At 60.6% G+C, this 56921-nt stretch carries 55 protein-coding genes and 1 pseudogene (2 of these 56 cut by a window edge); 26 read left to right on the top strand and 30 right to left on the bottom strand.

Annotated features, from left to right (window positions below):
- Positions 1-623: the 5' portion of a MurR/RpiR family transcriptional regulator gene (locus PWG15_RS21705; protein ID WP_275026048.1), read on the bottom strand. It extends 232 nt beyond the left edge of the window; 623 of the gene's 855 nt are visible here — the first part of the coding sequence; it begins with the start codon at positions 621-623; its stop codon lies off the left edge, out of view.
- A gap of 145 nt (positions 624-768) precedes the next feature.
- Here PWG15_RS21705 and PWG15_RS21700 point away from each other — a divergent pair, with 145 nt between their 5' ends.
- The 5 genes from PWG15_RS21700 to PWG15_RS21680 all read left to right on the top strand — a co-directional run bounded on the left by PWG15_RS21700 (position 769) and on the right by PWG15_RS21680 (position 6005).
- Positions 769-2022, top strand: a complete 1254-nt coding sequence (locus PWG15_RS21700) for an ABC transporter substrate-binding protein (RefSeq protein ID WP_275026047.1) — start codon at positions 769-771, stop codon at positions 2020-2022.
- Between the two features lie 65 nt (positions 2023-2087).
- Entirely contained in the window at positions 2088-2981 is an 894-nt protein-coding gene (locus tag PWG15_RS21695; RefSeq protein WP_275026046.1) for a carbohydrate ABC transporter permease, read from the top strand.
- Positions 2978-3814: a carbohydrate ABC transporter permease gene (locus PWG15_RS21690; protein WP_275026045.1), complete on the top strand. Its 837-nt coding sequence runs from the start codon at positions 2978-2980 to the stop codon at positions 3812-3814. The genes PWG15_RS21695 and PWG15_RS21690 overlap by 4 nt, the downstream gene beginning before the upstream one ends.
- 20 nt (positions 3815-3834) lie before the next feature.
- Positions 3835-5046, top strand: a complete 1212-nt coding sequence (locus tag PWG15_RS21685; protein ID WP_275026044.1) for a trans-sulfuration enzyme family protein — start codon at positions 3835-3837, stop codon at positions 5044-5046.
- Positions 5047-5054: 8 nt separating this feature from the next.
- A complete protein-coding gene (locus tag PWG15_RS21680; RefSeq protein ID WP_275026043.1) occupies positions 5055-6005 on the top strand; it encodes a carbohydrate kinase family protein in 951 nt (316 codons plus the stop codon).
- 234 nt (positions 6006-6239) lie between these two features.
- On the opposite strand, the gene PWG15_RS21675 is transcribed toward PWG15_RS21680, so the two are convergent.
- Both PWG15_RS21675 and PWG15_RS21670 read right to left on the bottom strand, forming a co-directional pair.
- Positions 6240-7550 carry an epoxide hydrolase family protein gene (locus tag PWG15_RS21675; protein ID WP_275026042.1) on the bottom strand — a complete coding sequence of 437 codons (1311 nt, stop codon included), beginning with the start codon at positions 7548-7550 and terminating at the stop codon, positions 6240-6242.
- Between the two features lie 101 nt (positions 7551-7651).
- Positions 7652-8092, bottom strand: coding sequence for a VOC family protein (locus tag PWG15_RS21670; protein ID WP_275026041.1), 441 nt, complete (start codon positions 8090-8092; stop codon positions 7652-7654).
- 366 nt (positions 8093-8458) lie between these two features.
- Between PWG15_RS21670 and PWG15_RS21665 the strand changes: the two genes are divergently transcribed.
- Positions 8459-9394, top strand: a complete 936-nt coding sequence (locus PWG15_RS21665) for an alpha/beta fold hydrolase (RefSeq protein ID WP_425536799.1) — start codon at positions 8459-8461, stop codon at positions 9392-9394.
- Here PWG15_RS21665 and PWG15_RS21660 read toward each other — a convergent pair.
- A complete protein-coding gene (locus PWG15_RS21660) occupies positions 9391-10293 on the bottom strand; it encodes a LysR family transcriptional regulator (RefSeq protein ID WP_275026040.1) in 903 nt (300 codons plus the stop codon). The two genes, PWG15_RS21665 and PWG15_RS21660, sit on opposite strands and share 4 nt — an antisense overlap.
- Before the next feature lie 111 nt (positions 10294-10404).
- On the opposite strand from PWG15_RS21660, the gene PWG15_RS21655 reads away from it, so the two are divergent.
- From PWG15_RS21655 to PWG15_RS21630, 6 genes and pseudogenes are all read left to right on the top strand, one after another.
- Positions 10405-11504, top strand: a protein-coding gene (locus PWG15_RS21655; protein ID WP_425536772.1) for an IS3 family transposase whose coding sequence is annotated in 2 segments (ribosomal slippage) — positions 10405-10657 and positions 10657-11504 — 1101 coding nt in all. Because the reading frame shifts where the segments join, the coding sequence is not laid out codon by codon here.
- A 909-nt stretch (positions 11505-12413) separates the two neighbouring features.
- Complete coding sequence (locus PWG15_RS21650; RefSeq protein WP_275026039.1) at positions 12414-13403, top strand: DMT family transporter; 990 nt, start codon at positions 12414-12416, stop codon at positions 13401-13403.
- Positions 13404-13561: 158 nt separating this feature from the next.
- Positions 13562-13753, top strand: a pseudogene (locus PWG15_RS21645) (type II toxin-antitoxin system VapC family toxin); the annotation flags it as partial.
- A 240-nt stretch (positions 13754-13993) separates the two neighbouring features.
- Positions 13994-15736, top strand: coding sequence for an adenylate/guanylate cyclase domain-containing protein (locus tag PWG15_RS21640; protein WP_275026038.1), 1743 nt, complete (start codon positions 13994-13996; stop codon positions 15734-15736).
- Between the two features lie 176 nt (positions 15737-15912).
- Positions 15913-16170, top strand: a complete 258-nt coding sequence (locus PWG15_RS21635; protein WP_275026037.1) for a hypothetical protein — start codon at positions 15913-15915, stop codon at positions 16168-16170.
- 92 nt (positions 16171-16262) lie between these two features.
- The gene (locus PWG15_RS21630) at positions 16263-16739 is read left to right on the top strand and encodes a hypothetical protein (RefSeq protein WP_275026036.1); all 477 of its coding nucleotides are present in this window, start codon (positions 16263-16265) and stop codon (positions 16737-16739) included.
- Between the two features lie 105 nt (positions 16740-16844).
- On the opposite strand, the gene PWG15_RS21625 is transcribed toward PWG15_RS21630, so the two are convergent.
- The 4 genes from PWG15_RS21625 to PWG15_RS21610 form a co-directional block, all read right to left on the bottom strand.
- Complete coding sequence (locus PWG15_RS21625) at positions 16845-18158, bottom strand: epoxide hydrolase family protein (protein ID WP_275027139.1); 1314 nt, start codon at positions 18156-18158, stop codon at positions 16845-16847.
- A gap of 131 nt (positions 18159-18289) precedes the next feature.
- Positions 18290-19120, bottom strand: a complete 831-nt coding sequence (locus PWG15_RS21620; RefSeq protein WP_275026035.1) for an SDR family NAD(P)-dependent oxidoreductase — start codon at positions 19118-19120, stop codon at positions 18290-18292.
- 331 nt (positions 19121-19451) lie between these two features.
- Positions 19452-20342 (bottom strand): LysR family transcriptional regulator, encoded by an 891-nt coding sequence (locus tag PWG15_RS21615; protein WP_275026034.1) that lies wholly within the window; start codon positions 20340-20342, stop codon positions 19452-19454.
- A gap of 276 nt (positions 20343-20618) precedes the next feature.
- Positions 20619-21089: an alkaline phosphatase D family protein gene (locus PWG15_RS21610; RefSeq protein WP_275026033.1), complete on the bottom strand. Its 471-nt coding sequence runs from the start codon at positions 21087-21089 to the stop codon at positions 20619-20621.
- A 105-nt stretch (positions 21090-21194) separates the two neighbouring features.
- Here PWG15_RS21610 and PWG15_RS21605 point away from each other — a divergent pair, with 105 nt between their 5' ends.
- A complete protein-coding gene (locus PWG15_RS21605; RefSeq protein ID WP_275026032.1) occupies positions 21195-21413 on the top strand; it encodes a hypothetical protein in 219 nt (72 codons plus the stop codon).
- Between the two features lie 248 nt (positions 21414-21661).
- Here the strand turns inward: PWG15_RS21605 and PWG15_RS21600 are convergent, their stop codons facing one another.
- From PWG15_RS21600 to PWG15_RS21590, 3 genes are all read right to left on the bottom strand, one after another.
- On the bottom strand, positions 21662-22975 hold the full coding sequence (locus PWG15_RS21600; RefSeq protein WP_275027136.1) for an aspartate aminotransferase family protein: 1314 nt from the start codon (positions 22973-22975) through the stop codon (positions 21662-21664).
- 32 nt (positions 22976-23007) lie between these two features.
- The gene (locus PWG15_RS21595) at positions 23008-24087 is read right to left on the bottom strand and encodes a phosphotransferase (RefSeq protein WP_275026031.1); all 1080 of its coding nucleotides are present in this window, start codon (positions 24085-24087) and stop codon (positions 23008-23010) included.
- A gap of 130 nt (positions 24088-24217) precedes the next feature.
- A complete protein-coding gene (locus PWG15_RS21590; protein WP_275026030.1) occupies positions 24218-24952 on the bottom strand; it encodes an SDR family NAD(P)-dependent oxidoreductase in 735 nt (244 codons plus the stop codon).
- 393 nt (positions 24953-25345) lie between these two features.
- Between PWG15_RS21590 and PWG15_RS21585 the strand changes: the two genes are divergently transcribed.
- The 11 genes from PWG15_RS21585 (at position 25346) to PWG15_RS21535 (ending at position 35242) form a co-directional block, all read left to right on the top strand.
- Entirely contained in the window at positions 25346-26410 is a 1065-nt protein-coding gene (locus tag PWG15_RS21585) for an extracellular solute-binding protein (protein WP_275026029.1), read from the top strand.
- A 278-nt stretch (positions 26411-26688) separates the two neighbouring features.
- Positions 26689-27705, top strand: coding sequence for an ABC transporter ATP-binding protein (locus PWG15_RS21580; RefSeq protein ID WP_425536822.1), 1017 nt, complete (start codon positions 26689-26691; stop codon positions 27703-27705).
- Positions 27706-27708: 3 nt separating this feature from the next.
- On the top strand, positions 27709-28599 hold the full coding sequence (locus tag PWG15_RS21575) for an ABC transporter permease (RefSeq protein ID WP_275026027.1): 891 nt from the start codon (positions 27709-27711) through the stop codon (positions 28597-28599).
- Positions 28600-28613: 14 nt separating this feature from the next.
- Positions 28614-29405: an ABC transporter permease gene (locus tag PWG15_RS21570; RefSeq protein ID WP_275026026.1), complete on the top strand. Its 792-nt coding sequence runs from the start codon at positions 28614-28616 to the stop codon at positions 29403-29405.
- A 26-nt stretch (positions 29406-29431) separates the two neighbouring features.
- A complete protein-coding gene (locus PWG15_RS21565; RefSeq protein WP_275026025.1) occupies positions 29432-30166 on the top strand; it encodes an HpcH/HpaI aldolase family protein in 735 nt (244 codons plus the stop codon).
- Positions 30167-30193: 27 nt separating this feature from the next.
- Positions 30194-31015 carry a carbon-nitrogen hydrolase family protein gene (locus PWG15_RS21560; protein ID WP_275026024.1) on the top strand — a complete coding sequence of 274 codons (822 nt, stop codon included), beginning with the start codon at positions 30194-30196 and terminating at the stop codon, positions 31013-31015.
- A gap of 12 nt (positions 31016-31027) precedes the next feature.
- Positions 31028-31693: an RraA family protein gene (locus tag PWG15_RS21555; RefSeq protein WP_275026023.1), complete on the top strand. Its 666-nt coding sequence runs from the start codon at positions 31028-31030 to the stop codon at positions 31691-31693.
- A gap of 206 nt (positions 31694-31899) precedes the next feature.
- A complete protein-coding gene (locus tag PWG15_RS21550) occupies positions 31900-32817 on the top strand; it encodes a LysR family transcriptional regulator (protein ID WP_275026022.1) in 918 nt (305 codons plus the stop codon).
- Positions 32818-33074: 257 nt separating this feature from the next.
- Entirely contained in the window at positions 33075-34061 is a 987-nt protein-coding gene (gene nuoH / locus PWG15_RS21545) for an NADH-quinone oxidoreductase subunit NuoH (RefSeq protein WP_275026021.1), read from the top strand.
- 132 nt (positions 34062-34193) lie between these two features.
- On the top strand, positions 34194-34760 hold the full coding sequence (locus PWG15_RS21540) for an NADH-quinone oxidoreductase subunit I (protein ID WP_275026020.1): 567 nt from the start codon (positions 34194-34196) through the stop codon (positions 34758-34760).
- Positions 34761-34801: 41 nt separating this feature from the next.
- Entirely contained in the window at positions 34802-35242 is a 441-nt protein-coding gene (locus PWG15_RS21535; RefSeq protein WP_275026019.1) for a CBS domain-containing protein, read from the top strand.
- A 158-nt stretch (positions 35243-35400) separates the two neighbouring features.
- Here PWG15_RS21535 and nuoG read toward each other — a convergent pair whose 3' ends face one another.
- From nuoG to PWG15_RS21460, 15 genes are all read right to left on the bottom strand, one after another.
- Entirely contained in the window at positions 35401-37968 is a 2568-nt protein-coding gene (nuoG, locus tag PWG15_RS21530) for an NADH-quinone oxidoreductase subunit NuoG (protein ID WP_275026018.1), read from the bottom strand.
- A 121-nt stretch (positions 37969-38089) separates the two neighbouring features.
- Positions 38090-39355, bottom strand: a complete 1266-nt coding sequence (gene nuoF / locus PWG15_RS21525; RefSeq protein ID WP_275027135.1) for an NADH-quinone oxidoreductase subunit NuoF — start codon at positions 39353-39355, stop codon at positions 38090-38092.
- A gap of 4 nt (positions 39356-39359) precedes the next feature.
- Positions 39360-39872, bottom strand: a complete 513-nt coding sequence (gene nuoE / locus PWG15_RS21520) for an NADH-quinone oxidoreductase subunit NuoE (protein ID WP_275026017.1) — start codon at positions 39870-39872, stop codon at positions 39360-39362.
- Between the two features lie 16 nt (positions 39873-39888).
- Positions 39889-41103: an NADH dehydrogenase (quinone) subunit D gene (nuoD, locus tag PWG15_RS21515; protein WP_275026016.1), complete on the bottom strand. Its 1215-nt coding sequence runs from the start codon at positions 41101-41103 to the stop codon at positions 39889-39891.
- Positions 41104-41193: 90 nt separating this feature from the next.
- The gene (locus PWG15_RS21510) at positions 41194-41730 is read right to left on the bottom strand and encodes an NADH-quinone oxidoreductase subunit C (RefSeq protein ID WP_275026015.1); all 537 of its coding nucleotides are present in this window, start codon (positions 41728-41730) and stop codon (positions 41194-41196) included.
- Complete coding sequence (locus PWG15_RS21505) at positions 41727-42230, bottom strand: NuoB/complex I 20 kDa subunit family protein (protein WP_275026014.1); 504 nt, start codon at positions 42228-42230, stop codon at positions 41727-41729. Before PWG15_RS21505 ends, PWG15_RS21510 begins: the two co-directional genes overlap by 4 nt.
- A complete protein-coding gene (locus tag PWG15_RS21500) occupies positions 42218-42583 on the bottom strand; it encodes an NADH-quinone oxidoreductase subunit A (protein ID WP_275026013.1) in 366 nt (121 codons plus the stop codon). Before PWG15_RS21500 ends, PWG15_RS21505 begins: the two co-directional genes overlap by 13 nt.
- A gap of 154 nt (positions 42584-42737) precedes the next feature.
- Positions 42738-44177 carry an NADH-quinone oxidoreductase subunit N gene (locus PWG15_RS21495; RefSeq protein ID WP_275026012.1) on the bottom strand — a complete coding sequence of 480 codons (1440 nt, stop codon included), beginning with the start codon at positions 44175-44177 and terminating at the stop codon, positions 42738-42740.
- On the bottom strand, positions 44174-45649 hold the full coding sequence (locus tag PWG15_RS21490; RefSeq protein ID WP_275026011.1) for a complex I subunit 4 family protein: 1476 nt from the start codon (positions 45647-45649) through the stop codon (positions 44174-44176). Before PWG15_RS21490 ends, PWG15_RS21495 begins: the two co-directional genes overlap by 4 nt.
- On the bottom strand, positions 45649-47433 hold the full coding sequence (locus tag PWG15_RS21485; protein ID WP_275026010.1) for a Na(+)/H(+) antiporter subunit D: 1785 nt from the start codon (positions 47431-47433) through the stop codon (positions 45649-45651). The genes PWG15_RS21490 and PWG15_RS21485 overlap by 1 nt, the downstream gene beginning before the upstream one ends.
- Positions 47426-47680, bottom strand: a complete 255-nt coding sequence (locus PWG15_RS21480) for a hypothetical protein (protein ID WP_275026009.1) — start codon at positions 47678-47680, stop codon at positions 47426-47428. The genes PWG15_RS21485 and PWG15_RS21480 overlap by 8 nt, the downstream gene beginning before the upstream one ends.
- Positions 47677-49140, bottom strand: a complete 1464-nt coding sequence (locus PWG15_RS21475; RefSeq protein ID WP_275026008.1) for a monovalent cation/H+ antiporter subunit D family protein — start codon at positions 49138-49140, stop codon at positions 47677-47679. Before PWG15_RS21475 ends, PWG15_RS21480 begins: the two co-directional genes overlap by 4 nt.
- 4 nt (positions 49141-49144) lie before the next feature.
- Positions 49145-49447 carry an NADH-quinone oxidoreductase subunit NuoK gene (nuoK, locus tag PWG15_RS21470; RefSeq protein WP_275026007.1) on the bottom strand — a complete coding sequence of 101 codons (303 nt, stop codon included), beginning with the start codon at positions 49445-49447 and terminating at the stop codon, positions 49145-49147.
- A complete protein-coding gene (locus PWG15_RS21465) occupies positions 49447-49947 on the bottom strand; it encodes an NADH-quinone oxidoreductase subunit J family protein (RefSeq protein WP_275026006.1) in 501 nt (166 codons plus the stop codon). The genes nuoK and PWG15_RS21465 overlap by 1 nt, the downstream gene beginning before the upstream one ends.
- 315 nt (positions 49948-50262) lie before the next feature.
- Positions 50263-51174 (bottom strand): LysR substrate-binding domain-containing protein, encoded by a 912-nt coding sequence (locus PWG15_RS21460; protein ID WP_275026005.1) that lies wholly within the window; start codon positions 51172-51174, stop codon positions 50263-50265.
- A gap of 120 nt (positions 51175-51294) precedes the next feature.
- Here PWG15_RS21460 and PWG15_RS21455 point away from each other — a divergent pair, with 120 nt between their 5' ends.
- Both PWG15_RS21455 and PWG15_RS21450 read left to right on the top strand, forming a co-directional pair.
- Positions 51295-52548: an aromatic ring-hydroxylating oxygenase subunit alpha gene (locus PWG15_RS21455; RefSeq protein ID WP_275026004.1), complete on the top strand. Its 1254-nt coding sequence runs from the start codon at positions 51295-51297 to the stop codon at positions 52546-52548.
- On the top strand, positions 52538-53623 hold the full coding sequence (locus tag PWG15_RS21450) for an FAD-binding oxidoreductase (protein ID WP_275026003.1): 1086 nt from the start codon (positions 52538-52540) through the stop codon (positions 53621-53623). The genes PWG15_RS21455 and PWG15_RS21450 overlap by 11 nt, the downstream gene beginning before the upstream one ends.
- A 48-nt stretch (positions 53624-53671) precedes the next feature.
- Here PWG15_RS21450 and gfa read toward each other — a convergent pair whose 3' ends face one another.
- The 4 genes from gfa to PWG15_RS21430 all read right to left on the bottom strand — a co-directional run.
- Entirely contained in the window at positions 53672-54244 is a 573-nt protein-coding gene (gene gfa, locus PWG15_RS21445; RefSeq protein WP_275026002.1) for an S-(hydroxymethyl)glutathione synthase, read from the bottom strand.
- Positions 54245-54364: 120 nt separating this feature from the next.
- Positions 54365-55492: an S-(hydroxymethyl)glutathione dehydrogenase/class III alcohol dehydrogenase gene (locus PWG15_RS21440; protein ID WP_275026001.1), complete on the bottom strand. Its 1128-nt coding sequence runs from the start codon at positions 55490-55492 to the stop codon at positions 54365-54367.
- Between the two features lie 94 nt (positions 55493-55586).
- Positions 55587-56528, bottom strand: coding sequence for an electron transfer flavoprotein subunit alpha/FixB family protein (locus tag PWG15_RS21435; RefSeq protein ID WP_275026000.1), 942 nt, complete (start codon positions 56526-56528; stop codon positions 55587-55589).
- Positions 56529-56551: 23 nt separating this feature from the next.
- Positions 56552-56921, bottom strand: the 3' portion of a protein-coding gene (locus PWG15_RS21430; RefSeq protein WP_275025999.1) for an electron transfer flavoprotein subunit beta/FixA family protein. Its footprint extends 380 nt past the window's final position; 370 of the gene's 750 nt are visible here — the last part of the coding sequence; its start codon lies beyond the right edge, outside the window — the gene reads right to left on this strand; its stop codon occupies positions 56552-56554.

The following is a 56921-nucleotide window of genomic DNA, read 5'->3' as shown; positions in this document are numbered from 1 at the left end:
CGGGACCTGGCTTCCTGCAGCACGAGGACCGGGTCGCTGGTTATTCCCGAATAGGAAATTGCGACGACGAGATCATCAGGTCCGGTCAGTGCCGAATGCATGATCTGAAGCTGTGAATCGACCGGCGCATCGCAGCGCAGGCCAAGACGGATGCAGCGCTGGTAAAAGGCTTGCGCGACGATGCCGGACCCGCCGACGCCGCCGACGACGATGTGTCGTGCGCCTGCAATCAGATCGAGCGCCTTGGCAAAGGCCCCTTCGTTGAGCACGCCCTGCGTATCGCTGATCGCCTGCGCCACTGCGCGAAAGAGGCGGTTCGCCGCATGGAGATCGCTCGCTTCCGGATCGCTCGCCGCCTCGGCACGGCCACCGCGCGGCTCCTGCGCCAGCGCGAATTTCAGGTCAGTAAAGCCTTCGAAACCGGCTGTACGACACATGCGCAAAACCGTTGTGTCGCTGACATCGGTCGCCTGGGCGATCGCCGACATGGAGTTGCGGATCGTCGCCTCGACATTTTCGAGAACCCACAAAGCGACGCGGCGCTCCGAATCCGACAGCTTCGGCAGGACGCTGCGCAACCGGCTGCTGGCCGGACCTGGGGTAGCGCGCGGATCGACACTCATGAACGGTTCTCTCGCTGGCAAACGCTTTCGTAAACGAAGCTAACATGGTCATGTTGTGGTGTCACTATGGACACATGATTTTTGATGTGGCATCACTACATCAACGCAGCGGGAGGTGCTGCACAAGCTTTTTGGGGAGGAAACCGTGAAGCTGAAGACTGTTCTCATTGCAGGCGCATCCCTGGCGCTGACGACATTCCCGGCAACGGCCGGCGAACTTACGTTCTGGCACGCCTATGCCGGACAGCAGGACAAGGTCGATTTCATCAACTTCGCCCTGGACGCCTTCGCCAAGAAGCATCCCGACATCACGCTCGATGTCGTCGCCGCCGAACAATCGGCCTACAAGACGAAGCTGAACACCGCGATGGCCTCCGGCAATCCGCCCGACGTGTTCTATACCCTGCCCGGCGGCTTCCTGAACGCCTTCGTCAAGGGCGGCCAGATGTACGCACTCGACCAGGAGCTGGCCAAGGACGGCTGGCGTGAAAGCTTCCTGGAGAGCGCCATCGCCCAGACGAGCAAGGACGGCCAAACATATGCCGTGCCCGTCGACGTCGATTCCGTCGTCTTCTGGTACGACAAGGCGCTGTTTGCCGAAAAGGGCTGGACGGTCCCCAAGACCTATGACGAACTGATGGCGCTTGCCGAGAAGATCAAGGCCGACGGCATCGTGCCCTTTGCACTTGGCAACAAGGATTCCTGGCCGGCGACCTTCTGGTTCCAGTACATGGAAATGCGGCTCAAGGGCTCTGGCGTCGTCGCCTCCCTCGTCAATGGCGACGCGAACGCCACGCTCGGTCCGGAAGGTGAAAAGGCCTTCGAAAAGGTCGCCGAGATCGCCAAGAATGAATATTTCCCAACCGGCTTCAACGGCATGAGCGACCAGGAGGCAAACATGCTCTTCCTGAACGGTCAGGCGGCGATACTGCTCAACGGCACCTGGCAGATCGGCGCGTCCGCCGACGCGCCCGAAGGCTTCGATCTCGGCTACTTCGCCTTCCCGACCGTCGCGGGCGGGGCCGGCGACCAGACCGACGTGCTGGCCGGCGTCGCGGCCTCCTTCGGAATTTCGGAAAAGGCCGAGAACAAGGCCGACGCCGTGACGCTCCTGAAGTTCCTCTCCTCGCCCGAGGTGATGACCAAGTATGTGGAGTTGCGCAAGACGATGGTGACCGTCAAGGGCGCCACCACGGAAGCGGCCGCTGGCCCCGTGCTCTACGGTATCAGCAACGACCTGATGAATGCTGCCGGCCATCTCGATTCCTTCTACGACACCGCCATGCCGCCCGCTGCCACCAACACCTATTACACGGCCCTGCAGGGCGCACTGGATGGCTCCGTGACGCCGGCTGACGCCGCCAAGCGCCTCGAGGGCGCGCTGAAGGACAACAAGTAAATCTTCCGAAACCGCAGCCGCCGGCCTTCCGGCGGCTGCGCGCATTTCCAGACGCCGGCGGGATCATGAGCACGGACATCGGCCTAGCGAAAAGACACAATCGGGCGACGCTGCTCTTCCTGGCGCCGGCTCTGATCTTCGTCTGCGCTTTCATCGCCTATCCGGTGGTCTACGCCGGCTGGCTGTCGATGTTCGAATGGGATGGAGCGTCCGATCCCATCTTCGTCGGCGCTGGCAACTTCCTGAAGCTTGCCGCCGACCCCGTCTTCTGGGCGTCGCTCGGACGCAACCTCCTGGTCGCCCTCTCCGCGATCGTCTTCCAGGTCTTTCTCGCGCTCGCCATCGCCTATTGCCTGGTGCGCATCGTCCCGGCCTTCAGCCGCATCTTCCTGTTCTTCTATCTCGTACCCGTCATGGTCAGCGAGATCTGCATCGGCCTGCTCTGGCGCTTCATGTACAACCCCTATTTCGGGCTGGTGAACGCCGCGCTGAAGGCCGTCGGCCTCGACAGCTTGAAGCGCGGCTGGCTGGGCGAATCCGAAACAGCGTTCCTCGCCGTCGTCGTGGTTATGAGCTTCACTTACCTCGGCCTCTACGTGCTGCTCTTCACCGCCGCCGTGCGCAGCGTGCCGGAAAGCGTCTACGAGGCCGCCGAACTTGATGGCGCGGGCGATTTCCGCAAGTTCTTCTCGATAACCGTGCCCATGGTCTGGGACGCCGTGCGCGCCAACTCGCTTCTCGCCATCATCGGCTCGCTGAAGACCTTCTCGCTGGTCTTTGTCCTGACCAATGGTGGCCCCAGCCATGCCAGCGAGGTCGTCTCCACCTATCTCTACAAGATGGGTTTCGGCAGCTTCCAGATGGGCTATGCAGCGACCATTGGCTTCGTACAGATGGCGTTGACAGCGCTTGCCGCCTGGGTCGTCTTCCGCTTCCTGCGCCGCAAGGGGGACGCATGAGCGCCGTCCGCCGCTGGAACCGCACGAGCACGGTCGTGCTCATCCTGCTCACGCTGCATGTCCTGATGGTGATCTTCCCCTTCGTCTGGATGATCTACAGCACGTTCAAGACCAACAAGGAGTTTATGCGCTCCGTCTGGTCCTTGCCGACGAGCCTCAATTTCGATGCCTATAGCGGCGCCTGGAGCGGCGGCGCGCTCGGTGGCTACGCCGTCAACTCACTCATCATCATGGCTGGCGCGACGATCATCACCGTGCTGGTGTCGACGCTCGCCGGCTACGCGCTTGCCATCTATCGTCCGCGCTGGATGCCAGCGGTGGAGCTGTCGCTGACGGCAGCCATGGCCATTCCCGCCTATGTCGCGCTGGTGCCGCTGGTGGTGATGCTGCGGACGGCAGGCCTGCTCGATACACATCTCGGCGTCATCCTGCCGACAGCCGCCTTCAACGTACCGGTTTCGATCTTCATCATGCAGGCATTCTTCAACACGCTGCCGCGTGAGCTCTTCGATGCCGGTCGCGTCGACGGCGCTTCCGAATGGATGATCTTCCGCGTCGTCGCCCTGCCGATCGCCCGGCCCGCCATGTTCACGGTCGGCATCGTCAATATGATCTGGGTGTGGAACGACTTCCTGTTCCCGGTCGTCTTCATCAACAATCCCGCCCGCAAGACGCTGCCGGTTGGCCTTACCGATTTCGTCGGCGAACATGTCACCAACTATCCGGTCATGCTCGCGGCAATCCTGATGGCCGCCATCGCACCGCTCATCCTCTTCATCTTCTTCGAACGCCAGATCACGGCCGCGCTCATCGGCGGCGCCGTGAAGGAATGATCTTTCCAGGAGAAATGCCTATGTCCGACACGCCTTTCAAAGCCCTCGAATTTGCCAGCCGCGCCGTTTTCTACGAGCCGGAGGAGCATTCCCAGTCGATCAGCTACCCGATCTACATGTCGGCGAATTTCCAGTATGGCGGCGATATCTATGACCAGATCGTCGCCGGTGCGCGCAAGGAAGTGAACATCTATTCGCGCTGCGGCAACCCGACCGAATACAAGCTCGAAGAGCATATCGCACAGCTGACCGGCGGAACCGCCTGCCTTGCCACAGCCTCCGGCATGGCCGCGATCTCACACGCCCTCTTCGGCATCCTGAAGGCCGGCGATCACATCGTGGCCGATCTCACCACCTATTCCTCCACCCATGAATTCTTCGACCACCGCGCCCAGGATTTCGGCCTGAAGGTCAGCCTCGTGGACTGCTCGGACGTGCGCGCCGTCGAAAACGCCTTCACGCCCGAGACGAAGGTCCTCTATGTCGAAGCCATCGCCAACCCGACGATGAAGGTTCCACCGCTCAGGAAACTTGTCGAGATCGCTCACGCGCGCGGCATCGTCGTCATTTGCGACAACACCTTTGCCTCCCCCGCCGTCTGCCGCCCGCATGATTTCGGCGTCGACGTCGTCGTTGAAAGCGCAACGAAATTCATCGGCGGCCACAATGATGCCGTCGGTGGCGTCATTACGCTGAAGTCCGATATCCTGCCAAAGGATTGGCTGGAGGACGTGCGCTGGAACACGCTGAACAAGCTCGGCGCGCCGCTGTCGCCCTTCAACGCCTGGCTGTTGCTGCGCGGCGCGCAGACACTGGCGCTGCGGCTCGAAAAGCAGTGCGCCAACGCGCTGGCACTCGCCAAACACCTCGAGGCGCATCCGGCCGTCAAACGTGTCTTCTACCCCGGCCTGCCGTCGCATCCGAATTACGCCTCTGCCTCGGAACAGCTCATCGGCGGCGGTGCCATGCTCTCCTTCCAGGTAGATGACGAAGCCTGTGGCGTGCGGCTGCTGAAGCGCCTTCAGCTCTGCTCCTTCGCGGCCAGCCTCGGGGGCCTTCGTACCACCACGCAGGTGCCCGCCACCATGGCCTTCCTCGATATTCCGAGCCAGGAACGCGAGGCTATGGGCGTTGTTGACGGCCTCGTGCGTTTCTCGGTCGGCATCGAGCACATCAACGACATCATCGCCGACGTCGACCAGGCCATCGCCCTCATGCACGCAGATCTCTGAGGCGGGATATGGCCGCCATCGTCCTTCTCGGCGATATCAACATCGATCTCGTGCTCGCCATCCCCACCTATCCCGGCGAGGGTGGCGAGGCGATCGCCACCGGCCAGACCGCGATGATTGGCGGTTCGGCCACGAACACAGCCATCGCGCTTGCCAAAGCCGGGCACGATTGCCGCTTTATCGGCAGAGTGGGTGTCGATTCCTGGGGTCGCGAGGCATTGTCCGAGCTTGCCGCCGCCGGCATCTCCACACGCTGGATCGGCCACGACGAGCAGGAACCGACTCAGATCAACGTCATCACCGTCAGCCCCGTCGGCGAACGCACCATGTTTGCCTATCGCGGCGCAAATGCACGCCTTTCGGCCGCAGACGTCGATCCGGCAGCCTTTGCAGACGCTCAGCTGTTCCACCTTTCCGGCTATGCCCTGCTCCAGCCGCGCCAGACGGAAGCCGCCCTCGCCGCCATAGACCTCGCCGACGATGCGGGCATCTGTATAACCCTCGACATTCCCGGCGGCGTGGTGGCGGGCATCGCTGCGCAAGTAAGGGCGCTGCTTCCTCGGATCGACACGGTCGTGCTTGGCAGCGTCGATCTCCCCGGCCTTCTGGAACAGCCGAAAGAAGCGGACGAGAAAGAACTCATCGAAATGCTGTTGGCGAGCGGCGTCCGTCGCGTGGCGGTGAAAGGATCCGGCGGAGCGGCATCCTGCCTCTATCAGCTCGGCAGCATGGACAGCGCGCCGTGGTTCCCCGTCCAGGTGGTAGATACGATCGGCGCGGGCGACGCCTTCGCCGCCGGCCACATCCATGGCCGCGTCACGGGCCTTTCCGCCCCCGACTGCTGCCGCCTCGCCAATGCCTACGGCGCGCTCGCCGTCACACGCAAGGGCTCTGGGCAGGCGATGCCCGACCGAGACGAAGTCTTCGCCTTTCTGGAGAAGGCCGAGAACTCGGCCTGATAGCCTTTCCGTCAGCAAGGATGCGCTGCGCCGCTTTCGGCCAGCGCATCCTGGAGATCGCGGTATCGTCCTTTCCTGCAGGCGATGCGCTCGGCGCTCCGAACACATGGCCAGTCGCTGAGAAATTGCGCATCGCTGTCAAATGGCGAACACGGCGTATGCCGATCGACGGCAACCGACGTAGCTGCAAGAAACGGCTGCTGGGTGTCGCTGGCGGCCAAGGGGGATTAGGATCTAGCGCATCGCCTTGAAGCCTGCCCTGATCTCCCCGGCAAAGAGTTCGGGTTCCTCCCAGGCAGTAAAGTGGCCGCCCTTCGAGGTGCGATTATAGTACACGAGCTTCGGGTAGGCCTTTGACAGCCATTTCTTCGGCGGCCTGTAGACCTCCCCCGGAAACACGGTCACAGCTACCGGAACTGTGACCGGGGTGAGCTTCGCTCCTGCCTTAAGGTTCTCCCAGTAGATCCGCCCGCTCGACGGGCCGGTGTTTGTCAGCCAGTACAAGGTGATGTTGTCCAGGATGTAGTCTCTGCTGAGAGCCTGTTCCGGATTGCCCCGGGTGAATACCCAGTCCGCGATCTTGTCATAGAGCCAGGCGGCCAAACCGACCGGCGAGTCTGAAAGTCCGTAGCCGATTGTCTCCGGGCGCGTGCTGAGGATCGCAGCGTAACCGAAACCGTTGTTCAGGAAGTCGCGAGCCTCGTCGAAGATCTCCTTCTCGTCGGCCGACAGGGTGTCTGGAGCTGGCCCTCCGATCTTCAACGCTTGCGCGGCGTCCGCTGGCAGCGTCGTCGCGCCCTCGATCCTGTTGACGTGGATACCGAGCAGCCCGTCCGGAGCCTGACGCCCCAGAGCATCGCTGATGATCGCGCCCCAGTCACCGCCCTGCGAGACATAGTGGCCGTAGCCGAGCCGTTTCATCAGCCTGTCCCAGGCAATGGCGATCCGTCGCGCATCCCAGCCCGTAGAGGTCGGTTTCTGCGAAAAGCCGAAGCCGGGAATTGAAGGGATGACAAGATGGAAAGCATCGTCAGCCTCACCGCCATGAGCGGTGGGGTTTGTCAGTGGGTCGATGACATCCAGCAGCTCGAAGATAGAACCGGGCCAACCATGGGTCATGATCAGTGGAAGTGCGTTCTCATGACGAGAACGCACGTGGATGAAGTGAATGTCCAGCCCATCGATATGCGTCAGGAACTGGGGATACGCATTGAGCCTTCGCTCCGCCCGGCGCCAATCATAGGAGGACTGCCAGTACGCCACGAGCTCCTTGAGCTTCTGCTGCTCGACGCCCTGGGAGCGGTCCTTGACCGTTGCACTGTCCGGCCAACGCGTCGCCGCAAGGCGGCGTCCCAGATCGTTGAGTGCAGCCTCGGGAACGCTGGCCTTGAAGGGCCGGATCTCGTCGCTATTGATCGGCGCATTCACCGTACCGGCAGCGACGCTCGACGGCAGCACCGCAGCGGCCATGCCGATCGCAGCACCCGAAAGTAGAAACGAACGCCGTGTGACCTGGCTGTTCCCAGCCTTGTTCTCCAAGCCCATTTTCCAAGTTCCTTTGCGAACACTTTAGATAGTCTGCGAGCACATTCAGACGCAGTTCGGAGCCCTACTGATGGCGGCAAGGCTCCGAGCTTTGTTGGTGGTCAAGCCTCGTCTGGACCCTTACGGTAGACGAGGAACTTGTTTCCTTCAGGATCGCGGAAATAGGCGCAGTACGGGTCGCCACCGTCAGGCCCCCTTGGGCCGGGCGCACCTTCGTCGGTACCGCCTGCCTCCAATGCCGTGGCATGGGCGAGATCGACATGGGCGCGGGAGGGCGCTTCGAAGGCGATCATGTTTCCGTTGCCGGCGATTGCCGCTTCACCATTGAACGGCTTGGTCACACCGAATTCGAGGGTGCGGTGCCCATAGTAGATGGCGCGTCCGGGCTGTACGAGCACGCGGCCGATGCCAAAGACTGCAAGCAGCTTGTCGTAGTACGCGGCAGCGGCATCGAGATCGTTGGTACCGACGGTCGAGTGGCCCGGGAGTGCCCTGATCGTTTCCGGCAGCTCCTTTCGCAGAGAGGCAGTGATGTCGTTCATTCTGGTCTTCCTTCTGATAGCGAACCGATTTCTCTGGTCTCGCTGGTTCGGTTGGAATCGCGTGTCGAAAACAAGCGATCCGAGAATGAACGCAAATCTAGGGACGGAGCCGGGCAGCCGGTACTCAGCGAAACTGAGAGCCATCCTCTCATGTGCCTCTTGGCTCGATTGCGTCGTCGTCCCTGAACGGCAGGGCCGATAGCGGATCGCTGCCGAGGGATCCCTTGGGCTTGTGGCGGGCCATCACGTCGCCATTGTGCGTATGCCCGGTTCAAGAGGGTGCCTCTCGAAAAATCCATCTGCCAGCGGCCCGCTCTATGTCCGATCTTGTCGTCAGTTCAAGATTTGACCAGAAGGACGCACGACATGGTCTTCCCATCGTTCAGGAACTTCGCAGCAACCGCATCCGTGGCAATGGCATCGGCCGCATCGGTACACGCAGGCCCAAAGATCGGCTTCATCACGATCGACGAGACCATAACCCTCAGGCGCATGCATACTGACGCTGCTACCTCCAAGGGCACGGTTCTGTTCCTGCATGGGTTTCCGGAGACGTTGGCCGTCTGGAAGGGGATCGCTGAAACGCTCAGCAAGGAATACGATGTGCATGCATTCGATTGGCCCGGCTATGGTCAGTCGTCGCGCCCTTCCACGATGCAGTTTTCCTATTCTCCGAAGGATTACGCCAACATTCTCAAGGCCTACATAGACACCTCGGGGCTCGACCGATCGAATTTGGTCATCTACGCCTCGGATATCGGGGGCCTGCCGGCGCTCCTTCTGGCCCTCGACGAGCCGACCCTTGCGAAGAAGATCATCGTCGGCGACTTCGCGCCGTTCAATCGGCCACAATACATGTATGAAAGCCTGCAAAACCTGAAAGCCGAGCCGACGGCAACGCCGACGCGTGCGTACATGAACAAGACCAGCGACGAGATCCTGCAGAACGTGCATCGCCGCGGCCTCGCATCAGAAGCCCAATACGAAATGCCGACCGAGGTGCAATCGGACATGAAGGCGTCCTGGACGCGCGACGGTCTGACAAGCGTCGACGCATTCGCCTCCTACTACTCCCACTTCACGCGCGACCAAGAGTATCTCGAGGCCAACATCACCAAGCTCAAGATCCCTGTGAAGGTAATCTGGGGCGAAAAAGACGTGTACATCAGTTCGGAGATGGGCAGGGAGTTTGCTGATCGCACGAACTCGGAGTTCCACATTCTGACGGGTGTCGGTCACTTCCCGCACCTGCAGGATCCGAAACGGATCATCGAAGAGGTTCGGGCTGCGTTCGCGAACTAGCCTGCGACGCCTCGGCCGAAGGCCGCGCGAAGGCGGGGTAAAGCCCAGTCGACGAAGGACCGCACCTTGAGCGCGAGCTGACCCTGCCGCGGATAGACGATGTGGATCGGCAGGGGCGTTCGATCGAAAGCGTCCAGAACCGGCACGAGCGCGCCCGACGCCAATTCGTCCGGGATCTGATAGTCGAACAGGCGGGCGATCCCGGCTCCCCGAACCGCTGCAGCCACACAATTGGCCGCAGTGTTGACCTCGAGCCGGTTTCGAGGAACGGCCTCGATCGGGCGGCCGTCGACGTCAAACGTCCAGAAGAAGGTCCGCTTGTTGAACAGTATCCCGTCATGGTTGACGAGATCGTTCGGATGCTCCGGCACGCCGCAGCGCTGCAGGTATGCTGGGCTGGCGCAGGTCAGCAAGCGAAACTCTCCCGCCTTTACCGCGTACAGCGAGCTGTCCTCGAGGTCGCCCAGGCGGATCGCAATGTCTACCTGCTCCTCCACCAGATGCACGGTCCTGTCGAGCGAGAGCAGATTGAGCGAGACCTCCGGGTGGGTCTCCATGTAGCTGAGGGCGATCGGCATCACGTAGCGCGCGCCGAACTCGATCGGCATGGTGATCGTCAGGATGCCGCGCGGCATCTGGTACTCGCCGGACGCCCGGCGCTCTGCCTCTTCCAGATCCCCCATGATCCTGCGGGCGGCTTCGACATATGCCCTGCCCGCATCGGTGAGCTGAAGATTGCGACTGGTGCGCACGATCAGGCTAGCGCCGAGATGGCGTTCGAGCTCGGCGACTTTGCGGCTGACGCTAGGCAGCGGCGCATTCAGTTTCCGGCTCCCTGCGGAGATGCTGCCGGCATCAACGACGGCCAGCAACATCTTCATTGCTTCGAAACGGTCCATCCTACCCTCGGCAGCGCTTCTGACACGGCTTGAAACACTATAGTTCTATTGACCTGAGACCCTGATCTTCCTCCAAATTTTGGTAGAGTCCGTCACGGCGAGGAGACGGGCATGAAGCATTCACGGTTCACGGACGAACAGATTATCGGGATTTTGAAGGAGCAGGAGAACGGCTTGAAGACGGCCGATGTCTGCCGCAAGCACGGTATATCCGAGGCGACCTTCTACAAATACAAGGCGAAGTTTGGCGGCATGGAGGTTTCCGATGCCCGCAAGCTGAAGGCTCTGGAAGATGAGAACGCCAAGCTGAAGAAGCTGTTGGCCGAGACCATGCTCGATAATGCCATTTTGAAGGATGTTGCCGCAAAAAAATGGTGACGCCCGATGTGAAGCGGGATGCTGTAGCTCATGTCTGCGAGAAGCATGGTGTGAGCCAGCGTCGGGCGTGCGAGGTTTTGTCCATTGATCGGTCGAGCGTGCGATACCGCAGCATCCGGCCCGATGACGGTCATATCCGTGAAGCTATGAAGATGGTGGCGTCCGAGCGCCGTCGTTTCGGTTATCGGCGCATTCACGTCATGCTGGATCGGCAGGGGATCGTCATGAACCTGAAGAAGCTCCGGCGTCTCTATCGGGAAGAGAAGCTGACCGTGCGCAAACGTGGCGGTCGCAAGCGTGCCTTGGGCACGAGACGGCCTTTGGCATTGCCGTCGCGTCCCAATGAGCGCTGGAGCCTCGACTTCGTCAGCGACGCTTTCACGGATGGTCGTCGCTTTCGGGTCCTGGCTGTCGTTGACGACTTCACCCGCGAATGCCTGGCGCTGGTCGCCGACACATCGCTCTCAGGGGTGCGGCTTGCACGGGAACTGGATGCCATCATCGCCCGGCGCGGAAAGCCACGGATCGTTGTTTCCGACAACGGCACGGAGATGACGAGCATGGCCGTTCTCAAGTGGTGCCAAGGCACGCGCGTCGAATGGCATTACATCGCACCAGGCAAACCGATGCAAAACGGTTTCGTGGAAAGCTTCAATGGCAGCTTCCGTGACGAATGCCTCAACGAAACCCTGTTCTCATCGCTGGCACAAGCGCGGATAGACATCACCGAATGGAAGGAGGACTACAACCGAAATCGACCACATTCCTCTCTGGGCAATATCACGCCCTATGAGTTCGCAATGAAAATCGCTCTGGAAAAACAGGCCGCATGAGGCCAGATTGAAAACCCAAGACTCTCCCGAAAACTGGAGGGAACAAGGGTCTCAGGTCACTATTCTACGTTTCGAACCGAAGCTCTCTCTCTCTCTCTCTCTCTCTCTCTCTCTCTCTCTGATTTTCGCCTTCTCTCTTGGCCAAAGGTTCCAGAGGCGCACGCGCCGCCTGTGCCCAGATTGGTCGCACCCATGCAGAGAAATCAGAACGCTGGGCTCAATAAGACGCGCGCAATGCACACTATGTGTCATTCAACTTTGCCGAAGCGCCGCGACGTCGACGCTACAGGTGCGACATGCCGGCTGGCGTGTGGCCGGCCATGACTTCTCTTGCCGGCTATTCAGCTTCGATCATGGCCGCGTGAATGGAACAGACATCGTCCTGCGCCCAAGCGGTCGTCCGATCGCCCAACAGCGCGCACTGTCCGCGGATTTCCTTGCATTCGAACAGCGGCTTCCGTCCGGTTATGACGGCAGGAAATGTGACTTTCAGGACCACGAAACCGCAGCCCTGCAACAGATACTCGTCAGCAGCGGACTAACCAACAGGCGTTCGAAAGCTTGGCAAGACGCGGCGTCGTACATGGCAGATTTGCGTGATTATGCCGCCAACCGGTTGAGTGTCCGCCAGGCGATGGCAATTCTCGCAAGACCGTCACGAATCTAGACTTGGTTGCATCGCCGCCGACAAGGTGGCGCAGAACTCGGTCGCGCAATCGAAAAGGGACGCCCCCGTGAGTATCGAGCCGAATGCCGCTGTCATGCCAGGCCGCCTCAAAAGGCGGGCCGGAAATGGTGTGTGCCTTTCGCGGGTGGAGCGCCTCGCCAACCCGGTGGACCTTCACGCCTTCATGCCTTGCCAAAGGCATCGGCAATCGCCCTCTGATCGATAGGTTAGGTGGATCACACATGGATAAGCAGTTCACCATCGGCGTGCTTGCAGCCCTGTTCGCGGCTTTCGGCTTTTCGCTCAACTTTGTCGTTCCCTTTATCATCGGTGACTATTCCACGTTCGATTTCGCCCTCGTCCGCCATGTCGTCGCGGCAATGGTAGGCGTCGCCGTCCTGGCTTCGGAAAAGGAACTGCTGAAACACCTCACACTCCAAAACTGGTTTGCGACGGCAGGCCTGGCCTTCATCGGTTATGTCGGTTACTTCCTCACGGTGACTGGTGCCGCCATCTTCTGCGGGCCGGTGATCGCACCTGCCTTTCTGGGCCTCGTGCCGATCGTCCTGGCAATCCTCGGCAATCGGCGTCAGGGGTCCATGCGCTGGCACCTTCTGATGTTACCCCTTGGGCTGGTGTTGGCTGGCCTCCTCCTGGTCAACGGCGCCGCCTTTACGACCGAAAGCCTTGGATCGAACCAATCGCTCTGGATCGGCATTCCGCTGGCTCTCGCGGCCGTTGCACTTTGGGTCTGGTTTGCCATGGCCAATCAGGCAGCGCTTGCCAACCGGCCTGATATGCCCCTCGGGATTTGGTCCGCACTCATACTGGTTAGCGGTGGCGTTGAAATGCTCCTCTTCTTTCCGATCGGCGGGGCACTCGGGCTTTTCCAGCTTCCGACACTCGGCTTCGGATGGAGTTCCGCAGGCTCCCTTTATCTTTGGGGAGCATCCCTTTCGCTGATGGCGACGGTTGCCGGGGTGTGGGCCTGGAATGTCGCGTCTCGACGCTTGCCTGTGGCGTTGACGGCGCAACTGATCGTCTCCGAGACGGCCTTCGGCGTTATCGGCGGACTTGTTGTACACACGCGGTGGCCGACAGGAGTGGAAGCTGCCGGCGTTGGAGTCCTGATCGTCGGCGTGGTTTTGGCCATTCGAATCTTTCATCGCGATCACAGACAACAGAGCGAGGCTCTGCTCAGGTTTGCTGATATTCCGGCGGACGCTGGTTGACGAGAACTCCCTTGTCGCAAATGTCGGGGGCACCTTGCGCCTTGCACGGGATCGAACGGCCACTTCATGCTATTGACCAGGTTCGAACCCGTGGTCCCCGTATCGCCTACGCACATCCTACGACGGGCGCATCAGGAGGCGTAAAATTCGTCACCAACGACACCGAAGTCATGTTGATGATGGGGCGCCACGCCGTTTTTAGTATGCGCATTGGCTCAACCGACGCTCACTTGCTGGCCTCGGTTCTCCTTGATCACCAAGCGGCGTTGTGGACCAGAGACAAGCATCTGCGGGCAGCGGCCGAAAAGGCGGGGGCCTCGCTGCACATCCCTGCCAATGGGCGGAACTGAATGCTGAATCAAAGCGATAACCGTTGCTCATGCCGGTCAAGGGGCTGAGCCGCCAGACGCAAAGTTGCGCGGCGGCGCGACGCTCGCGACGCCGATCTGCACGGGCATCGAAATCGCGTCTTCGACAAGGCGTGCGATGTGCACCCGTAGTCGTCGGAACTCCATTCGGAATCGGCTGTTGGACTTCGACCCAAGGCGCAAATATCATAGAATCGTTGCCACCTTCGGGTAGATGCCCAAATGGCCGAAGAACAGGTCAAGCGCCGTCTTGCAGCTATCGTCGTCGCCGACGTGGTTGGTTATTCGCGTTTGATGGAGATGGACGAAGTTGCGACGCTGGCCGTGCTGAAGGAGCGCCGGGCGACAATTCTCCAGCCCGTCGTGCGCGCACATGGCGGCCGCATTGTCAAAGTGATGGGCGACGGGGTTCTCGTTGAGTTCACGAGTGCGGTCAACGCCCTGTCAGGGGCGATCGAGTTACAACGGCGCATGGCGGTTGCAAACGCTTCGCTGCCAGAGGCGCGACACATCGTCCTGCGCATCGGGATCAATCTTGGCGATGTTGTCGTAGACGGCAGTGACCTCTATGGCGACGGCATCAACATCGCCGCACGGCTACAAGGCCTCGCCGAGCCCGGCGCCATCTATGTGTCGGGGGGCATCCGCGACCAAGTCAAGCGGAAGCTCACGCTGGACTTCGCTGACCTCGGGTCGAAATCCCTGAAGAACATCGCCGACGAGGTCCATGTCTACCGCGTACTCTCCGAGCCGGCAGCCGCGAAGGATCACGCAGAAAAGCCGGGGCTGTCTCTGCCTGCCAGGCCGTCCATCGCGGTGTTGCCGTTCACCAACCTGAGTGGGGAAGCCGAATACGACGTTTTCGCCGACGGATTGACCGAAGACCTTATTACCGACCTTTCAAGGAATGCCGGCCTGTTTGTCATCGCGCGCCATTCATCCTTCGCCTACAAGGGGAAGTCGCTCGACGTCCGATTGATCGCGCATGAGCTGGGCGTCCGCTACCTCGTGGAGGGCAGTGCGCGCCGCGCCGCCGGCCGCGTGCGTATCAACGTTCAACTCATCGACGCTGTTGGCGGAGATCACCTCTGGGCCGAGCGCTTTGAGCGAAATCTCGAAGACATTTTCAGTGTACAGGACGAGATAACAGACAAGATCGTCGAGGCCCTTGTTGGACGTTTGGCGCAATCACCATCACGCAACCGTCCGAAGAGCCTGGAAACTTATGACCTTTGCGTTCGCGGGCGAAGTCTGATCTCAGCGTTCAACAGTTCCCCAGAAGCGCTTCGCGAGGCCGAGATACTCTTGAACCAAGCGGTGTCCATCGACCCGGAATATGCAGAGGCATTTCGCTGGCTGGCTTTTGTTTACTGGCAATTGTGGGCACAGAGCATCGAACCAACCGGAGAGAACCGATTACGCGCCCTTGAACTGGCCCGCAAGGCAGTAGCATTGGACGATGGCGACGCTGCCAGTCATTGGTTTATCGGATATCTGTTGGCCTATGAAAAACGCTGGCCCGAGTCCGATGAAGAGTTCGCAGCCGCCTTCACGCTAGAACCAAACAATGCGGATGCCCTGGCCATTCGTTCGGAGATTGTCGCGTTCGCAGGTCGTGCATCGGAAGCAATCGAACTGATCCAAAGGGCGCTTCGACTGAACCCACATCCGGCCGGATGGTATTACTGGCAACTCGGGTTCGCGCACTACGCAGCCTGCCAATATGAAGAAGCCGTCAAGATTCTGCGTATGGAGGCGATCTACCGCAGCCCCTCGCGCCGCATATTGGCGGCTAGCCTCGCCCAACTCGGACGCAAAGACGAGGCGATGCGTGAGGCCGCTCTTTTCATGGCGATGACCCCGAAGTTCACGATCTCGCACTGGGCCGCAGCACAACCCGCCCGCGATCCAGAGACAGTCCAGCGCTTCATCGAAGGCTATCGCAAGGCAGGATTGCCGGAATGACGGCTTGCCGGTTGTGATGACGCGTTCGGCTCCGAAGGCACCATCGCCGCCGAACCTGGTACGAGACACACAAGCGCGATCAATCGCCGCTGCGGGGCCTGGGCGGTCATTTCATGTTGCTACACAATGGATTGTGGAGGAGACTTGCATTCAGGCGTGACCTGAAGGCAAAAGCGATGGATTTCGAGAAGATCGGACGGGCACGCCTCATGATGCGACTGCCGAGGCATCGGCAACAGCTTGCAGAGCTTAGGTTCCTTTCGCTGAGTACCCTGTTGGAAGCGTATGGCATCGCGGTGATCACCCGGGACGAACTCCGAGAACACGCGATTTCAGGCGAACCTCTGATCGCCCGAAGCGAAAACGACTGTCAGGCGATCGAAGACAAGGTCGTGAGATTGCTCACCAATATCAGTCCTCGCCTTGTCACTTGAGTGACCGCCTCCCGGCCTGTGACTTTCCAGGCGATCGGACACTGCCTCCCTTCGCAATGTTGCTTCGCACCCTCGAACGCTACAGGCAGACGATGAAGCAACAGCAATATTTCCACGTCGTCGTTTGGACCACGCAGAGTGGCAAGGAACCGATCTTTCTGTTCGGGGACCTGAGTGAGAAGCAGCTCAAAAGGCAATTTCTCAAGCCTTATCGCACCGGCGGGAAGATCTTTGTCCAGCAGAAAGTTCTGAAAGCGACAGAGCTGACGGCGGTCAGGATCATCGAAACGCCGAATGTGAAAGACGAAGCTCTCAAGGCGGTGCAAGAACGCAGCTTGTGGTGGATAGAGGAGTTTAGGCGACAGCGAAAGTGGTCATCGATGACTTCGGCCGGCTACGGCTGGGACGATGCGGACATCGTCTACGTCAATGGCGATGTAACCAAAAGCTACATCTCCGGAGGACCTGGCTCGCCTAGTCTCGTGACGCAAATTGTCCACAGCCATTGGTTCCGCGTCGCTGGTATCGGACTTGTTCTTCTCGCGCTCCTCGCCTGGCTTAACGTTTGAGCCCCCGGTATGGGTACATGCACTGCACACCGACGTTCCGGTTCGAACGGGACGGGTGAAGTCACCCGCCCCGCTGTCGATATGCTAGGATGTCGTGTGTTGGTGCTACCGCACTGACCGGAATGCGTTCCGGAGCTCGGTCACGAACAGTTGCGGCTGCTCCCATGCGGCGAAATGGCCGCCTTTCTCCACCTTGTTGTAGTAGATCAGCTTCGGGTACGCCTGTTCCGTCCAGGTCCGCGGTGCTTCATACTGCTCGCCGGGAAAGACACTGACGGCAACGGGGATGTTCACACCTTTGGTGTTGAAGAAGCCGCCTTTGTACTCCCAATAGAGGCGCGAGGCAGACACACCGGTGTTCGTTAGCCAATAGAGCGTGATGTTGTCGAGTATCTCGTCCCGCGTGAGTTCGCCCGTTGCGCTCGTCGTTCGAGTGAGAGCTTCGTCGATCGCCGCGGCCGGCTGCCCGCCGGCGTCATTATGGTCGAGCAGCCACGAGGCGAGGCCGACGGGAGAGTCTGCGATGCCGTAGAGGGTTTGCGGACGTGAAGCCATAAGACGGGCATAGTCGACCTGTTTGAACGTCCGAACCAACTGCTGGTACGCCTTGGTTTCTTCTGCCGAGAGTTTCGCCGGAGCCGGTGAACCTGTCTGAAGAGCCCTGTCGACATCTTCCGGAACGGTTGCGGGCATGTTGGTGTGAATGGCCTTCAGGCCTTTTGGTGCCTGCAGCCCCATCTGATCCACGACGAATGCGCCCCAATCACCGCCCTGGGCCACATAGTTCTGATAGCCGAGACGCTTCATCAAGACGTCCCAGGCGCGGGCCATATGTTCTGGCCCCCATCCGGTTACTGTCGGCTTTCCGGAGAAGCCATAGCCCGGCATCGACGGGATCACCACGTCGAAGGCATCAGAGGCTTTGCCGCCATATGCCGTGGGATTGACGAGCGGGTCGATGATCTTCAACTGCTCGATGACCGAACCCGGCCAACCATGCGTCACGATCAGCGGTAGCGCGTCTTTATGCTTGGAGCGGACATGGATGAAATGAATGTCCAGCCCGTCGATTTCGGTCGTGAACTGCGGGTAAGAGTTGAGCTTCGCCTCGACCTTGTGCCAGTCGTAGTCCGTCGCCCAGTAGCGGGCGAGTTCCCGGATTTTCGAAAGTTGCACGCCTTGCGAACTGTCTCCCACCGTTTCCTTCTCAGGCCAACGCGTGTCGCGGATGCGTTCCCGGAGTTGCCCGAGTTGCACCTCGGATGCGGTGTACTTGAAAGGCCGGATTGACAGGTTCGCCGCGCTGGCTTGCACCGGCAACATGGTCGCTGATCCGACCATGGCGACGGCTGCGAGAAGATATCGAAGAGATGCACTCTTCCTCCTGGCACCAGGTGGTTGATTCAGAATATCGGTCATGTAACCCATTCCTCTTTGCTATGGCAGCGAGGCGCCGGCCTCCTGCTCGCGTGGATGCGGGCCAATCTCTGTCGAGAGTTTCTCGGTCCGCGAATGGGGGAAATCTAAGTTCGAGGATGAACGCTCGGTACTCAGGGAAAATAAGAGCCTTCCTCTCGTTTCGATGTGTTGGTTCCGTTTGCGCGCCGATAGCGATGCGCGGGTTCGCTGTTCACCAATTCAGCCAGGAGGGTGGTTCGGGCGTTCTCGTAGTCCATCCAATGACGGGAGCGTGCCAGTGAAGGCATGGTGACTGGCTCCCGACGGTCGAAACCGACCAGGGCCGCATCTACCAGGTCGTTTGCTGTCATCATGCCGGGAAAGATTTCCGGCCCCGGATCGGGAAAGGGCCACACGTCAGTACGGGTCGCAGCAGTAAGGACGAGTTGGACGTAGACCCCCGATGCTGACACCTCGTCTTGCATCGTGCGGGTCAGGGCCATCGCAAACGCTCTGGCCGCACCATCCACGCCACCGGAGATTTCAGGGGCCAGACCGACGGCGGACGTCACGTTGATGATTGCGCCTTTTCGGCGCGACGCCATGCTGCGAACAGCAGCCGCCGAAATGCGCGCATATGCTCTCACATTGGTTCCGAGCAAACGGTCGAGATCCATCGACCGCTCTTCGGTCAATGCTCGGCCCGGAGGAAGGGCGAGATTGTTCACGACAACGTCAAAGCCCTCAGCAAAGATCCGCGCTTCGATCCTATCGAGGCAACGGCCTTTGGACAGATCGCCCGGGAGAACCTCGATCTCGACAGCGGTTTCTGCCCGCAGCATTCGCGCAAGAGCGGTGGGGCGCTCTGCTCGACCAGCGAGCAAGGCGACATTGTATCCTCGTCGTGCGAACCGGTCCGCATAGAGCATTCCGATGGCGCAGGACGCGCAGGTGACAAGAGCTTTGGGATTGGGTTGCGCCATGGTTTTTGTCCTTTCGCAACCGGTCTATTTCGTTCTCACGCAGTACGGGACTTGCCAAAGTCGAGAGGCTCCCTCTCACCTCCGCTTACGCCTGACCGCGGAGAAGCCTCGAGTTTCGCCGGACAGCACAGGCAACCACAGTTCGGACGTCCGCCCGACATGCAAGGAGTTCCAGTCGGTTCCGGCGATATCACGTGGGCGGACGCTTTCGCCCGCCACAATTCCAAGTTCACGCGTGAGGGAGGCTATCGGGAGACAGACCGGAGTAGGCTCAAGGGCCTGTGAAGGTAACTGGGAGCGAAGAGGCATCTGCGTCAACAAAGTCGCTGCCCTAGCTTCTCGTATTCGCTCTCAGCCGCGGTAAGGCCCAATCTATGAACGACCGCACCTTCAACGCAAGAAGTCCCTGGCGCGGATAGACGATGTGGATCGGATGGGAATCGCCGCCGAACTCGCTGAGGATCGGCACGAGAGCACCCGAGGACAGCTCGTCTGGCACCTGGTAATCGAAAAGACGTGCGACGCCTGCGCCTCTCAGCGCTGCGGCGACACAGTTGGCCGCTGTGTTGACCTGGAGTCGATTGCGCGGAATGGCCTCCACAGCCTTGCCGTCCACGTTGAATGTCCAGAAGAACGTTTGCTTGTCAAAAATGATCCCATCATGCTTCGCAAGCTCACTGGGATGCGCGGGAACTCCGTGGCGATCCAGATAGGCCGGGCTGGCGCAGGTCAGTAGACGAAACTCGCCAGCCTTCACGGCATAGAGGGAACTGTCAACGAGATCACCAAGCCGGATCGCGACATCGACCCCTTCGTCGACAAGGTGAATGCTGCGATCAAGTGACAGAAGGTTCAATGATACTTCGGGGTACTCCTCCAGAAAGCTCAGGGCGACCGGAAGGACATAGCGGTATCCGTAGTCGATCGGCATCGTGATCGTCAACGTTCCGCGAGGTGACTGGTATTCACCGGAGGCGCGGCGTTCGGCTTCTTCGATATCCCTCATGATTTTGCGGGCGGCTTCCGCGTACTCGCGCCCTGCGTCGGTGAGTTGCAGGTTCCTGCTTGTGCGAATGATGAGGTTTGCCCCAAGGCGCCGCTCGAGATCGGCGACTTTGCGGCTTACGCTTGGTAGCGGGGCATTGAGAGACTTGCTGCCGGCCGACAAGCTGCCGGCGTCGACCACGGCAAGGAATACCTTCATTGCATCAAGACGATCCATGGCATACCGCGCGAACGTTTGACGCCTTGTTGGTAATGCAAATCTGGGCAGGTGACCAGACGTCTGCGGGGCAGTGGAGCATTGAAATCGATGCGTGCGACATCCGTCCGGCGATCCGCGTTCCGACCCTGATCACCCAGCGGACCGGCGACTGCTGGTTTGAAGCCCAAAATGTGCGCTACTGGCAAGCCGCATTGCCGGCGCGACATGTGGAGCTTGAGGCCGGCCGTCGGCTGCGCCGGCTAAAGCACGAGCGTCTGCACGGTCCCGGCATATTCACAGGCGAGCTTCCAGCTGCCGCCGTCCTGCCAAACCCGGAGGAGTTTCTCCGTCACCCGGCGCCGGCCGGATCGCGTCAACGATGCAGCGATATTGTTTCGCATTGTACGTGAACTCAAACGTATCGTGCTCGGCGACCTCCTCGTCGATGCTGTTTGCGAAGGGATAGGGTGCGTACATCGCAGCGGTGTGGATGGAATGAACGGTGGTGACGGGCGTGCCATCCAGTTCCGTCAGTTGCGCGGTCGCGATACAACCTCGGTGTTCGTCGCCCGACAGGAACACGACATGCTTGATCTTACCGTCTGCGATGACGCCCAGGACATCGCGCAGGCTGTTCGGATAGCCGTCCCAGCCGTCAGATTGTCCGGACCGAGACTGCGGTCGCGCTGGTTCGCCCGGCGATGGCGCGGCAGGAACATCGACGGCGACGCGATGAATTTCGGTCCGTTGCCGGTTCCGAGCCATGTCGTCAGCTGGTCCATCGTCGTTCCAACGCCAGTCTTGAACAAGGTCGCGTTGCCGAGGCCCGCACCGATCTTGCGGTGCAGCCTTTCGCCCCGCGTGTCGAGCATGAAGAACCGGAAGCCCTCGAAGTCGAAGATCGCCTGTTTCGGCTGCAGGCCACGCTGGTACTTCTCCAAGGCCTCAATCCCATCCTTTCTCAGATCAGCATTCGCGGGTATGTCGTTCGTCTGGAAGGGTGGCATGGCCGAAGCCCAACGGCTCTGCCTCAGGCGAGACGAGGCGATGCTCGCCGCCGAACTGCGCCGCCGGCGGGATCGGTTCTGAAGTACCCTTCGTGCGTTCATCCGGACGTACGGCGCGCCGCATCGTCCGCCAACTGTCGAAGGGCGGCACTACGCAAGGAGATTCATTGCTCTCGAAGAGGCATCGCCGTCGCGCTCAGGGCGCTGAAAAGCGATGCCCTTCAAGATCCGGCGAACGTGCAACATTTGGCTACATCCACCACTACGAAGACGTCTCCATCCACGGACAGACTTTCAGAGGAACAGAAACCTCAATTCGCCCGCAGAGCCTTACTCGATGTCGGATAGCACGTCCTTCAAGGTGGTCAGGAATACATCGGCATTTTCTCTCGAAAACGGCAGGGGCGGCCTGATCTTGAGGGTATTGCCGTGCTTGCCTGCCGCGCTGATCAGCACGCGTCGATCTCTCAGGCCATTGACGACCTTAAGCGACAATTGGGCATCTGGCTCACGGGTTGCTCGATCCTTCACGAACTCCATCCCGAGAAACAAGCCGCACCCCCTGACATCGCCGATCGAAGCGAACTCGTGCCGGAGGCGCTGCATGCCGGCGAGCAAGTAGGCGCCGGTGTCCTGCGCATTGCGCATGAGTTCTTCGCCCTCGATGACATCGAGCACCGCCGATGCAGCGGCGATCGAGACGTTGTTGGCGCCGAAAGTGTTGAAGTAACGGATGTCCTGCCCGAAGCGCTCCTGGATCTCGGACTTCATGACGGCCGCAGCGATCGGCATGCCGTTGCCCATCGGCTTACCCATGACGACGACGTCAGGAACGATGCCGTGGCGCATGAAGCCCCACATATGCGAGCCCATGCGTCCGAAACCAGGCTGCACTTCGTCCGCAATATAGAGAGCGCCCGCCGCATGCAGGACGTCGACCACCGGCTTGAGGAAACCGGGAGGGTCAGAGAAGATGCCGTCCGTTGAGAAGATTCCGTCGGCGATGAAGGCGGCAGGCGTAATGCCGCGGCGTCTCATGAACGCAATCGCGTTCGATACATCTTCGGCGAGCGCGTTACCGACATCGCGTCCACCGGCGCGATAACTGTCAGGGGCGGGCACCGTCACGACATGTTGCCCAAGCGGCATGCTCGGCCCGAGCGAGGGGGAGATTTCCGCAGCCGCCGTCGTGACACCGTGATAGGCATTCTCGGTGATGATGACACCGGTTCCTCCGGTGTAGTACCGCGCCAGACGCAGCGCCAAGTCCACTGCCTCGCTGCCGGTACAGGTATACATCACGCGATTGAGCTCGATCGGAAACGTTGCGAGCAAGCGCTCGGAATAGTCGAGTATCTGCTCGCCGAGATAGCGGGTATGGGTATTGAGTTGCGCGGCCTGCCGGGCGATGGCATCGACAACATGAGGATGACAGTGCCCAACCGACGGCACGTTGTTGTAGGCATCGAGATAAGCCTCACCGTCGGGTCCATAGAGCCAGACTCCGTCAGCACGAACGATGTGGACCGGCGTATCGTAGAACAACCGATAGGACGGCCCGAGCAAGGTCTGGCGTCGTTCGATCATCTTTCGCTCGCGCACCGGAAGGCTGTCCAGTCGGGTGGCATCGAAGCCGTTGATCATGGTGACGGCAGGCCCGTCTGAAAGGTACTTGTTCATGTTCTATATCCTTGTCGGGAGGCTGCACGCAGTCGTTCGATTGCGCTTTCCCTCGGAATGGCGTCAAGCCGCGCCAGTTGCGCCCAAACGCTGGCACTGCGGATGGTGAAGCGCGCTGCATGCTCGGGAAACAACCGCGCCCGCCATTGGGGGATCGCGAGCCGCATCACCAGTCGCATCACCGCCGCAGTGTAGACGAGTGCGATTTCCGCATCGGAAAGAACGCATTCGCCGCAATACCCCCCGATGAGGTCGCACATCGCCTCCACCGGATCATGCTCGGCGCCGATCTGGTAGGCGGCTGCGACGCCCACGTCGAAGAGAATGGGTGCGTGGACCATATCGCCGAAGTCGATGATGCCGGTAATGTCCTGCGGCCGCGCCGGGTCGACCAGGATGTTCTCCATATTGAAATCGTTGTGGATCACCTGCGCCGGCAGCGAGTGCAACACGGGTATGATCTCCGCCTCGAATTCGTCGATCGCCCTTTCGAGCCTCGCCCTCTCGCGCGGATCCGCGAATGCGGGCATCAAATCGCGCGTGCCGCCGGCATGTTTCATGTCCCAGGTTATCCTGTGAGATGCGGCCGCGTGGGTAAAGCTCTTCAGCGCCTTCTGCATCCGCCCGAGCAGAGCGCCGACTTTCCGGCGCTGAAGCGGAGAATTCGGCGCCGTGCGCTGCGCGATCCCCGGGACGAAAGTGACCATTCGCACACCACGCTTGCCACCGTCGTCGGCGACGAACCGGAAGTCGGCGGCTCCGTCACGGGTGCGGATGATGCGCTGGACGGGAATGCCCGGGTCCATCGCTTGAACATGCAAGAGCGCCTCGCTGTGCATGCTGGTGACGAGCGGATCCTCCGCCGGATTGAGGATTTTAAGGAGATAGGCGGTTCCATCCTCAAGCGTCAGGCGATAGTTGCTGTCCTTTTCTCCCCACAGCCATTCGGCCCGGCCAATGAGCCCGTAATGGTCACGGGCGATCTGCTCTGCCTGATCGGGCGGCACCGCAATCGCACTTGTCTCCAGCTCGGCACCAAGCATGCGCTCAGCGGCATTCGTCGTCGTTGCGGACATCGCGTTTCACTTTTCTTGCCTGTCGCGCGCACCCGACACTGGCGATCGAAATCGCTAGCGAATGGGCAGAGCGCAAGTCGTTGAAGGGTGGCAACGAATTCACGTTTCCGCCCGGAAATGCGGGTGATGCTCAGACGTGCTGACCGCCGTTGATGTGAATCTCCGCACCGTTGATGTAAGACGAAGCTTCCGTGCACAGGAAGTAGATCGTTTGCGCCACTTCGCGCGTGGTACCCAGCCGGTTCAACGGCACCTGAGACTTTACGAGCTCCGCTGTTCCGGGTGAAAGGATGGCGGTGTCGATCTCGCCCGGTGCGATTGCGTTGGCACGGATACCGAGCGGCCCGAATTCATGGGCGAGCTCGCGCGTCAGTGCGGCCAGTCCTGCTTTCGACGCGGCATAAGCCACGCCTGCGAACGGGTGGACGCGAGAGCCGACAATCGACGTGACGTTCACGATCGAACCCTGCGCCGCTTTCAGTTCCGGCAGCAACGCACGCGCCAGCAACGCCGTCGAAACAACGTTGACGTTAAGGACACGCGTCCAGGTGGACGCATCAGTGTCAGCGACACCAAGACGCGACCCTCCGGGCCCCTTCGGCGAGATGCCGGCGTTGTTGACGAGCGCAGCGAGCTTGCCGTCTGGCAGGCGCTCGCGCACCGCCGCTGCCAGGTGTTCAATGCCCTCGAGATCTTCAAGATCTGCCTGAATGTGGCTTTCGCGCGCGGAGGGCCAGCGGCATTGTTCGGAAAATGGCTGGCGCGATACCGTCAATATCCTCCAGCCGTTTTCCTGGAAAAGCTTCACAGTTGCATGACCAATACCGCGGCTGGCACCTGTGAGAAGCATGTAGTTGACGGTCATAGGGCACTCCGAATGGGGGCAATCAGGACTGATGCCCTCATGCTATCGCGCGACCTTGCCTTCTCAAGATTTTTCTTGGGGCTGCGACGAGTCGTTGCACGCATAAGCAGCTATGAAGCGCACCGACGCGCGCATTGAGCGTTCTTCAATGCGATCCAAATACACGCCAATCTGGGAACTGTTTTCTAGTGAATGGCCAGTTTCAGGCCATTAACAGAATTAGATAACGAAATATCTCCAGAAGCTAGAACAAACTATCCGCGGACAGCGACGCCGGCCTCAAAAAGAATTCTTGAACAATCGATAGAATTTAGTCGTTGGACCCCTTTCGGAGGGCTGCATATCGTCTCGTCAACAACAAGCAAGGCCTAAAGGCGAAAGGGGAATACCGATATGAAACGCATTTCCATGAAAGTCCTTTCCGCTACGCTTTTCGCAGCGACTATGCTGTCGGGAGCTTATGCAAGCGCCGCGGAAATCACCGTTATGGGCTACCGCGGTCCTTTTGAAGAAAACTACATGAAGGCGGTCGTTCAGCCCTTCATGCAGGCCCACCCCGATATCAAAGTAAACTACTATGGTGTCCAGAACGCCGCCACCTCTCTCGGCAATATGCGTGCACAACGCGACGCGCCTCAGGTCAATGCGGTCATCTATGACCTGTCTGTCGCCAAGATCGCCAAGGAGGAGGGTCTTGTTGCCGACCTCGACACGTCAAAGGTCCCGAATTATGCCGACGTCGACGATATCGGCAAGGATCTTGGGGGGGCTGCAATTCCCCTTACCTACGATACACTGACGCTGATCTACAACAGCAAGACATTCCCGACGGCGCCAACCAGCTGGGAAACTCTCTGGGATGAAAAGCAGGACGGAAAAGTCGTTCTGCCGGCGCAAGGTGGTGGCGATATCCAGGCGATCCTTCTGACGATCATCGCCAATCGCCTCGCAGGCGAAGAAGACTACAAGGAAACGATCGACCCCGGTGTCGACAAGCTGGTCGAGCTCGCACCGCGCGTACAGACGTGGGAGCCGAAGCCCGACGCCTACACGCTCGTGGCCAACGGCACGGCTACGGTCTCGATCGGCTGGAACGCTCGCTCTCAGTTCTATTTCGACCAGACCGAAGGCCGTGTGAGCTCCGTCGGCCCAACTGAAGGTACTGCCTCACAGATCAACGTGATCAGTGCAATCGCAAACGCGTCCGAAGCTGAAGCGACGCAGACCTTCATAAACTACGCCATCGGTCCGGAAGCGCAGGCGGCCTTTGCCAAAGCCATGTTCTACGCGCCAACCAATAAAAAAGCCGAGGTGGATGAAGCCACCGCCAAGCGCATTCCGATGTTGGACCCGGCCCAACGCGAAAAACTCATCGCGGTCGACTGGATGACGATCGGCGAAATGCGCGAAGATATCCTGCAGCCCTGGCGCCGCAAGATAATTCCCGCCGGCCGCTAAGGGTTGGCATCCGGGTCGGATCGGGCTCGGAACCAAGCGATCTCATTTGACAGGTCGCCCCTGCTGCAGGCGCCATTGACGCTTGACCGCGCACGCGCGCCGTCGTGACGGGAATGGCTTCCCGTCACCTACGCCGACCTCAATCCGCACATGGTGATGATATGCACACTCAAGAACTGCGCCGCGATGCACAGGACGACGAACCTGTTGCCGCTTCCGCCGACGACCGGACGTTTCTCAAGCTCAAGGGCGTCACCAAGCGCTACGGCGTCGATTACATGGCCGTCGACGATCTCGACATCGACGTGCCAAAGGGCAAGCTGCTCGGCCTCCTCGGGCCGTCCGGTTGCGGCAAGTCCACGACGCTGCGCATGATCGCCGGCCTGCTTGACATAACCAAGGGCAACATCTCGGTCGACGGCGACGATATCTCTCACGAACCGCCGCACAAGCGCGATATCGGCCTGGTTTTCCAGAACTACGCACTCTTTCCGCACATGACCGTGGCGCAAAACGTCGCCTTTGGCCTGGAGATGCGTGGCGTTTCGCGCCGCGAGGCACGCCACCGCGTTGAGGAAGCGCTGGAAATGGTAAGGTTGCCCGGTTTTGGCGACCGCAAGCCGAAGGAAATGTCTGGCGGGCAACAGCAGCGCGTAGCGCTTGCCCGGGCCCTGGTTATCCGTCCGCGCCTTCTCCTTCTGGACGAGCCGCTTTCCAACCTCGACGCCAAGTTGCGCGACGACATGCGCATCGAGATCCGCGAAATCCAGCAGCGCTTGCAGATCACCACCGTCTTCGTCACCCACGACCAAGTGGAAGCGCTGACCATGTGCGACCTCGTCGGCGTCATGCATCGCGGCAAGCTCGCCCAGCTCGGCACGCCGGAAGATATCTACGAGCGCCCGGCCGACCTTTTCGTCGCCGATTTCGTCGGTCGTACCAACATTCTTGATTGCGAGATCGAAGCACTCGACCGCGTACGCATCGGCGCTTCCGTCTACCCCTGCAACACGCGCAATCTGACGTCAGGAAAAGCGAAAGCTGCCATCCGCCCTCATCGGATCAGCCTGACACCGAGCCGCGACCGCAGTCTTATCAGCATCGCCACCAACTCCACCCACGGCAGGGTGGTGCGGGTCACCTACATCGGTGACGTCGTGCAATACGACGTCGATATCGGCGGCAATGTGCTGACCACCGAAGTGCACACCGCAAGCGCCGGCCACAGTTTTCAGAACGGAGAAAAGCTTCTCTGTGAATGGAAACCGCAGGACATGCAGGTTTTCGGGAGCTGAACCATGGCAGCGATCACCTCATCCATAGCGATCGCCGATGCGCCTATCCGCCGGAAGAAGTTTCCCTTCCTGCTGATTGCGCTTCTTCTTCCGATGGCGGTCATCAACTTCATTGCCTTCATCCTGCCCGTCATCAGACTGGGCATGATCTCCTTCATCGAAAGCCGAAGCGGCGGCGTACTGACCAACAACTACACGCTCGAAAACTACGCCAATTTCTTTACCGACAGTTTCAGCTTCGAACTGGTTGCCAACTCGCTTTTGCTCGGTTTCGGCGTGACGCTGATCACGCTGTGCTGCGCCTATCCGATCGCGTTGTTCCTGCATCGCGTTTCACCGAAATGGCGCAATATGCTCTTCGTCATCACCGTGTCTCCGCTGCTCGTCAGCAGCGTCGTGCGCACCTATGGCTGGATGGTCATTCTTGGCGACCAGGGCGTCGTCAACGGCATTCTGATGTCGTCCGGCGTCATCGACAGTCCGCTGCGCTTGACCAACAACACGCTTGGGGTCTTCATCGGCATGGTCGAAGTCCTCATCCCCTACATGGCGTTGTCGTTGATCGCCGGTTTCGGCCGCCTGGAGAATGTCTACGAGGAAGCTGCAGCCTCGCTCGGCGCCAATAGCTGGACGCGTTTCCGTCGCGTGATCCTGCCGCTGACGGCGCCCGGCATCGCGCTTGGCTGCCTGCTCTGCTTCGTGCTTTCCATCAGCTCGTTCATCACCCCGAAGCTCCTGGGGGGTGGCCGGGTCTTCCTGCTCGCGACCGAGATCTACGACCAGGCCGTCATCCAGCTCGAATGGCCGACCGCCGCGGCAATCTCCGTCATCGTGCTCATCATCTTCGGCCTTGCGCTTGCGGTCTATTCCCGCGTCGTCAAGCGCTTCGACTAAGGGGTAACACTGACATGATCGGCCAAATGAGCACAACCTTCCGGCTACTCGTCGCCTGCATCTATCTCTTCCTGCTTGCACCCATCCTGATTGTGCTGCCGCTGTCCTTCAGCAACGACAGTTACATCACTTTTCCGCCGGAGAGTTGGGGGTTTCGCTGGTATGGGGCGATGTTCGCCCATAGCGGCTTCATCAATGCGCTGGGGATCAGCCTTACGATCGCCGTCACGGTCACCGTGCTTAGCCTTGCGGCCGGCGTCCCTGCTGCCTTTGCCATCCGCCGCCGGCGTTTCGTCGGCCGCGAATTGCTCCTGAACCTGTTCACGGCACCGCTGCTCTTGCCCTCGATCGTGCTTGGTCTCGCCATTCTTCTGGTCTTCGTCCAGGCACGTCTGCTCGGCACTTACACTGGGCTCATCATAGCCCACCTGATCATCACCACGCCTTACGTGATCCGCATCATGCTCACGGCGTTTTCCACCCTGCCACCATCGGTGGAGGATGCAGCCACCATGCTGGGCGCTGCACCGTTCACCGTCGTGCGCCGCATCACTTTGCCTCTGATGATGCCGGGCTTCATTGCAAGTGCCGCCCTCTCCTTCCTGCTGTCCTTCGACGAAGTTGTCATCTCTCTGTTCATCACCGGACCACGTCTGCGGACCCTGCCGGTTGAGATATTCGACTATGTCGAAAGCCAGACAGACCCCATGACAGCCGCCGTGTCCGTGGTCCTCGTCGCCGCTACCCTTCTCATCATTTTCGTCATCGAACGCACGCTCGGCCTTTCCAGGACCATCGGCAAGTAACGACTTTTGAAATGGAGACTACTGAAATGGACAATATCGCGCTCTGGATGTCGCAGCCGCATTTCGGCTTCCTGGAAATCGCAAAGACCTGCGGCGTCAGCCAGCTGGTCATCGAACTCGAGCACGGCACCTTCGATCTCGCAACGCTCGACCAGTTTCTGGCCTTTTCCAAATCCCTTGGCATCCCGACGCTGACCAAGGTGATTGCGCCGACCACCGAGGCCATCCAGCAGGCGCTGGATTTCGGCTCAGACGGCGTGATCCTTCCGCACATTCTCGGTGTTGACCACGCCCATGAGGTCACCAAGGCGGCGAAATATCCGCTGCTCGGCATCCGATCCTACGCCGGGGGCCGCGTGTTCGGCTACGCCCGCCCGTCATCAGACGCCTTCGAAAAAGAAAACAGGCGCACCAGGTGCTACGCCATGATCGAGACGGCAGAGAGCCTTGCCGATGTGGAAAAGATCATCGCGCTCGACACGGTCGACGGCCTCTTCCCGGGCCCGTCCGATCTGGCACTTGCCCGTGGCCGCGGCGCCTACGCCTTCAACGACGAGGATCGCCAGGATCTCTCCCGGATCGCCAAAGCGGCCCGTGTGGCCGGCAAGACCTGGATCATGCCCGCCTGGACGCCGGCGGAACGCACTTTCGCGCTCGAGGAAGGTGCCGAATTGCTGGTCGTCGCCACCCAAAACATGGCGCTGCGCGCCGGCATCATGTCCACCATCAACGCACTCAAGCAGGAAAAGGTCGTCGCCTGATCGCGGCCGACAGTCGGAGAAAAAGCCATGAAAATCAGCCTTATCCAAACCAACCCGCAGAATGACCGGGTTGCCAACCTGAAGATCGCCCGCGACCTGATGGCCGAAGCGATGAAGACCGATCAGCCGGACCTCATCGTGCTGCCGGAATATTTCGAAGTCTACGGTACCACGACCGAAGAGAAACTGGCGCTGGCAGAACCGGCCGGGGGCGCCGCCTACACGATGGCGCAGGATTTCGCACGCGAGAACAAGGTCTTTGTCCATGCCGGCACGATCATGGAAAAAGTCGAGGGCGAGAACCGCATCTACAACACCTCCTTCGTGTTCGACCGCGAAGGCAAGGAAGTCGCCGCCTACCGCAAGATCCATATGTTCGACATCGTTGCGCCGGATGGCACCGCCTACAAGGAATCGGCCACCGTCAAGCCGGGTGAAGACATCGTCACCTATGAGATTGACGGTATGAAGATCGGGTGCGCCATCTGCTACGACATCCGTTTCTTCGAACTCTTCCTGCAACTCGAACGGGCCGGTTGCGACATCATCGTCCTGCCCGCTGCTTTCACGCTGCAGACCGGAAAGGACCATTGGGAGGTTCTGGCCCGCGCCCGCGCGATCGAGACCCAGACCTATTTCGTTGCGTGCGGCCAGACCGGCAGCGTGACCGTCAACGGGGAAAAGCGCGCCTGCTACGGACATTCGCTGGTCTGCGATCCCTGGGGGCACACGATCGCCCGCGCGTCCGATCCGGTCGGTTTTGTCACCGCGCGCATCGACGCCAAGGAGATCAAGCGCGTGCGCAACCTGATCCCCATGACCCAGCACCGGCGTCTTGCCTGCGCCTGAGGAGATATCACCATGTACGTCATCAAGGACATGCCGGAACAGATACCGCAGGATGACCTCGACGTCCTGAGCGGCGTTGAGACGGCAACCGTCGGCCACTGGCGCCTGCTCGGTTTCATGGACCGGCAGATCCAGCCGCTTCTTCCCGGCCGCCGCGTGGTCGGAACGGCCGTGACGCTGGCCATAGCCGGGCCGGATTCCACCCTTCTTCACCATGCCACCGGGCAATTGCGTCCAGGCGACATCCTGGTTGTCGATCGTTTGGGCGATGATAAATATGCGTGCTGGGGCGGCGGTGTCACTGTTGCCGCCAAGGCGGCGGGTGCGGTTGCCGGCATCGTCGACGGACCTTGCACCGACCTCACTGAAATTCAGGAATCTGACTTCCCGATGTGGTCGCGCGGCCTCTCGCCAATCACCACACGCCTCTACGATCTCGGAGGCGGCTTCAACATTCCGATCAGTTGCGGCGGCGCCGTCGTGATGCCCGGCGATGCCATCCTTGCCGATGAAAGCGGCGTGCTGGTCATTCCGCGCGATGAAGTCCGGGCCGTGTCAGAGGAGGCGCTGAAACGACAGGAATCGGGCAAGAAGCGTGAAGCCAGCGTTCGGGACAAGGTTCAGAAACTTGGCGAAATGACCGGAGCGAGCGCGAAGGTCCTGGCCAAGCTTGCCTGACACGATCCAGCCACCATGGTCCGGGCTCTTCTGTCCGGACCATTTTTGCCATGCGTGTGCAATCCTTGCCGGCCCGCCGTTGTCATATCGCCTTCACGGTGTAACGTGGCATCCGGGAATATAGTCTGTATAAAACAACAGCTTACGACAATTTATGCGTGAAATTCGCGAGAGCGGTCGTAATAATGGTGAGGCGCATTCACGCGATGAATATTCGATTCCTGGAAACGGTTGTGTGGTTGGCCGAGTTGCGCAGTTTTCGTGCCACTGCAGACCGCATGCACATCACGCCTGCGGCCATTTCAAACCGTATTTCGGCCATGGAACAGGAACTTGGCATCCGGCTTTTCGAACGCGATACGCGTGACGTTCACCTGACCCGCGAGGGACGTTCCTTCGTCTCGGGCGCGCGAGACATCATCGCACGCTACAATCGCCTGGTCAGCGATGTGGCGCCACCCGAGACGGTAGAGGGAACCGTACGCATCGGGCTCGTGCCAGCGATGGCCCTGGCCATACTGCCTGGGATCATGGGCACGCTTCGCCAGCGTTTTCCGCGCGTCCGTGTCGCGGTAACCACCGATGCATCGCAGACGATCCTGTCGAAGCTCGAAAAGAGAGAACTCGACATCATTCTCGGTTTCCACGGTTCGCAGATCGAGAAATACCGGATCGTTGACCTGTGTACATTCGGCATGTTCTGGATCGCCAACGGCGCCTTCCCGACTGACGACGAGGCAATCAGCCGGGCGGAACTGATGCTGAACCCAATCATCTCCTATGAAGTCGGAACCCAAGCCCACCGGCGCATGGTCGAGTACCTTCCGGCCAATTCCTTCGGTCAGGGCGTGGTACATTACTCCAACTCGCTTGCCACCACGATCAGCATGATCGCCGCGGGCATAGGCATCTCGGTCCTGCCGCCAATCGTTATCCAGAACGAATTGCGCCTTGGCACCCTAAAAGTGCTGAATGTGCGTCACCCTTTTCCGGCCACCGACTATTTCGCGGTCTATCTCGACACACCCTCGTCGCGACTGTCCCCGCTGATCGCATCGATCGCGTCTGATGTCGCCGCAGAATTCTGTTCCCTCTACGACAATGCACTCGCCGTTCACCGGTGAGGGTGAATTTACCACCAGCTGTGGAGGCAATTTTCGCGTTCAGACGCTGGCGTTTTCAGGGTTAATTCACTGCCAGGTTCGTTGCAGGCGACGTGGCGTGGTCCATCCGCAGTTCCGCACATAACGGGAGATGGTAGCTTGTCCACAACCGTCGTTTCGTGAGAAAATCGACAACGCTAGAAGTACCGAAGCGCTCAATGGGCAAGCGGGGCCATATAGGGTCGCGTTTCGGCCTGTTGGTTAGGTGGCCGCGAAACATGGAGCTTCTCGTCGCCCTTGGACTGATCGCCCTCAAGATCGCGTTGCTGATCGCAATGCTGCTTCTGCTGCCGTTGCCACTAACCTGGTTGGAGCGCAAGATTGCCGGGCATATGCAGCAGCGCATGGGGCCGATGCGCGTGGGGTGGCACGGACTATTGCAGCCCGTGGCGGACGGCATCAAGCTCTTGACGAAAGAGGATCATATCCCCGCGGAAGCAGACAGTTTCCTGTTTAAGCTTGCGCCAATCCTGGCGCTCGCTCCGCCCTTCATCGTGTTCGTCGCGATCCCCTTCGGCGAGACGGTCTCCGTGCTCAATGCAGAGATCACGCTCTATGTTTCCAACCTGAACGTGGCGTTGCTTTTCGTCTTCGCGGTAATCGGTCTGGAGGTCTACGGCGTCATATTCGGCGGCTGGGCCTCCAACAGCAAATACGCGGTTCTAGGTAGCCTGAGGACCTGCGCGCAGATGATCAGCTACGAAATCCCGATGGGGTTCGCAGTCGTCGGCGTGGTGATGCTCGCACAGTCGATGAGCCTCGTGGACATCGTGCGCGCCCAGAGCGATCTCTGGAACATCGTCTATCAACCGATCGGGTTCTTCGTCTTCTTCGTCGCGGGATTGGCCGAAGCACAGCGCATTCCCTTCGACCTGGCCGAGGCTGAAGGGGACCTCGGCGCCGGGTTCCACACCGAATACAGCGGTATCCGTTTCGCGTTCTTCATGGTCAGCGAATACGTCATCGTGCTCTTGGTATCGGTTCTTTCGGTCATCCTGTTTTTCGGCGGCTGGAACGGTATTCTGATTCCGCTGCCACCGCTTCTCTGGTTTGCGCTCAAGGTGGCATTCTTCATTTACGTGTTCATGTGGTTCCGCTTCACCTTGCCCCGCTATCGCTATGACCAACTGATGGCGATCGGATGGAAAGTCTTGCTTCCTCTGTCGATGGCGAACATAATTATCACTGGTATTGCTTTCACTTAGGAGCCGTGGCGGCTTCTCCACGTGCCTTCCGAGATCCGTGTCGATCTGGGGAAGATGCGTGCAGCAATCAAAGGGACTACAGCGACCCTCCCGCGTTGGAATAGACGCACACCGCTGTAGAACGGCGCGACGATGTCACGCGTACTCGACAGAGCTGGAACATGGATCGGCTGGGCGCTTTTTGCCGATCTGGCAAACGCCTTTGCGCTGACCTTTGGCTATATGTTCTCCAAGCCCGTCACCATGCAGTATCCGGACAAGGAGAAATGGCTCCCCTACTCGCGCTATCGCGGGCATCACTTCCTGAAACGGGACGAAGAGGGCGAAATCAAGTGCGTCGCGTGCGAACTTTGCGCGCGCATCTGCCCTTGCGATTGCATCGAAGTCGTCCCCTATGAGGACGAAAACGGCAACCGTCACCCGGCAAAATTCGAAATAGACACGGCCCGGTGCCTGTTCTGCGGCCTGTGCGAGGACGCCTGCCCGGCGGACGCCATCGCACTCGGCCAGCAGTATGAATTCTCGAGTTACTCGTCACGTGACCTGGTGATCGGACGTGACGATCTGCTTGGCAAACCTGGAAAGGCAATGACCGGCGGTGGCGTCGTCACCGCACGCCTGAAGACAGAACAGGACGTGCTGGTCGAGACAAACGATCCGCATGGGTACAACTGGTGGCGCAACATCCGGCGAACGTGAGGAGCAGCGATTGAACCGGCGCGCGCAGATAGGAGGGTGAAATGTTTGTCGGTGAAATCGTGAAGGACAAGGGTGCTGGAGTGATCGCAGTCGCTCCCGACCAGACGATGGTGGAGATCCTGCGGCTCTTTCGTGACAACAATATCGGTTTCGTGGTCGTCAGCCACGCGCCCGGAAGGTATCTCGGCACGCTGTCGGAGCGGGATTGCTGCAACGCGCTTGCGGAATACGGACCCGAGGCAGCACTGATGCCGGTTGCCGATATCATGAACCGCAACGTGGCCGTCTGTTCGGCTGTCGATGGGCTGCCCTTGGTGATGTCGATCATGACGCAGCGACGCACGCGCCATGTCCTGGTCATTGAGGACGAGGCCATTGTCGGCGTCGTCAGCATCGGCGACGTCGTCAAGCATCGGCTCGATGAGGCACAGCGCACCGAGCGACACCTACACGAATACATCGCTGGCGCCGGTTACCACTGATGAAGCTCACGCCGACCGGGTCGGGATCCTACAGCGCCGCGCGTCTTATCAGACGCGCAAAGGTCGCTGTAGCACTATGAATTGCTGCATGTTTTTGTCCTTCATCGGCTACCATTGAAGGAAACACGCAGTTGGCCCCGCGGGCGCGCGCCGCAGCCTCAAACTCCACGCCAGACCCGGTTCGCGCCCGCGGCTTGGTGGGTGGTCTGCGCTTTCTTAACATTGACGGGACACGGGTATTCGCCCCGCCGCATCAGGCTGTTGAGGCGCAGGGACCGATAGTTTTCGGGAACGAAGACGAGGCCCGTCGGAAACAACTTCTCGACCCTGAGCTGCGCCACCAGTTCACCGCGGGATGAAGTTACGACCACCTGGTCACCATCTGATATGCCAAGCTCTGCAGCATCTTCGGCGTTCATCGCGACATAGGGGTCGTTGGCGACCGTGTTCAGGATTTCCGAGCGCTCCGAAAGATAGCCGTTGTGGAACAGGCAGTTGCCGGTGATGAGCATCAGCCCGTCATGCGACTGCGAACCAGTTGGCGGGGGATAAAAGGCAACCGCCGATGGTGTCGGGTCTGCCTTCGTGAAGGCGCCGTCGGCGCCAAGTCCGGCCCAACTCAGTGCCTGATAGGCCGGCAGCAGCCGAGCGATCTCATCGAAAATCTCGACATGCGTCGAAGGCTGCAATGTTTGACCGCGCAAAGTCGCGACAAGATCGAAGATCGCAAGGTTGCCTCTCGCCTCGAAAACGGGTTCCCGGAACTTGCAGACCTGCTGGACGCGCCCCTCGTTGTTGGTGAAGCTGCCAGGCTCTTCGCCGTAGCCCGACGCCGGCAAGACAACGTCGGCGAGGCCTGCCGTCTCCGTAAGGAAACTGTCCTGCACGATCAGCAGATCGACGGAACCAAGGGCCCGGGCCATAAACTCCCTGTCCGGATAGGAGATTAGAGGGTCCGTCCCGACAAGGTAGAGCGCGCCCATTTGCCCAGCGATGCAGAGATCCAGCATCGCGTCGAGATTGGCACCCGGCTGATGTTGGATTTCGGCGCCCCAGTTCCGGGCAAGTGCGGCGCGCTTCTTATCGTCGGCCACCGCCTGCAGCCCTGGCAAGGCACCCGATACGGCCCCCATATCCCAGGCGCCCATTTGGTTGGCGCGGTCAAAGAGGATCTGCAATGCCGGGCTTTTGCCGAGGAGACGGAGAAGTTGCAGCAGGTTGCTGAGTTGCTGCAATGTCGCGCGCGCTTCAGAGGACCTCAGGAGGTCGACACTGACGAGCAGGGCGACCGTGCTAGCTTCGTCAAGCGCAGCGCCCAGACGATCCGGTTCGTCACCGCTCGCGGGCTTGGCGCCAATGGCTCCGAGTTCTGCAAGAGTGTTGCCCGATAGCCTCTCGCCGGCGGCCATAACAAGCCCGGTGACCACGGCCGCAATGCTCGTGGCCTCGCCGCCTGGCGGTATGCGAACCACAGCCTCCGCATCGGCGTCAAGACGGGAAGGCCGCGTCGCTAGCATGAGCAATCCGGTGCCGCGCCGCCGCGCCGCGTCCCGCAGCAGATATTCGGTAACCGGGTTTTCCTCGGTCACGTTGCCACCGATGACAAGCACGCAATCGACGCCGAGTACCTCCTTCAAAGGCGCACGACTGTAGCTCGCCATCAGCGGGGCAAGCGTATCGAAGGGGGTGGACCAGCGCGACGAACAGTCGATGTTGTTGGTCCGAAAGACCGTGCGCATGAGTTTCTGGAACTGATAAAGCACCTCGTTTGGCAGGCGCGGCGAGACAACGCCGCCAGCAGCCTTGCTTTCAACCGCCGTTAGCCGCCGGCGCAGATAGTCTCCAGCTTCGTCCCAGGAAACTGCAACCAAGGCGCCATCGCGACGGATCATCGGCCGCTTGACCCGATCATGCCCCTCGATGAAGTCGAGGCCGAACCGGCCACGCGCACAAAGCGTCTCGCGGTTGACGCCGTGCTCCTCCTTGGAGCGGACCCGCATGAACTCGCCCTTGCGGGCCCCGACGGTCAGCTGACATCCGGTGCCGCAGTGCGGGCAGACAGTATCGGTCTCGGCGAGATCCCAGGGCCGCGCCTTGTAGCGGTAGGGAAAGCTCATCAGCGCGCCGACCGGGCATACTTCGATGCAGTTGCCGCACTGGTCGCAACTGGCAAGACTACCCTCGAAGCCGGTGACGGCGGTATCCATGCCTTTCTCGACGGTGCCGAGCGCGACAGCGCCAACGACCTCCTCGCACATCCGCACGCAGCGCTGGCACTGGATGCAGCGGTTGACGTTCATGATCACGACCGGGCTCAGGCGAATGTCGCGAGAGTGAAACACGCGTTTGGGATCACGAAAGCGGCTCCTCCCCGGGCCATAGGCCATCACCATGTCCTGGAGTTCGCACTCGCCGCCCTTGTCGCAGATCGGACAGTCGAGAGGGTGGTTGGCGAGCAGCATGTCGAGCATGGACGAACGCGTTTCATCGATCAGCGTCGTGTTGGTCCGCACGACCATGCCGTCCGTGACCGCGGTGGCGCAGGACGGCTGCAACCGCCGCAGCCCCTCGATCTCGACGAGACACATGCGACAGGAGGCAAGCGGCGGCAGGCGCTTCAGGTAGCAGAAGGTCGGAACGTCGACACCCAATTGTCGCGCGGCCTGCAACACGCTAGAGCCCGCCTCGACTTCCAGAACTTGCCCGTTGATCGTAACGCTCACCATGACTTACTCGCCCGCGCCGGGGTGCTCCCAAGATCACGATGTTTTGGAGTTGGACTGGCCCAAAATCATAGACGTGATCGGTTCTCATAAGTTGGAGCAGGATGATTTTCCTCATCCCGCTCTAGTGGAACGGACACCTCCGCTCCTCGATATGGGCGACGAACTCCTCGCGGAAATGCGCCAGTGAAGCGCGCAACCCCATCGCCGCGCCATCACCCAAAGCACAGAACGTGTTGCCGAAAATGCCCTTGCAGAGCATGTCCAACTGCTCCATGTCGCCGGCCGCCCCCTCGCCCGCTTCGATCCGGCGCAACACCTTCACCACCCAGTTCAGTCCCTCGCGGCAAGGCGTGCACTTGCCGCAGGATTCGTGGTGAAAGAACTCGATGATGCGGGTGGCGACCCTGACCATGCAGGTCGCGTCGTCGACGACGATCACCCCGGCCGAGCCCAGCATCGTGCCCGCGGCGGCTAGCGTGTCAAAGTCCATCCCGACGTCCAGGCCCCGCTCAGGAATCACCGGCGCGGAAACCCCACCGGGGATTACCGCCTTGATCTTGCGCCCGGGCGGCGGCCCGCCCGCATGGTCCTCGACGAGCTCGCGAAGCGGAATTCCCATCGGCAGTTCATAAAGCCCGGGTTTGCGCACCTGCCCGCTGACGCAATAGAGCTTCGGGCCGGGGCTCTTCTCCGGCCCGATACTGCGGAACCAGTCGGCGCCTCGTGCCACGATATGCGGCACGCAGACCAGCGTCTCGACATTGTTGATGACCGTCGGACTGGCATAGAGCCCGGCAACGGCCGGAAACGGCGGTTTCAGGCGCGGCTGTGCCCTCTTGCCCTCAAGCGAGTCGAGCATTGCGGTTTCCTCGCCGCAAATATAGGCGCCCGCGCCGCAATGAACGTGCACGATGAAATTGAAGTCTGATCCCAGTATGCGTGCTCCGAGATACCCTTTGGCCTTTGCCTCCGCGATCGCCTGTTCCAGCCTCCGGATCGCCAGCACATACTCTCCGCGAATGTAGACATAGGCGACCGCCGCCCCGATCGCATAGGCACTGATCGCGATGCCCTCGATCAGTTGATGCGGGTCGCGCTCCATGACGATGCGGTCCTTGAACGTGCCAGGCTCCCCTTCGTCGGCGTTGCAACACAGATACTTCGGCTTGTCTGCCCGCTTAGGCACGAAACTCCACTTCATGCCCGTCGGAAACCCGGCCCCACCGCGACCACGCAGGTTCGACCGCTTGACGAGATCGATGATCTCGTCGGGCGTGTACTCCGTGAGGGCTTTGGCAAGCGCTCGGTAGCCGCCGCCGGCCTCATAGGTGGAGAGGAGATGTCCGTCCGGCACGTCCACGTTCTTCAGAAGAACCCGTTCGAACATGGCGCTAGTTCCCCGATGGTTCCGCGGCAGCGCGAGCGGCTGCCGCCGCGTCCGGCACCATCGCACGCAACCGGGCGAGGAGCGCATCGATCCGCTCTATGTCGAGATTGCCGTGATAGTCGTCGCCGACCTGCATGACCGGGGCCATCTCACAGGCGCCGAGGCATTCGACGGTCGAGAGCGTGAACAGACCGTCTCCCGTCGTTACGCCCTTCCTGATCGCGAGGACTTCTTCGAGATGCTTCAGCAGGTCTTCGGACCGCCGCAGCATGCAGGAGACATTGTCGCAGAGTTGCAGATGGAACATCCCCACCGGCTCGGTATGGAAGAGGGTGTAGAAGGTTGCCAGTTCGTAGACCCAGATCCGCTCGACGCCGAGGATATCGGCAACCTCTTCCAGCACCGGCCCGGGCAGATGGCCATGCTCACTCTGCGCGATCAGAAGCGCGGGCATGATCGCCGAGCGCTGGTCGGGATACCGCTCCGCCGCCTGTTCGATCTTTTCGCGCATCGTCATCACGTCCAAATCTCCGTTACTTGTCCACCTCCGCCATCACAGGATCGAGGCTGCCGAGCACCGCGATCATGTCCGCCAGATAGCGCGCGTTCGTGGCGCCGAAGACTCCTTGAAGGTTGACGAACGAGGGTGCCCTGACCTTCATGCGGAACGGTTTCGGCGATCCGTCGCTGATGATGTAGAAGCCGAGTTCACCCTTGGGTGCCTCGATTGCCGAATAGACCTCGCCCTTCGGCACGCTGAAGCCGTAGGCCGATAAATCGAAGTGCTGGATCAACGCCTCCATCGAGCAATGGACGCGCTCCTTGTCGACGGGGAATGCGATCGTCGGCATATCGACCTGGAACGGGCCCTCAGGCATCTGGTCGATGCATTGTTCGATGATACGGATGCTTTCGCGCATCTCATCGACCCGGCACCGCCAACGCGCATAACAATCGCCTTCGTTGCGCGTGATGACATTGAAATCGAGCCGGTCGTAGATCTCGTAGGGCTCGTCACGGCGGATATCCCAGTCGACGCCGGAAGCCCGCAGGTTCGGACCGCTCAGGCCGAGATCTATGGCGTCTTCGGCCGCGATCACGCCGATCCCCTGGGTGCGGTTGAGGAACACCCGATTGTTCTCGAGCAGCCGCTCGTAGTCGCGGATCCGGTTCGGAAAGATCTCGCAAAATTCCCTGATCTTCGGGATGAAGCCGTCGGGCAGATCCTCGCGCACCCCACCAACCCGGCAGAAGGACGTGTGCATGCGTGCACCGGTGACCATTTCGAGGAGATCCATGATCATTTCACGCTCGCGCATGACGTAAAGCAGCGCAGTCATGGCGCCGAGATCCATCGGCAGTGCGCCGGTGATCAGCAGATGGCCGGAGATGCGCGCGAGCTCCGCCATCATCACGCGGATGTATTGCGCCCGGATCGGGGCCTCGATGCCGAGCAGCTTCTCCACCGCGAGCGCGAAGGCCAGATTGTTCGAGGGAGGGCAAAGATAGTCGAGCCGATCGGTCAACGGAAAGATCTGCGTATAGGTAAAGCTTTCCGCCAGTTTTTCGGTGCCGCGATGCAGGTAGCCGATATGGGGATCCACGCGCTCGACATATTCGCCGTCCAGTTGAAGGACGAGCCGGAGGACCCCATGGGTGCTGGGGTGTTGCGGCCCGAGGTTGAGAAGCACCTCCTTGCTATTCAGCGCTTCCCCTTCCGGCCTCGTGAGCTCGGTGACTTCGGTCATCTCAACTCTCCGGCGTCGATCGGCCTCCGTAGTTCATGATGATCTCGGATCGGTCCCGGCGGAAAACCGCGCGCCTTTCCTTCTCCCTTCCTATGGCATGTCCCGCGTGGCGAGGTCGGGCTGTGTCGGCGGCGGACCTTCGGCACCAAACGGGTTCAGCTTGTCCTTGTACCCCCTGAGTGGGAAATCCTTGCGCTGGGGAAAACCCTCGAATCCCTCCCACATATAGATCCGGCGCAAATCGGGATGCCCCTGAAAACGGATACCATACATGTCCCAGGCCTCGCGCTCGTGCCAGTTGGCGGTGCGCCAGACCCCGGTGACCGAGGGGATTTCAGGCGGCTCGCCGAGCCGGCACTTGATGCGAACCCGCCAGCGGTTGGGCAGCGAATAGAGGTGATAAACTGCCTCGAAACGCGGCGTTTCGGGATAGTGGTCAACGCCGCAGATGTCGGAAAGGAAGTTGAACCTGAGCTCAGGATGGTCCTTCAGGAGCCGGCAGAACTCGACAATCATCTCAGGCGGAACGACAAAGACGTCGATGCCATGCGCATTGCCGAGATCCTCGATCGTTTCCCCGAAGCGCTCCAGGATCGGAGCGCGCTTGAGAGACGGCTCGACACTCATGATGAAACAACCCGATCGAGCGGTGTCCCGGCCAACGCGCGGGACCTCTTGATCTTTTCTTGAAGCAGCAGGAACCCGTGCATCAGCGCCTCGGGGCGTGGTGGACAGCCAGGCACGTGCACGTCGACCGGGACGAAGGTTTCAGACCCCTGCACCACGGCATAGGTGTTGTAGACCCCGCCCGATATGGCGCAGGTACCCATGGCGATCACCCAGCGCGGCTCCGGCATCTGGTCGTAAAGCCTGCGCACGACAGGCGCGAACTTCCGGGTCACGGTACCGGCAATGATCATCACATCGGACTGCCGCGGCGAAGGGCGGAACACCACACCGAAACGATCGAGATCGTAGCGCGCGCATCCCGCCGAGATCATTTCTATGGCGCAGCAGGCGATCCCGAAGGTCTCAGGCCACAGGGCCGACCTTCGACTCCAACTGATGACGCTGTCGGCGGTGGTGAACAGCACGCTGTCCTGGATGGTGTTTCCTATCCCTCCCATTCCAGCGCTCCCTTCAGCCAGGCGTAGGCGAAACCCACGAGAAGCAGCACGATGAAGACAAACATTTCGAGATAGGCAACGATGCCGATCTCTTTGAGGACCACCGCCCAGGGAAAGAGAAACATTGCCTCGACATCGAAGACGACCAGGAGGATCGCCAGGATGAAGAACTGCACTCTGAAGCGGCCCCCGGCTGCCTCGCCTGCCGGGTCCATTCCGCATTCATAGGGCATGTTCTTTTCGGGATAGGGATTGGACGGCCGCAACAGAGAGGAAACAAAAAGTGTCACCCCTGCCACCAGAACAATTCCGGCGATCATGAAAAGAACCGGCAGGAATTCCGCTGCAGACATGGTGCGCAGCCCGGTCACCCGTCGGAGGCGCTGCTCAAGCCGCGATCGGCTCTTTCGGGCCGGTAACGCGGTCGCCCCGGGGAAGCGACAAAGGGCATTCCTTTCCTAAACCGCTAGTTTATTCCGTCGCATAGGCCAATGCAAATCCGATCGCTCAGCCGCCGAAGGCCGACTGTTGAGCGAGCCTGAGAAACCACGCAGGAAACAGACCGATGCCAACAGTGCCGGCTGCGGTGACGGCGAGAGCGGCGGCCACCAGTGGCGTCAGCGCCGGCTCGAACACCCGTTCCGGCTCGCGCATGAACATCACCATCACGACGCGAATGTAGAAATAGGCGGCGACGGCGCTCAAGAGCACGGCGATCACGGCGAGCAGGACGAAACCACGCTCGACGAGCGCGACCAGCACGTAGAATTTGGCAAAAAATCCGGCCGTCGGCGGAATGCCCGCCAACGAAAACAGATAGAGCAGCATCAACAGTGCAAGCCCGGGATGCAGCTTGGCGAAACCGGCGTAGTCCTCGATGACCTCGCCCGAGAAATTGCCGTTTCGCATCATGATGACGGCGCCGAAGATGCCGAGATTCATGAAGGTGTAGATCAAGAGGTAGAGCATCACGCTTGCGACCCCATCGGCACCGCCCGCCACGATGCCAAAGATGGCAAAGCCGGCATGGGCGATGCTGGAATAGGCGAGCAAGCGCTTGAAGTTATCCTGCACCAGTGCCACGAAACTGCCGAGCGCCATCGTCACCACCGCGATCACGGCCAATATGATCCAGACGTTGGAGCCTGCGACCAACGGATTGAGAAATACCCTGAGGATCACTGCAAAGCTTGCCGCCTTGGGCCCGACGGACATGAAAGCGGTAATCGTCGTCGGTGCACCCTCGTAGACATCCGGCACCCACATGTGGAACGGCACCGCGCCAATCTTGAAGACAAGGCCTGCAACGATGAAGACCACCGCCAGCAGCAAGCCCGGATCGAGCGGATCACCGGTGACTGCGGCGGCCATTCCGTCCAGGCGTGTTGTCCCGGTGAGACCGTAGATCAGCGAAATCCCGTAAAGGAATATCCCGGTCGAGATCGCACCGAGGATCACGTATTTCAGCGCCGCCTCGTTTGACCGTTGTTCGCGCCGAAGGAAACCGGTCAGCACATAGGTGCAGAGTACCATCAGTTCGAGACCGACATAGATCGACAGGAGATCGGTCGCCGAAGCCATGATCATCATGCCAGCAAGCGCAAGGAGCAGCAGGACGTAGTATTCGCTGCCGCCGATCCCTTCGATGTCAGTATATTTTCGCGAGAGCAGGAATGTCAGGATGACCGCCAGATAGAACACGGATTTGAAGAAGACGGAGAAGGGATCGGCGACAAACATGCCCGCATAGGCCGGTTGCGCGCCACCCGACAGCGTGAATGTTACCAGCGCGGCAAGCAGCACAACGGCGACCGAGGCCCAGACAAGGACGGCTTCCTGCCCCTTCGGCACGAATTGGCCGGCGATCAAAAGGATGCAGGCCCCCGTGATCACGATGATTTCCGGCAGGCTTGCAAGGAGCGACGAAAGGAGGACTGCGGCGGTCATTGGCCGTCCCCCCTGTCGTGGACCTGCTGCAAGAGATGCGTGACCGAGTTGTCGATGATGGCGAGAAAGGGCTTGGGATAGAGCCCGACCCAAAGAACGAAGATGGCAAGCGGCAGGATCGCCGCCATCTCACGGCCGTTGACATCGCGAACCTTGAACCGTGCTCCGACGCTCGACGGACCAAGCGCAACCTTCCGGTACATGCCGAGCAAATAGGCTGCGCTCAGCAATGCGCCCAGAACGGCCGCGGCACCAAGTGTGAGGTTGGCGGCGAACCCGCCCGACAGCACCAACAACTCGCCCACGAACGCGTTCGTTCCCGGCAGCGCCATCGAAGACAGCACGAACAGCGCCAGAAACCCGGTGTAAACGGGTGCCACCTTCATCAAGCCGCCATAGTCGGCGATGCTGCGGGTGTGGGTGCGCTCGTAGATCAGGCCGACGAACAGAAAGAGGGCGCCGGTCGTTACGCCATGATTGAACATCTGCAGGATGCTGCCCTTGAGTCCGAGCGGGTTGAGAGCAAAAATCCCGAGCGTCACGAAACCCATATGGCTGATACTGGAATAGGCCACCAGCTTCTTCAGGTCGTCCTGCGCCAGAGCCAGCAGCCCGCCATAGACGATCGCCAGCGCCGAAAGCGCCATCATCAGGGTCGAATAATAGACCGAAGCCTCCGGCAGCATCGGCAGCGAGAACCTCAGGAACCCGTAGGCACCCATTTTCAGAAGCACGCCGGCAAGGATGATGCTACCGGCCGTCGGAGCCTGCACATGGGCATCCGGCAGCCACGTGTGGAGCGGGACCATCGGCACCTTGACCGCGAATGCGACGAGGAAGGCAAAGAACAGCCAGGACTGAACCTCGAAAGGCAGGTCCAGCGCCATCAAGGCGGGGATATCGAAGGTCCTGCCCCCCTCGAAGTAAAGAACAATGACGCCGATCAGGAACAGGAGGCTGCCCGCCAGGGTGTAGAGGAAGAACTTGAACGCCGCGTAGACCCGACCGCCGCCGCCCCAGACCCCGATGATCAGATACATCGGGATCAGCATTGCCTCCCAGCAGACGTAGAACAGAAACAGGTCGAGCGCAGAGAACACGCCCAACATCAGGGCCTGCATGGCCAGAAGGCTGACCATGAACAGCTTCACCTTGCTGTCGATGGCGGTCCACGAGGCGAGCACCGAGATCCAGCCCAGCAGTGTGGTGAGGAACACGAAGAGCGCGCTGATCCCGTCGACGCCGAGTGCAAAGCTAATGCCGAGCGCCGGCACCCACACGCGCTTCTCGACGAATTGCATCCCAGAGATCCCGGTATCGAAACCGGCAAGCATCGCGATCGCGAGCCCCAGGTCGAGCAGAGTGAAGCCAAGCGCCGCCCACCGTACCGCATCGTCGCTGCGCAAAAGCATCACAACCGCTGCCCCGGCGGCAGGTACGAAGACGATCAGGCTAAGCAGCGGGAACGCCATCAGACCCCCTGCTGCCACACGACGGCGAAAACGGTGATCGCCGCAATCACGCCGGCGATCATCGCCAGTGCATAGTGAGTGGCGACGCCGGTCTGCAGACGCCGCAGCGCGCCACCGCCCCCAAGGATGGCGCGAGCGAGACCATTGACGGCGGCATCGACGCCGTTGAGATCGACCCGCAGTCCGGCGCGCGCTGCCCCGTGCAGGAGCGGCAGCGCGACTTTGTCAGACACATTGCTCACTGCCTTCTCGTAGCGCGCCAACGGTTTCTCGGCGAACCACAGGAAGGCTCGCGCACCCTTGCGGTAGAACCAGTCTGTGTCGATGCTGATTGTATTTTCCGGATCGAGCGCCCGCAGGAAGAGGACAAAGCCCAGCGCGGTAAACATCAGGAGACCGAGGCTCTCGGTGACATGCGCGCCCGTATAGGGCTCGAAGGCGACCGGATACGGAAGGAGCGCATAAAGCCGCTCCGGGAATACACCGATCGCGATGCACAGCACCGCCGCCATAGCCATGGCGACCAGCATGTTGCGGGGCGGCTCCCGCGCTTCGAGCTTTCGATCGCGCCCGAAAAACATGTAGTACGGCAGCTTGAGGCCGGTGTGCAGGAATGTCCCTGAGGATGCCATGGTGAGTGCCAGAACCACGAGCGCCCTGTGATCCTGTCCGGCGGCGGCAATCACCATCGATTTGGTGACGAACCCCGAGAACAACGGAAAGGCCGAGATCGCGAAGGCACCGACCATGTAGAGAGCAACCGTCAGCGGCATGGTCTTGTAGAGCCCGCCAAGCTCGGTGAGCTTGCGCCGCCCGGTGACCTCGATCACCGCCCCCGCCCCCATGAAGAGAAGCGCCTTGTAGAGGATGTGGGCAAAGGCGTGGCTGGTGGCGCCGTTCACAGCCATTTCGGTGCCGATGCCGATACCCGCCACCATGTAACCCACCTGGCTGACGATGTGATAGGCAAGCAGCCGCCGACAGTCGTTCTCAAGCACCGCGTAGATGACGCCGTAGAGCGCCATCACTGCACCGAGCCAGACGAGAAGCTCGGTCCCCGGGAATGCGCGCGCCAACACATAGACGGCCGTCTTGGTGGTGAAGGCACTCATAAACACCGCGCCCGTGACGGTCGCCTCGGGATAGGCGTCAGTCAGCCAGGCATTCAGCGGCGGCACCGCGGCATTCAGCAAAAAGCCCGCAAGGATCAGATAGCCGCCAATATCCATCGCTCCAGCGACACCGCCGCCGGCGATCGGGCCGAAAAACAACGAACCGGCGGCAAGTCCGTGCAGCACGATGCCGCCAAGCAGAGCGACACCGCCGGTGACGTGAACCATCAGATAGCGGAAGGCCGCACCGATCGCGCGATCGCCCCCTTGCGCGAAGACCAGATAGGCCGAAGCAAACGCCATGCCCTCCCAGAAGAGGTAGAGGGTCAGGTAATCGCCGGCAAACACCACGCCCAGGGCGCAGCCGACATAGACGAAAGCCGCCACATGCTGACCGGCCCGCGGCAGATGCAGCGCATAAACCGTGCCGACCAGTGCCATGATCGTGAACACTGTAGCGAAGACGACGCTGAGCTTGTCGACCTTCGCAAACAGGATCTCCTGCCCAATGACGCGCGCAACACCATAGCTGCCCGGTTCCAACGTGAGGACGACGAGGATCGCCACGGACGGGATCAACACCAGATAGACCTTGCGGATCGCTCCCTTCAGGAAGGGGATCGGCACTGCGCCGAGAATGAACAGGAGGGCGGGATGGACGAAGTCAATCATAATAGTCCTCGCGCCGCATGAGCCCGACCCGATGGCCGAGGAATTTGGAAACGAGGATGAGCAGGACGCAGGAGCCAAAGCCGTAAGCGGCCGACCAGCCGGGCAAGCGCTCCCACAGATATTCGACGTGTTCGCGCGGAACCAGGAAATCGGCGACGACGATCAGAACGAGCACGAGATAGAACAACCGGCGGCGCGATCTTGCATAACCCTCGTCGCCAAAGAAATCGACGACACGCTTGATCATCTGACCACTCCTTCCGCCAATGCGAGGAAGTAGCCGGGGAAGATGCCCATCAGCACCGACAAGGCAGCGGTCGCGACCAGGGGGACCGTCACAAGCGGAATTTCACGAACGGATTCGGCCGCTCCCGGCGCCTCCGCTCCGAAGAAGGCGATGTAGCTGACCGGCAGGAAATAGGCGGCGTTCAGGATCGAGCTCGCCAGCAGAACGGCCAGGAACGCCATCTCGCCAGCTTCAACCGAGCCAAGCGTCAGATACCACTTGCTGACGAAGCCCGCGGTCGGCGGTACGCCGATCATGCTCAGCGAGGCGACAAAGAATGCCCCCATCGTCCAGGGCAGCCGTCGACCGATGCCGGCCATGTCGCTGATGTTGCGTTTTCCCGAGGCGCAATAGATCGATCCGGCGCAGAAGAAGAGCGTGATCTTGGAAAAGGCGTGCACGGCGATATGAATGATGCCGCCGATCATCGCGACCGGCGAAAGAAGCACGGCTCCCAGCACCACATAGGAAAGCTGGCTCACTGTCGAATAGGCGAGCCGCGCCTTCAGGTCGTCCCGGGTCAGGGCATAGATCGACGCCGTCACAATGGTGAAGGAGACGAGATAGGCAGTGGCTATACCGAGCCCCAGCCTGCCGACCAGATCTACGCCGAAGACGTGGAACACCACCCGCAACACGCAGAACACGCCCATCTTGACGACGGCCACGGCATGCAGGAGAGCACTGACCGGCGTCGGCGCAACCATTGCGGCGGGTAGCCAGGCATGCATCGGCATCACGGCGGCCTTGGCGAAGCCGAACAGGTAGCAGAAGTAGACAACCGTCAGCAGCGGGGCCGAAGCATCGACCTTCGCCAGCAGGCCACCAGGTACAAAATCGAGCGAGCCGGCAATCTGGTAGGTCAGCGCCAGCGCGGCCAGAAGGACGCTTTTCGATGCGCCCATCAGGTAGACGAGATACTTGCGGCTACCTGCCCATGCCTCTTCGTCCTCGTGGTGATAGACGAGCGGATAGGTCACGAGGCTCAGCGCCTCATAGAAGATCACCAGCGTGAACAGATTGGCGGCGAAGGCCCCTCCGACGGCGGCGGCGAGACTGGTGGCGAAACAGGCGAAGAAGCGCGTCTGCGCGTGCTCGTGCAAGTGCCGCATGTAGCCGATAGAATAGACTGCCGCGACGATCCACAGGAGTGAGGAAACGGTTGCAAACACCATGCCGAGCGCATCGACCCGGAAGGCGAAGTCGATCCCCGGCAGGACCTCGAACAGGCGCAGTTCGATGGTACCGCCCGCGAGCACCGTAGGCGCCATCGATATGACGACCGCGAACATGACGACCGCTGCCAGCGGCGACACGGCATCGCGGATTTTCTCGTGCCTGTTCAAAAGAAGAACTGCGAGTGCCGCCAGTCCTGCGACGGCGACGGCAAGTAACGGCCGGACTGATAACACCGGTTCCAAGCCGCTATCCTTTCATCGTCGTCACGTCGTCGATCTTGAGGGTGGATTTGTTCCTCACGAGGGCGACCAGAATGCCGAGGGCGACGGCAACCTCCGCCGCGGTGATGGCGATGACGAAGATTGCGAATATCTGTCCGCGAACGTCGCCGTAGTAACGTCCGAAAGCGATGAAGTTGATGTTGACCGAGTTGAGCAACAATTCGAGCGACATCAGCACGACCAGGATGTTACGCCTGAGCAGCACACCCGCGGCTCCGATCACGAAGAGGACCACTGCGAGCGAAATGTACCACCAGAGCGGAACCATCACCCGGACTCCTTCCGGGCCAGCACGATGGCGCCGACAAGTGCCGCGAGAAGGATGATCGAGGCCACCTCGAACGGCAGGAGATAATCGGCGAACAGCGTCGTGCTCAGTTGCCTGACTTGGTCGCCTTCATGTGGCGTGATCGGCTCGATCGCCGAAAAGCGGCCGCTCCAGAGCACAAGCGCAAGCATCTCAACCCCAAGCACGACGAGCAGGGCCAATGCAGGCAGATTGTGTCCAGGCAAAAACCGCTGCAGCACCGCTTCGCGCACGTCGATCATCATGATCACGAATAGGAAGAGGACCATGATGGCGCCGACGTAGACGAAAATCTGCACGACTGCGAGCAGCGGCGCCTCGAGCAGGACAAAGATTGCCGAGATCTGCAGGAAACAGGCCATCAGCGCCAATGCGCTATGAACAGGGTTTCGTGCCAGGACGACGGTCAGGGCGGTAACCACGGCCCCCGCAGCAAACAGAAGGAAGAACCCCTGGCCCATTGACGCAGCCTCTCCCGCGCGAACTGTTCCGCGGCGCGTGACGGCCGGATTTCAGGGAGCGCCGCACTTCAGTTGCGTTTATAAATTGTGCCCCAAGGAACGATTTTTCACAAGAATATTGTCTGCGACTTAGCTGAATGAGGCAGCGTGGCTAGTCTGAGCCCGCTCCACGCGGCGGCCATTCCCAGTTTGCCAGGAACTCAGTGAGTTCTGTTCGATACATTATGCGATCCCAAAGGAACACAATGAGGACATCGGACCCATTTGCTGAAGCCAGCGCGTCCGGCAACAAGCTACCCGCAGGGTTTCTAACTCTCAGTCGACCAGGCCGGAAACCGTGCGCAGCCACTCGATGAACAGCCGTCCGCTTTCCTTTCTTGGCTTCCTCGTCGGCACCACGACGAAGTAGGCCGCCCTGGTGCGGATGGATGCATCGGTAAGTCGGACCAAGCGGGATTGCTGGATCAGGTCGGCGACCAGGCGGTTCCAACCGAGCGCAATGCCCTGTCCATTCAATGCGGCATAAATGGCTTCTGTGTAGTAGCTGCAGCGCAGGCCGCGGGCCTTCTTCGGTGCCTTCACGGAGAAGGCCGCAAGCCACTCCTCCCAACCCGTCCAGGTCGGGTCCTCGATATCGCTCGATATCAGCGGATGGCGCACGAGGTCTTCCAGTGTTTGGATTGGGCCGGCGGTGAGCAGGTAGTCCGCGCTGCAAATGGGGAAGACTTCATCCTCGAACAAAAGCTCGGCTTGGCCGTCCGACCATGTGCCGGTTCCGTAGCGGATCGCCAGGTCCACATCGCTTGCCTCAATGCTTGTGCGGGTATCCTGGGTGATGATGCGAAGCTTGATCTCGGGATAGGCACGCGAGAAAGCAGCGATCCTTGGTAGCAGCCAGAAGTGTGAGAACGAGATGGTCGCGGAGATCGCCAGTTCGTCGTCCTGATCTTCCGAGCGGAGATCGGCGACGGTGTCGGCAATAAGGTTGAATGCGTCGCCTGTCGCCGCAGAAAGCAGCCTGCCCTTCTCCGTCAGCTCGATCTTGCGATGCAGCCGCCTGAACAAGGGGAAGCCGAAATCCTCTTCCAGCAAATGGATTTGCCGGCTTACGGCAGCCTGCGTCACGCCGAGTTCCGCCGCCGCGCGCGTGAAACTGGACAACCGGGCCGCCGCTTCAAACGCCGTCAAGGCGGTGAGCGGTGGTAGTTTCTTCCTCAGGTTCGCCATGTTTCTTCCATTACATTTGGTAATGTCACTCGCGTATATTTATGCCGTTGAGTGATTAAAAAAGCTGAGCAATCCTGCCTTCAACCCATCGACCTTTCGATCGGAACATAAGGTGGAATTATGCTGCAGACATTTGCTTCTCCCATATCGGCCCTGCTCGACGCAAGAGCCGAAGGACATTCCCTTCCGGCCGGCCTTTACACACGCGAGGACGTGTTCGAGGCGGATCTCGAGGTGTTCTTCCGCCGCCACTGGATCTGTATCGGCCTTGAATGCGATGTGCCGGAGCCGGGCGATGCAACGGTTGTCGATATCGGCAAGACGAGCCTCATTCTGCTGCGCGACGACGATGGCGAGATCCGCGTCATGCACAATGTCTGCCGCCACAGGGGCGCTCGTCTGCTCGATGCCGGAAAGACGATCGTTTCGAAGCTCGTCTGTCCCTATCACACCTGGACTTATGAACTCACGGGCGAACTGAGCTATGCCCCTCACATGGGCAAGGGCTTCGACAAGGAATGCCGTAGCCTGAAGCCGGTGACCTTCAAGTCGGTCGGCGGCCTCATCTATGCGTGCCTCTCAGACCGTCCGCCCGAGGATATCGACCGCCTCGTCGACGTCATGGCGGAACGCCTTGCGCCCTACGACATCAGAAATGCCAAGGTCGCGTATGAATCCGATGTCATCGAGCAGGGGAACTGGAAACTCACCATCGAGAACAATCGTGAGTGTTACCATTGCTCCGCCAATCATCCCGAACTCTGCGTCTCCTTCGTCGATCTCGACTTCGGTTTCGACCCGGACGCGTTGAGCCCGGAAGATCGCGCCCAGGCCCAAGAGCATTTTGCGCTCTACGAGGAGCGCACCAAGCAATGGGAGGCCGACGGCTATCCTTCCGCAGCGGTCGAGCAACTGGTCGACTGCACCACCAATTTTCGCACACAGCGGCTGATCATTTCGGGCGCCGGCGAATCCCAGACCCCCGATGCGACAGCCGCCTCGGCAAAGCTGCTTGGCACCATGTCGCGTAAGGACCTCGGTGACATGCATCTCTGGGGTCATAACAGCTGGAACCACTTCATGGGCGACCATGCCGTCGTTTCGATCGTCATTCCGCTCTCCGCGGACAGAACGCTGGTGCGCACAAAATGGCTCGTGCACAAGGACGCCGTTGAAGGCGCCGACTACGACCTCGAGAAGCTGACCAACGTCTGGATCGCCACGACCGATCAGGACGCCGAACTCGTCGCCCGCTCGCATGCCGGTGTCGAGGATCCCGCCTACGTACCGGGCCCCTACTCACCCTTCTCCGAAACAAACCTCGACAAGTTCGCGTCGTGGTACATCGACCGGATGCGTGCCCATGGATACTAAGAGCACCTTCTCTCTGGCTGAGCGTCTTGAGCTTGGCGATTTGTGGAGCCGCGACACGGATGAAGATCTCGTCTGCGTCGACGTCCACCAGGAAACGCACGATGTGAAGACATTCACGTTCGCGTCCGCACAGGGCAAGCGCTTCGCCTTCGAAGCCGGTCAATACTTCCTGTTCGACCTCGATGTCGACGGCGAAGCGGAAAGCCGTTGCTATAGCATCTCGTCGTCACCGAAGCGCAGCAATGCGTTTTCCGTCACAATCAAACGCATGGCCGGCGGCAAGATCTCGAACTGGTTTCACGACAACCTCACGGTCAATGCCAAGATCAAGGCGAGCGGCCCCCTCGGTCAATTCACGCGCCCGAACGCGAAAAAGTATCTGTTTCTGTCCGCAGGATCAGGAATTACGCCTGTCATGGCGATGGTTCGCGAACTTGCTGACACCTGCGAACCTGTCGACGTCGTCTTCATGCACGCGGCGCGCACCCCGAAGGACCTCATCTTCCGCGATGAACTTGCCACGCTCGCCAATCGGATGAAGGGCCTCCGGCTTCAGCTTCTGCCGGAACTTGTATCCGGCGAGGCCAATTGGCCAGGACTGACCGGACGGATATCGCCGGCCTACATGAAACTTGCCGTGCCCGATATCGCCGAGCGTGTCGTGATGTGTTGCGGTCCGGCGCCGTTCATGGCTGCAGCGCGCGCGATCGCTGGCGAACTGGGCGTTCCCCCGTCGAACTACATCGAGGAGAGCTTTGATGCGGCCGCGATCGACGACGCTGAGGTTGTCGTCGTCGAACAGCCCGCCACTCGAACATTCCAGGTCGAGTTCTCCAAGCAAGCGCGAAAGATCGCCGTGGCGGGAGAGCAGACCATTCTTTCCTGCGCAAAAAAGGCCGGGGTGAAGCTGCCATCATCCTGTTCGAACGGTGTCTGCGGCACGTGCAAGTCCAAGCTCGTATCCGGCTCGGTCGAGATGAACCACAATGGCGGCATACGGCAACGCGAGATCGACGCCGGGCTTTTCCTGCCCTGCTGTTCGAAGCCGCTGAGCGATCTTGTCATCGACCGCTAGGCCGCCAGTTGAGTGATCCCGGCCCAACCGCGGCTGGGCCGGGATACTTCATGCCGGGAGCGCGCCGCTCTTCTTCGCGAGCCATGTGGCGATCACGTCCATCAGGACCGGGTTGAGACAATCATAGGGTTCGAGCCCCAGCTCGCGCAGCCGGCCGCGCACGCCATCCATCTTTGCCGGATCGTAGCCGCTCTCGATGATCGAGGAGACGAAGGCGGCAAAGCCGGGCTTGGCCCAGCCGCTTTCCTGGAACCGTTCGGGATGCAGGAAGGACAGCCCCTTGAACGCATGATCGCGTTCGACCGGCCCGTACATGTGCACGCCACAGCCCTTGCAGGCATGGCGCTGGATCAGTGCGTTGGGATCGACGACGGCGAGCTTGTCGCCGTTTTCCAGCACCTCGACATTGGCGGTCGGTGCGACGGCAACGACCGAGAACACGGCGCCATCGGGCTTCCAGCACTTGGTGCAGCCGCAGGCGTGGTTGTGGGCGATGTCGCCTTTGATGCGGACCTTCACGGGATTGCTCGTGCAGTTGCAGACGAGTGTGCCGCCCGAAAAGGCGGCATTCGTTGCCTTGAACCCGCTGTCGAGGGATGGATGGATGGCAATGCCTGGCATGGGCTTCTCCTCCTTTTTGACCGGCGCTTGATGCCCGGCTGCTTACTGGCGCGCCGCCGGCCGGTGGCGCGGCGGTGCGAGAAATGCATGTGCAGTTTGCAGGTGGTCCTCAACCCGCGCTCAGTATAGCACCACCGAGCGGATGCTTTCGCCGGAATGCATCAGTTCAAAGCCCCTGTTGATGTCCTCGAGTGGCATGGTGTGGGTGATCATCGGATCGATCTCGATCTTGCCCTCCATGTACCAGTCGACGATCTTCGGCACGTCGGTGCGGCCGCGGGCGCCGCCAAACGCCGTGCCCATCCAGCTGCGGCCGGTGACCAGCTGGAACGGCCGGGTGGAGATCTCCTGGCCGGCGCCGGCAACGCCGATGACCACCGACTTGCCCCAGCCGCGGTGCGAGGCTTCAAGCGCCTGGCGCATCACCTTGGTGTTGCCGGTGCAGTCGAAGGTGTAGTCGGCGCCGCCGATCTGGTCGGCCCCGCGCTTGGTCATGTTGACGAGGTAGGGCACGATGTCGTCGCCGACCTCCTTCGGGTTGACGAAGTGGGTCATGCCGAAGCGTTCGCCCCAGGCCTTCTTGTCGTTGTTGAGGTCGACGCCGATGATCATGTCGGCGCCGGCCAGACGCAGGCCCTGGATGACGTTGAGGCCGATGCCGCCAAGACCGAAGACGATCGCGGTTGCGCCCATCTCCACCTTGGCGGTGTTGATCACGGCGCCGATGCCGGTGGTGACGCCGCAGCCGATGTAGCAGATCTTGTCGAAGGGGGCGTCCGGGTTGACCTTGGCAACCGCGATTTCCGGCAGCACCGTGTAGTTGGCAAAGGTCGAGCAGCCCATGTAGTGGTGGATCTTGTCCTTGCCGATCGAGAAGCGCGAGGTGCCGTCCGGCATCAGGCCTTGCCCCTGGGTCGAACGGATGGCGGTGCACAGGTTGGTCTTGCGCGACAGGCACGACGGGCAGGAGCGGCACTCGGGCGTATAGAGCGGAATGACGTGATCGCCCTTCTTCACCGAGGTGACGCCCGGACCGACATCGACGACGATGCCGGCGCCCTCATGGCCGAGGATCGCCGGGAACAGCCCCTCCGGGTCGGCACCCGACAGGGTGAAGTCGTCGGTGTGGCAGATGCCGGTGGCCTTGACCTCGATCAGCACCTCGCCGGCCTTTGGGCCTTCGAGCTGAACCGTCATGACTTCGAGCGGCTTGCCTGCCTGAACGGCTACGGCGGCGCGTACATCCATTGTTGGATTCCTCTTGTGACTTGCTGAATTGGCGCAATGGGCCGGGCGCGTCTTGCGACCGGCCTCATAAAGATGTCATTCCGTTCAAGCTGCGTCAGAGCGTCTTTTGCACCTCGGGCAACACCTCGAAGAGATCGGCAACCAGGCCGTAGTCGGCGACCTGGAAGATCGGTGCCTCCTCGTCCTTGTTGATCGCGACGATGACCTTCGAATCCTTCATGCCGGCGAGGTGCTGGATCGCACCGGAGATGCCGCAGGCGATGTAGAGGTCGGGGGCGACCACCTTGCCGGTCTGGCCGACCTGCCAGTCGTTCGGGGCATAACCGGCGTCGACGGCCGCACGGCTTGCGCCGACGGCAGCACCGAGCTTGTCGGCAACCGGCAGGATCACTTCCTGGAACTTCTCCGACGAGCCGAGCGCACGGCCGCCGGAGATGATGATCTTTGCAGAGGTCAGCTCCGGACGGTCGGACGACGACAGCGCGTCGGCGACGAAGGAGGAAACACCGGGGTTGGCGGCAGCCGAGACGGTTTCGATCGCCGCCGAACCGCCTTCAGCGGCAGAGGCGAACGAGGCGGTGCGCACGGTGATGACCCGCTTTTCTTCCGTCGTCTGCACCGTCTGGATGGCGTTGCCGGCATAGATCGGGCGTTTGAAGGTGTCGGGCGAAACGACCTCGATGATTTCCGAGACCTGGGAAACGTCGAGCAGCGCAGCAACGCGCGGCATGACGTTCTTGCCGACCGAGGTGGCGGCGGCAACGATGGTGTCGTAGCTGCCCGCAAGCGAGACGATCAGCGCGGCCAGCGGTTCGGCGAGGTTGTTGGCAAGCGAGGCGTCGTCGGCAACCAGCACCTTGGCAACGCCCGCAAGCTTGGAGGCCTGTTCGGCCGCAACCTTGGCGCCGGCACCGGCGACGAGGATGTGCACGTCGGCTCCAGCCCCACTGGCAATCTTGGCGGCCGCGCTCAGCGCCTTGGCGGTCTGGTCGGAAAGGTGGTTGCTGTCGTGGTCAGCCAGAAGAAGAATGGCCATGATGTAATCTCCCTTTCCTGAACTCAGAGGACGCCGGCTTCGGTCTTGAGCTTTTCGACCAGCTCGGCGACCGACTTGACCTTGATGCCGGCCTTGCGGCCCGACGGCTCCTCGGTCTTCAGCACCTTGAGGCGGGCGGCCGTGTCGACGCCGAAGTCGGCCGGCGACTTCTTGTCGAGCGGCTTCTTCTTCGCCTTCATGATGTTGGGCAGCGAGGCATAACGCGGCTCGTTCAGGCGCAGATCGGTGGTGACGACGGCCGGCAGCTTGATGTCGATGGTCTGCAGACCGCCATCGACTTCACGGGTGACGGTTGCCTTGCCATCGCCGATCTCGACCTTGGAGGCAAAGGTGCCCTGTGCCCAGCCGAGCAGCGCCGACAGCATCTGGCCG

This window comes from Ensifer adhaerens (genome assembly GCF_028993555.1).
In the GTDB taxonomy this organism is placed as follows: domain Bacteria; phylum Pseudomonadota; class Alphaproteobacteria; order Rhizobiales; family Rhizobiaceae; genus Ensifer; species Ensifer adhaerens_I.
Note: the sequence above shows the minus strand (reverse complement) of the source record. Positions and strands in the feature narration are given on the sequence as shown.

Coding starts and splice junctions, on each gene's coding strand:
- PWG15_RS21695 (WP_275026046.1), top strand. CDS start 2,088: ATGAGCACGGACATCGGCCTAGCGAAAAGACACAATCGGGCGACGCTG.
- PWG15_RS21690 (WP_275026045.1), top strand. CDS start 2,978: ATGAGCGCCGTCCGCCGCTGGAACCGCACGAGCACGGTCGTGCTCATC.
- PWG15_RS21685 (WP_275026044.1), top strand. CDS start 3,835: ATGTCCGACACGCCTTTCAAAGCCCTCGAATTTGCCAGCCGCGCCGTT.
- PWG15_RS21680 (WP_275026043.1), top strand. CDS start 5,055: ATGGCCGCCATCGTCCTTCTCGGCGATATCAACATCGATCTCGTGCTC.
- PWG15_RS21675 (WP_275026042.1), bottom strand. CDS start 7,550: ATGGGCTTGGAGAACAAGGCTGGGAACAGCCAGGTCACACGGCGTTCG.
- PWG15_RS21670 (WP_275026041.1), bottom strand. CDS start 8,092: ATGAACGACATCACTGCCTCTCTGCGAAAGGAGCTGCCGGAAACGATC.
- PWG15_RS21665 (WP_425536799.1), top strand. CDS start 8,459: ATGGTCTTCCCATCGTTCAGGAACTTCGCAGCAACCGCATCCGTGGCA.
- PWG15_RS21660 (WP_275026040.1), bottom strand. CDS start 10,293: ATGGACCGTTTCGAAGCAATGAAGATGTTGCTGGCCGTCGTTGATGCC.
- PWG15_RS21650 (WP_275026039.1), top strand. CDS start 12,414: ATGGATAAGCAGTTCACCATCGGCGTGCTTGCAGCCCTGTTCGCGGCT.
- PWG15_RS21640 (WP_275026038.1), top strand. CDS start 13,994: ATGGCCGAAGAACAGGTCAAGCGCCGTCTTGCAGCTATCGTCGTCGCC.
- PWG15_RS21635 (WP_275026037.1), top strand. CDS start 15,913: ATGGATTTCGAGAAGATCGGACGGGCACGCCTCATGATGCGACTGCCG.
- PWG15_RS21630 (WP_275026036.1), top strand. CDS start 16,263: ATGAAGCAACAGCAATATTTCCACGTCGTCGTTTGGACCACGCAGAGT.
- PWG15_RS21625 (WP_275027139.1), bottom strand. CDS start 18,158: ATGACCGATATTCTGAATCAACCACCTGGTGCCAGGAGGAAGAGTGCA.
- PWG15_RS21620 (WP_275026035.1), bottom strand. CDS start 19,120: ATGGCGCAACCCAATCCCAAAGCTCTTGTCACCTGCGCGTCCTGCGCC.
- PWG15_RS21615 (WP_275026034.1), bottom strand. CDS start 20,342: ATGGATCGTCTTGATGCAATGAAGGTATTCCTTGCCGTGGTCGACGCC.
- PWG15_RS21610 (WP_275026033.1), bottom strand. CDS start 21,089: ATGGCTCGGAACCGGCAACGGACCGAAATTCATCGCGTCGCCGTCGAT.
- PWG15_RS21605 (WP_275026032.1), top strand. CDS start 21,195: ATGAAGAACCGGAAGCCCTCGAAGTCGAAGATCGCCTGTTTCGGCTGC.
- PWG15_RS21600 (WP_275027136.1), bottom strand. CDS start 22,975: ATGATCAACGGCTTCGATGCCACCCGACTGGACAGCCTTCCGGTGCGC.
- PWG15_RS21595 (WP_275026031.1), bottom strand. CDS start 24,087: ATGTCCGCAACGACGACGAATGCCGCTGAGCGCATGCTTGGTGCCGAG.
- PWG15_RS21590 (WP_275026030.1), bottom strand. CDS start 24,952: ATGACCGTCAACTACATGCTTCTCACAGGTGCCAGCCGCGGTATTGGT.
- PWG15_RS21585 (WP_275026029.1), top strand. CDS start 25,346: ATGAAACGCATTTCCATGAAAGTCCTTTCCGCTACGCTTTTCGCAGCG.
- PWG15_RS21580 (WP_425536822.1), top strand. CDS start 26,689: ATGGCCGTCGACGATCTCGACATCGACGTGCCAAAGGGCAAGCTGCTC.
- PWG15_RS21575 (WP_275026027.1), top strand. CDS start 27,709: ATGGCAGCGATCACCTCATCCATAGCGATCGCCGATGCGCCTATCCGC.
- PWG15_RS21570 (WP_275026026.1), top strand. CDS start 28,614: ATGATCGGCCAAATGAGCACAACCTTCCGGCTACTCGTCGCCTGCATC.
- PWG15_RS21565 (WP_275026025.1), top strand. CDS start 29,432: ATGGACAATATCGCGCTCTGGATGTCGCAGCCGCATTTCGGCTTCCTG.
- PWG15_RS21560 (WP_275026024.1), top strand. CDS start 30,194: ATGAAAATCAGCCTTATCCAAACCAACCCGCAGAATGACCGGGTTGCC.
- PWG15_RS21555 (WP_275026023.1), top strand. CDS start 31,028: ATGTACGTCATCAAGGACATGCCGGAACAGATACCGCAGGATGACCTC.
- PWG15_RS21550 (WP_275026022.1), top strand. CDS start 31,900: ATGAATATTCGATTCCTGGAAACGGTTGTGTGGTTGGCCGAGTTGCGC.
- nuoH (WP_275026021.1), top strand. CDS start 33,075: ATGGAGCTTCTCGTCGCCCTTGGACTGATCGCCCTCAAGATCGCGTTG.
- PWG15_RS21540 (WP_275026020.1), top strand. CDS start 34,194: ATGTCACGCGTACTCGACAGAGCTGGAACATGGATCGGCTGGGCGCTT.
- PWG15_RS21535 (WP_275026019.1), top strand. CDS start 34,802: ATGTTTGTCGGTGAAATCGTGAAGGACAAGGGTGCTGGAGTGATCGCA.
- nuoG (WP_275026018.1), bottom strand. CDS start 37,968: ATGGTGAGCGTTACGATCAACGGGCAAGTTCTGGAAGTCGAGGCGGGC.
- nuoF (WP_275027135.1), bottom strand. CDS start 39,355: ATGTTCGAACGGGTTCTTCTGAAGAACGTGGACGTGCCGGACGGACAT.
- nuoE (WP_275026017.1), bottom strand. CDS start 39,872: ATGACGATGCGCGAAAAGATCGAACAGGCGGCGGAGCGGTATCCCGAC.
- nuoD (WP_275026016.1), bottom strand. CDS start 41,103: ATGACCGAAGTCACCGAGCTCACGAGGCCGGAAGGGGAAGCGCTGAAT.
- PWG15_RS21510 (WP_275026015.1), bottom strand. CDS start 41,730: ATGAGTGTCGAGCCGTCTCTCAAGCGCGCTCCGATCCTGGAGCGCTTC.
- PWG15_RS21505 (WP_275026014.1), bottom strand. CDS start 42,230: ATGGGAGGGATAGGAAACACCATCCAGGACAGCGTGCTGTTCACCACC.
- PWG15_RS21500 (WP_275026013.1), bottom strand. CDS start 42,583: ATGTCTGCAGCGGAATTCCTGCCGGTTCTTTTCATGATCGCCGGAATT.
- PWG15_RS21495 (WP_275026012.1), bottom strand. CDS start 44,177: ATGACCGCCGCAGTCCTCCTTTCGTCGCTCCTTGCAAGCCTGCCGGAA.
- PWG15_RS21490 (WP_275026011.1), bottom strand. CDS start 45,649: ATGGCGTTCCCGCTGCTTAGCCTGATCGTCTTCGTACCTGCCGCCGGG.
- PWG15_RS21485 (WP_275026010.1), bottom strand. CDS start 47,433: ATGATTGACTTCGTCCATCCCGCCCTCCTGTTCATTCTCGGCGCAGTG.
- PWG15_RS21480 (WP_275026009.1), bottom strand. CDS start 47,680: ATGATCAAGCGTGTCGTCGATTTCTTTGGCGACGAGGGTTATGCAAGA.
- nuoK (WP_275026007.1), bottom strand. CDS start 49,447: ATGGTTCCGCTCTGGTGGTACATTTCGCTCGCAGTGGTCCTCTTCGTG.
- PWG15_RS21465 (WP_275026006.1), bottom strand. CDS start 49,947: ATGGGCCAGGGGTTCTTCCTTCTGTTTGCTGCGGGGGCCGTGGTTACC.
- PWG15_RS21460 (WP_275026005.1), bottom strand. CDS start 51,174: ATGGCGAACCTGAGGAAGAAACTACCACCGCTCACCGCCTTGACGGCG.
- PWG15_RS21455 (WP_275026004.1), top strand. CDS start 51,295: ATGCTGCAGACATTTGCTTCTCCCATATCGGCCCTGCTCGACGCAAGA.
- PWG15_RS21450 (WP_275026003.1), top strand. CDS start 52,538: ATGGATACTAAGAGCACCTTCTCTCTGGCTGAGCGTCTTGAGCTTGGC.
- gfa (WP_275026002.1), bottom strand. CDS start 54,244: ATGCCAGGCATTGCCATCCATCCATCCCTCGACAGCGGGTTCAAGGCA.
- PWG15_RS21440 (WP_275026001.1), bottom strand. CDS start 55,492: ATGGATGTACGCGCCGCCGTAGCCGTTCAGGCAGGCAAGCCGCTCGAA.
- PWG15_RS21435 (WP_275026000.1), bottom strand. CDS start 56,528: ATGGCCATTCTTCTTCTGGCTGACCACGACAGCAACCACCTTTCCGAC.